Genomic DNA, 56,613 nt, shown 5'->3' with positions numbered 1-56,613 from the left:
GTCCCCGGGGCGCTGCGTACGGACGACCCGTCCGGACGCAGCGCCCCGCGGTGTTTTCCGAGGTCGGAGCCGTCCCGTCGGGGACGGAGAAATCCACGCCTTCGGGTGATGACTTGGGCATCCTGCTGACGACGCGCACGCCTGCGCCGTAGGGTGCGCTGAATCGCGCAGGGGCGGGGGCGCCGGCGTGGATGCGGCTCGTCGCCAGAACGCGCCGGGGGGATGCTGGGAGCGGTGGCGCGCCCCGCCGCGGTGTCACCAGGACGGGTGGAATCCCCGGAATTCCGGAACACCCGCCCGCACCGGGGCGTCGAAACTGGCAGGAAAGCGCCACGCGAGTCGCACACCGGGTTCGGCATCCGCCGCTTCCCGTACCGGAATTGATCGAGTCGAGTCGGCTGCGAAGGGGGTGCCGCGGCGATGGCTGCAGTGGACACCGCACGCGCACGAGCCCAAGCCGTCCTACGGGTACGCGGACGGGCCGTCGCCGTCGCCGCGCTGCCCGCCGCCTGCGCGGTGGTGCTGGTGGCCGGACGGTTCACCGGGCGGATAGGCGCGCCCGGCTCCGCGGACGCCGGGCTGTGGGACGGCATCCGCTGGGCGGTCGGCGCCGTCGCCGCCCTGACCCTGCTGCTGGCCGCCCTGGTGGCCCGCTCGCAACGCCGGGCCGTCCCCCCGGTCACCCCCGCCGTGCCGGTGGCCCGCGCCGCGGCACCCGAGCTGTACCGGCTGATCGACGAGCTCGCCGAACGGCTGCAGGTGCCCGCCCCCGCCGCGATCGCGCTCACCCCGGACTGCGACAGCTGGCTGGAGGAGCCACACCACCCCGGTCGGCGCCCCGCGCCGTCCGCCCCGGTGCTGGTGATCGGCTCCCCGTTCCTGTGGTGGATGCGGGCCGGCGAACTGCGCGCCCTGCTCGCCCCCGTGGTGGCCGGCGCCGGCGCCTCCGCCGACCCCGACATCGCGGCCGCCCGGCGCTGGCTGCGCGCCCTGGACGCCGCGCTCGGCGACCGGCACCGCGGCCCGCTCGCCCTCGTCGACAAGGTCAACCGGCTGCTGCTCGGCGCCTGCCGGGAGCACTCCGCCGAACTCGAGCACGCCGTCGCCGCCTGGGCCTCCGAACAGGCCAAGGCCGTCGACTACGGGCTGCGGATCGCCGCCCAGGAGCAGGTCGGCCTGGCCTACGCGGGCTGGGACCGGCTGCTCACCCGGGTCGCGCTGCCCGCCTGGCGGCTCGGCCGGCACCCGTCCCACCTGAACGCCGGCGTGGTCGCCGCGCTCACCGAACTCTCCCGCCGCGACCGGCTCGCCGACGGCTACGAGAACCGGCTCGGCGACCGCCCCGCCTGCGACCTGCTGGAGGAACCCGGCGAGGTCGACGCCCAGGTCTCCCGGCTCGCCGCCGAACTGCTCCACGAGGAGCCCGCGGCCGGCTGGCAGCCGCTCGACTGGGCCGACTACCCGACCGAGGTGGTCGACCGCGGCTGGCGCGCCCAGGCCGCCGCGCTGTGCGCCGCGCTCGGCGGCGACCAGCCGTACGGCGGGCCGTCGCTGGACAAGCTGCTGGCACGCCTCGCCGCCGGCGAGAGCGAGTCGCTGGCCGCCGCGCTGGCCGGCCAGGTGGCGCGCGGCGCCAAGGTCGCGCCCCCGCTGCCGCCGGTGCGCAGCGGCCGGGACCTGCTGGTCGAGCACCTCACCGCCACCGTCTGCTGCGCCGCGGTCGACGCCGCAGCCGCCGCCCCCGGGCTGGACTGGCTGGACGGGCCGGTGCTGCAGACCCCCGGCGCGGCGCGCGGTGAGCTCGCCGCGGTGGTGGCCCGCGCGGTGGAGCAGGGGGAGGACGGCCCGCTGCGGGCCTGGCTGGCGCGGGCCGGGGTCCGGTTGGAACGTCCGGTGCGGCTGTCGGGCTGATCGGACCGGGTGCGGGAACCCGGGGACCACGGGTACCAATTGCTACCGTGGGGTGACGCTGCGCCAGCAAACTGTGGTGTGCTGGTCCGCACGCACATCCGCTTGGCAATTGCCACCCTCGACGGATGGGCGAAGGGGTGGGGAGGGCGCGTGGGGACGGAGTCCAACCGCCGGTGGGAGTCCGGCACGCTGGCGCACGGGGTGTCCGACCCGTTCGGGCAGGGGCCGCTGCCCTGGCTGCGCAGCCCCGACCACTACCTCGCCGAGGGCGAGGGCACCGTCCCCTGGTACGTCAGCGTGGGCGCCCCCGGGCAGCAGCCGCTGAGCGGGGCGGCCCGGCCCCGGCCGCCGGTGGGCAGTCCGGACAACTCCGACGACGTGGACCAGCAGATCAAGGGCTTCGCCACGGCGGGCGTGGTGCGGCCCGGCGGGGCGGTGGACTTCCGGGTCACCGTCAACCCGCCGCGGGAGTTCCAGGTCGACGTCTACCGGATCGGCCACGACGGCGGCGACGGCGCCCGGCAGGTCGCCTCCAGCCCGCTGATCGCCGGGCTCGCCCAGCCCGCGCCGATGGTCGCCGACCGGACCGTCTCCTGCCACCACTGGTGGCAGTCCTGGCGCCTGCAGGTCCCCGCCGACTGGCGGCCCGGCGCGTACGTCGCCGTGCTGACCACCGCGGACGGCGGGCACCGCAGCCACGTCCCGTTCACCGTGCGGGACTTCGACCCGGCGGACCTGCTGCTGGTGCTGCCCGACGTGACCTGGCAGGCGTACAACCTGTTCCCCGAGGACGGGCACCGTGGGGCCAGCCTCTACCACGCCTGGGACGGCGCGGGGCGGCTGCTCGGCGAGGGCGAGGCGGCGGTCACCGTCTCCTTCGACCGGCCGCACGCCGGGGCCGGGCTGCCGCTGCACGTCGGGCACGCCTACGACTTCATCCGCTGGGCCGAGCGGTACGGCTACGACCTCGGCTACGCCACCGCCACCGACCTGCACGCCGGGCTGGTCGACCCCGGCGGGCACAAGGCGCTGATCTTCCCCGGGCACGACGAGTACTGGTCGGAGCCGATGCGGCGGGCCGTCGAGCGGGCCCGGGACGGCGGCACCTCGCTGGTCTTCCTGTCCGCCAACACCATGTACTGGCGCGTGGAGTTGACGCCCGGTCCGAACGGCGAGAACGCCCGGCTGCTGCACTGCCGCAAGCGCCAGCGGGTCGCCGCCGACCACCCGGCGGTCGGGGTGCCCGGCGCGGCCAGCGCGCTGTGGCGGGACGCCGGGGAACCCGAGCAGCACCTGCTGGGCGTCCAGTACGCGGGCAGCGTGCCCGCGCCGGTGCCGCTGGTCGCCCGGAACACCGCGCACTGGCTGTGGCAGGGGACCGGGCTGCGGGAGGGCGACGAACTGCCCGGCCTGGTCGCCGGGGAGGCCGACCGGTACTTCCCGAAGGTCGCGCTGCCCGCGTACACCGAGCGCACCCTGCTGGCGCACTCCCCGTACCGCGACGCCGCCGGCCGGGCCACCCACCAGGAGACCTCGCTGTACCGGGCGCCCAGCGGCGCGTACGTCTTCGCGGCCGGCACCTTCGCCTGGTCGCCCGCGCTGGACCGGCCCGGGCACACCGACGAGCGGATCCAGCGGGCCACCGCGAACCTGCTCGACCAGCTGTGCAAGGAGGGGCGCACCGGGGCGTGACCCCTCGGGCGTGAAAGACTCGCCCGCAGAGCCCCCCAGCTGTGAGGACTGATCGTGAGCGGATTCGTCACCAAGCCCGAGCCGGTCCAGGTGCCCGGCCTGGTCCACCTGCACACCGGGAAGGTGCGCGACCTGTACCGGGCCGGCAACGGTGACCTGGTGATGGTGGCCAGCGACCGGACCTCCGCCTTCGACTGGGTGCTGCCGAACGAGATCCCGGACAAGGGCCGGATCCTCACCCAGATGTCGCTGTGGTGGTTCGACCGGATCGCCGACCTGGTGCCCAACCACGTCATCTCCACCGAGCTCCCCGACGGTGCGCCCGCCGACTGGGCCGGACGCACCCTGGTCTGCCGCAGCCTGGAGATGGCGCCGGTGGAGTGCGTCGCCCGCGGCTACCTGGCCGGCTCCGGCCTGGAGGAGTACCGGGTCAGCCGCACGGTGTGCGGCATCGCGCTGCCCGAGGGCCTGGACAACGGCTCCGAGCTGCCCGCCCCGATCTACACCCCGGCCCTGAAGGCCGAGGTCGGCGAGCACGACGAGAACGTCTCCTACGAGGAGACCGCCCGCCGGGTCGGCGCCGAACTCGCCGCCACCCTGCGGCAGACCACCCTCGCCGTGTACGCCCGGGCCCGCGACATCGCCCGCGAGCGCGGCCTGATCCTCGCCGACACCAAGTTCGAGTTCGGCCTGCTCGACGGCCAGTTGGTGATCGGCGACGAGGTGCTCACCCCCGACTCGTCCCGCTACTGGCCCGCCGACGAGTGGCAGCCCGGCCGCAACCAGCCGTCCTTCGACAAGCAGATCATCCGCGACTGGCTGGCCTCGCCCGCCTCCGGCTGGGACCGCAAGAGCGAGAACCCGCCGCCGCCGCTGCCCGACGAGATCGTCCAGCACACCCGGCAGCGCTACATCGAGGCGTACGAGACGCTGACCGGCCTCGACTGGAAGTGACGCCCCGTCACGGCCGGCTGTGACGCACCGTCACAGCCAGCCGTGCTCGCGGGCGATCCGCACCGCGGCATGGCGGTTCTCCGCGCCGAGCTTGCCCGCCGCCGAGGACAGGTAGTTGCGCACCGTGCCCTGCGACAGCGACGCCCGGTCGGCGATCTCCGCGATCGAGGCGCCGTCCGCGGCCAACTCCAGCACGTCGGTCTCCCGCGGGGTCAGCGGGGAGTCGCCCGCGCTGATCGCCTCCGCCGCCAGCTCCGGGTCCACGTACCGGCCGCCGGCCCGGACGGTACGGATGATGCCGGCCAGGTCGGAGGCCGAGACGGTCTTCGGCAGGAAACCGCGCACCCCGACCTCCAGGGCCCGCTTCAGGTAACCCGGGCGCCCGTGGCCGGTCACGATCATCACCCGGCACTCCGGCAGCCGGTGGCGCAGCTCGGCGGCCACCTCCAGCCCGTCCAGGCCCGGCATCTGCAGGTCCAGGACCGCCACGTCCGGCCGGTGCGCGGCGGCCATCGCCAGCGCCTCCGGACCGGAGGCCGCCTCGGCGACCACGGTCAGGTCGTCCTCCAGCGCCAGCAGCGCGGCCAGCGCGCCGCGGATCAGGTGCTCGTCATCGGCGAGCAGCACCCGCACCAGGTCGGTCATGCCACGGACTCCCTTGCCGCGAACGGCGGTTCGACGCTCATATCGGAACTTCCGCGGTCAGTCGGAACACCCCCGGGGCGTCCTCGACCGCCAGCGTGCCGCCGTGCGCGGCCAGGCGCTCGCGCAGCCCGCGCAGCCCACTGCCCGGGCCGTCGGCCCGGCGCGGCAGCGGCGGCACCCCGTCGTTCTCCACCTCCAGGACCGCGGCGGCGCCCGAGATCCGCAGCCGGATCGCGCAGTTCGCGGCCTCCGAGTGCCGCAGCACGTTGGTCGCCGCCTCCCGCACCACCCAGCCCAGCACCGACTGCGCCGCCACCGGCAGGCCCTCCGCGCCGTCCAGCTCGGTCCGGCAGTCCACCTTCGCGGCACGCAACACCGAAGCGGCGCCCGCCAGTTCGGTGTGCAGCTCGACACTGCGGTAGCCCCGCACCACCTCGCGGACCTCGCGCTGCGACTCCTGCGCGATCCGCTGCACCTCGGTCATCTGGTCCACCGCCTCCGGGCGCTGACGGTGCGCCAGCTGCACCGCGAGTTCGCTCTTCAACGCGATGGTCGCCAGGTTCCGGCCCAGCACGTCGTGCAGATCGCGGGAGAACCGCAGCCGCTCCTCGGCCACCGCCAGCCGGGCCTGGGTCTGCCGGGCCTCGTCCAGCTCCCACACCACCTTCGCCGTCCACGCCGAACCGCGCGCCGTGCCGGCCGCCACCGCCGCGCCCAGCAGACTGCCGACCGACAGGCCCAGCACGAACCCCGGATGCGCGCCCGCCCACAGCAACGGCACCGCGGTCGCGGCCAGCGCCAGCAGCGCGGCCAGGGCGGTCTGCCGCAGCGGCAGCGCGACGGCCGCCGTGGCGATCCAGAAGGTCACCGTCACGATCGCCACCGTGGTCCCGAACGACGACTCCGCCGTCAGCTCGGGCCCCAGCAACAGCACCGCCGCCGCCACCGCGACCGAGACCGCCCCCGACCCCGCCACCCAGCCGTACGGGCGCGGGCGCCGGCCCAGGTAGGCCGGCAGGCCGATCCGGACCAGCAGCCCGTTCAGCGCCGCCGCCAGCAGCGAGCCGAACACCGCCGTCCGCAACTCCCAGCCGACCGCCTCCCGGTGGCCGATCTGCCCGGCCACCATGCCGAGCGTCACCACCGGCTGCATCGCCGCCACCGCGTACAACGACCAGCGCACGTACAGCTCGGTGCGCTGCGCCTTGCCGGTCGCCCGCCACCGGCGGACCGGCCTGGGCCTGCTCACGCGCATGGCTCGGTGCACCTCGCTCTCGGGGGTCTGCCTGCATCCTGCCAGGTCCGGATCGGGGGCCGGTCGGGCCTCCGGCGGGGCGGCTACGGGCGGGGCTCCCACCGGAACCAGCGGCGGGTGGCCCAGGTGGCGGCGGCGGTCCAGGCGAGGGCGAGCAGGAGCGGGAGGACGGCCGGGGCCCAGGTGCCGGCGAAGCCGGTGGCGGGGGCGGTGCCCTCGGTGCCGAACCAGCCGAGGCGGACGAGTTGCAGGGCGGGCGTGGTGGGGAGGAGGCGGCAGACGGTGGCGATCCGGTCGGGCAGGGACTCCAGCGGGATCAGCAGGCCGGAGCCGAGCTGGGCGACGAGCAGCAGCGGCAGGGTGGTGATGCCGGCGCTCTCCACCGTCCTGGTGACCACGCTGGAGAGCGCCGCGAGCGCGGTCAGCAGGGCCGCGGACAGGACCAGGCCGATCAGCACCAGCAGCGGGTTGGCCGGGGCGCGCAGGCCCAGCAGCACCGCGCCGCCGACGCCGAGCAGCAGGCACTGCACCAGCGCGAGGGCGATCGACGGGGCGGCGGTGCCGAGCAGGATCTCGGCGTCACGGGCCTCGCCGGTGCGCAGGCGCTTCAGGACGAGCTCGCCGCGGCGGGCGGTGTAAGCGGTCGTCACGTTGCAGTAGACGACGACCAGCAGGATCAGCCCCATCGAGCTGGTCACCAGATTGGCCTTCAGGTCCAGGCCGGGGTCGCGTTCGACCGCGCCGGCCAGTACCGAGCGGACCATCCCGATCAGCGCGACCGGCAGCACCAGCGCCATGAACAGTGCGGTGCGGTTGCGGCGCAGCAGGGCGGTCTCGGCGCGGCCGAGGGCGAGCAGGCGCCCGGCCGGGGTGGTGAGCGTGGCGGTGGTCATGCGGCACGTCCGATCTGCGGGGCGGCGGTCTCGGCGGCCGCGATGGCGAGGAAGGCCTCCTCCAGGGAGGCGCTGCGGGCGTCCAGCCGGGCCAGCGGCACCCGGTGCCGGGCGGCCCAGCCGAGCAGTTCGGTGAGGGTGCCCTGCAGGTCCTGGGTGCGCAGGGTGATCCGGCGGCCGTCGGCGGTGGTCTCGGCGCCGGGCAGCGCGGGCAGGCTGAGTCCGGCGTGCGGGCCGGAGCGCTCGGGGAGTTCGAAGCTGATCCGGGCGGGGTGTGCGGCCAGTACCTCGGTGACCGTGCCGCCTGCCACCACCCGGCCGTGGTGCATGATCGCCAGCCGGTCGGCGAGCTCCTCGGCCTCCTCCAGGTAGTGCGTGGTGAGCACCACCGTGGTGCCGCGGGCGCGCAGGTCGCGGATCAGCCGCCACACCGAGGCCCGGGCCTCCGGGTCCAGGCCGGTGCTCGGCTCGTCCAGGAACAGCACCTCGGGGCGGCCCAGCAGGGCCATCGCCAGGTCGAGCCGGCGTCGCTCGCCGCCGGAGAGCTGCTTGACCCGCACGGTGCGCCGGGGCAGCAGGCCGACCAGGTCGAGCGCCTCGTCCACCGCACGGGCGCCGGTGGTCAGGCCGGACCAGCAGCGGCCGGTCTCCGCGACGGTCAACTCGCCCGGGAAGCCGCCCTCCTGGAGCATGATCCCGATCCGCGGGCGCAGTGCGGCCCGCTCCCGGTACGGGTCGAGGCCGAGCACCCGGACCTCGCCGGCGGTCGGCCGGGCGAGCCCCTCGACCACCTCCAGGGTGGAGGTCTTGCCCGCGCCGTTGGTGCCCAGCAGCGCGAACAGCTCGCCCGGACGGACGGTCAGGTCCAGGCCGCGCACGGCCTCGAAGCCGGACGGCCCGGCGGGGCCGTAGCGGCGGTGCAGTCCGCGGGCCTCGACGGCCGGCGCGGGGCGGGTGGTGTCGGTCATGGTCCCAGCCTCCCGGCGGGGGCGGGCGGCCAGTAGTGCGCGCCGTCACCGGGTGCCGGTGGAACTCCACGGGTCGGCGGTGACATATGTCACGGGGTGCCGGTGCCGAGATCGGGAAACGCCGAAGGCCCCCCTCGATCGAGGGGGGCCTTCGCACTGGAGCGGACGACGAGATTCGAACTCGCGACCCTCACCTTGGCAAGGTGATGCTCTACCAACTGAGCCACGTCCGCATGATATTGAGTTGTACAGCTTGTCACGCTAGCTGCGAGCGGACGACGAGATTCGAACTCGCGACCCTCACCTTGGCAAGGTGATGCTCTACCAACTGAGCCACGTCCGCACGGTGCCTGGGCACCGGCCGCCCCGCTCGGATCTTCCCCGGTTGCGGCGACGAGAAATACTCTACAACATCAATCGGCCTGCTCGCCCCACCCTTCCCCGGCGGCGTGGCCGGGGAAGGGCAGCGGAGGCCAACTGGCCTCCGTGGGCGCTCAGTTGTTCTCGGAGAACGCCTCGTACACGTGCTTCGGGATCCGGCCGCGGGCCGGCAGCTCCATGCCGTTGGACTGGGCCCAGGCGCGGACCGCAGCCGGGTCCGGAGTGAGGGCGGTGCGGCGGAAGGACTTTCCGCTGCGGCTCTGCCGCCGGCCGGCGGCGACGAACGGTGCGAGGGCCTCCCGAAGCTTTTCCGCGTTGTCCGCAGACAGGTCGATCTCGTACGACTTCCCGTCCACGCCGAAGTGGACGGTTTCCGCGGCTGCGCCGCCGTCCAGGTCGTCGGAGAGCGTGACGACTACACGCTGAGCCATGGGTGTCAATCCTCTCGGGCAATTCGGCCGACGGGGGTCTCGGGTGCCCCGGTGGCCCGATGAGCCGGGGTGGCGGCATCCGTATGCGGGCAGGGGAGCCCACGCCGAGATGCGGCGCGTCCGGCTGCCGGTCGCCCTATTCTGCACCCAAAGGGGGTCGAAATCGAAGAGTCCGGGATTCCTTTTTTCCGGATATTCACGGGGTTCCCTCCGATGCCGATACCGGCCCGTTACATCCGGGATTAAACCGACGAAATCGGATGCCCGTCAAGGGGGCCGGAAGGGTGCCGGGGGGCGGCTGGGAAGGCCCGGAACCCTTGGGGCGTAAGGGGCGTGGGTCTACGCGCGTCGCCCCGGTGGGCCAGCAATCCGACCCGAAACCCCAGGTAGGCTGAAGGTCCCCCCGCCTTCACGCAATCACCACCGGGAGTGCCAGTGGCACGCGTCGTAGTCGACGTCATGCTCAAGCCGGAGATCCTCGACCCCCAGGGACAGGCGGTGCAGCGTGCACTGCCGCGTCTCGGCTTCACCGGGATCGCCGACGTCCGCCAGGGCAAGCGTTTCGAGCTGGAGCTGGAGGGCCCGGTCGACGACGCCGCGCTCGCCCGTATCCGCGAGGCCGCCGAGACCTTCCTCGCCAACACCGTGATCGAGGACTTCACCGTCCGCATCGAGGAGGACGGAAAGTGACCACCCGAGTCGGCGTCGTCACTTTCCCCGGTTCCCTCGACGACCGCGACGCCCAGCGCGCGGTCCGCCTGGCCGGCGCCGAGCCGGTCGCCCTCTGGCACCGTGACAAGGATCTCCACCAGGTCGACGCGGTCGTCCTGCCGGGCGGATTCAGTTACGGCGACTATCTGCGCTGCGGTGCCATCTCCCGCTTCTCGCCGGTGATGGACACCATCATCGAGCAGGCCAAGCTGGGAATGCCGGTCCTCGGTATCTGCAACGGCTTCCAGGTGCTGTGCGAATCGCACCTGCTGCCCGGCGCGCTCACCCGGAACGACTCGCTGCACTTCATCTGCCGCGACCAGAAGCTCCGCATCGAGAACGCGGAGACCGCCTGGACCCGGGATTACTCGGCCGGTCAGGAAATCACCGTTCCGCTGAAGAACGGCGAGGGCCGCTTCGTCGCCGACGAGCGGGTCCTGGACGCGCTGGAGGCGGAGGGCCGGATCGTGGCCCGCTACCTCGACGTGAACCCGAACGGTTCGTACCGCGACATCGCCGGCATCACCAACGCCGCGGGCAATGTCGTCGGCCTGATGCCGCACCCGGAGCACGCGGTGGAGGAGCTCACCGGTCCCACCACCGAGGGCCTGGGCTTCTTCACTTCCGTCCTGAAGCAGCTGGTGAACGCCTGATGAGCCTCGACACCGTCAAGAACGCCGAGCAGACCCCGGACGCCGCGCAGCCCTGGGCCGAACTCGGCCTCAAGGAAGACGAGTACGCCCGGATCCGGGAGATCCTCGGCCGCCGCCCGACCGGCGCCGAGCTCGCCATGTACTCGGTGATGTGGTCCGAGCACTGCTCCTACAAGAGCTCCAAGGTCCACCTGAAGCAGTTCGGCGAGAAGGCCCCGAAGAACGACGCGATGCTCGTCGGCATCGGCGAGAACGCGGGCGTGGTCGACGTCGGCCAGGGCTACGCGGTCACCTTCAAGGTCGAGTCGCACAACCACCCGTCGTACATCGAGCCCTACCAGGGCGCGGCCACCGGCATCGGCGGCATCGTCCGCGACATCCTGGCGATGGGCGCCCGCCCGGTCGCCGTGATGGACCCGCTGCGGTTCGGCGCGGCCGACCACCCGGACACCCGCCGGGTGCTGCCCGGGATCGTGGCCGGCATCGGCGGCTACGGCAACTGCCTGGGCCTGCCGAACATCGGCGGCGAGGTCGTCTTCGACTCCTGCTACCAGGGCAACCCGCTGGTCAACGCGCTCTGCGTGGGCGTGATGAAGCACGAGGACATCCACCTCGCAAAGGCGTCCGGCCCGGGCAACAAGGTCATCCTGTACGGCGCCCGCACCGGCGGCGACGGCATCGGCGGCGTCTCCGTGCTGGCCTCGGAGACCTTCGACGACACCAAGCCCACCAAGCGCCCCGCGGTCCAGGTCGGCGACCCGTTCCAGGAGAAGCTGCTCATCGAGTGCACCCTGGAGATCTTCCGCGAGGACCTGGTCGCGGGCATCCAGGACCTCGGCGGCGCAGGCCTGTCCTGCGCCACCTCGGAGCTGGCCTCGGCCGGCACCGGCGGCATGCGGATCGAGCTGGACACCGTGCCGCTGCGCGACCACACGCTCTCGCCGGAGGAGATCCTCATGAGCGAGTCGCAGGAGCGCATGTGCGCGATCGTCGAGCCCGGCAAGGTCGACCGCTTCCTGGAGATCTGCGAGAAGTGGGACGTCATCGCCACCGTCATCGGCGAGGTGACCGACGGCGAGCGGCTGGAGATCTTCTGGCACGGTGACCTGGTGGTCGACGTGCCGCCGCGCACCGTCGCCCACGAGGGCCCGACGTACCACCGCCCGTACGCCCGCCCGGACTGGCAGGACGCCCTGCAGCTGGACGCCCCGACCGCCGAGCGGCTGGCCCGCCCGGGCACCGGCGCGGAGCTGAAGGACGCGCTGCTGAAGGTCGCCGGCTCGCCGAACCAGGCGTCCAAGGCGTGGATCACCGACCAGTACGACCGGTTCGTGCTGGGCAACACGGTGCTCTCCCACCCCGAGGACTCCGGCATGATCCGGATCGACGAGGAGACCAACCTCGGCGTCTCGGTCGCCACCGACGGCAACGGCCGCTACACCAAGCTGGACCCGTACACCGGCGCCCAGCTGGCCCTCGCCGAGGCGTACCGCAACGTCGCGGCCGGCGGCGCCAAGCCGCTCGCGGTCTCCGACTGCCTCAACTTCGGCTCCCCCGAGGACCCGGACGTGATGTGGCAGTTCGCCGAGGCCACCCGCGGCCTGGCCGACGCCTGCCAGGTGCTCGGCACCCCGGTCACCGGCGGCAACGTCTCGCTGTACAACCAGACCGGCGAGGTCGCCATCCACCCGACCCCCGTGGTCGCGGTGCTCGGCGTCATCGACGACGTCACCCGCCGCACCCCGATCGCCTTCGGCGAGCAGGGCCAGCTGCTCTACCTGCTCGGCGACACCGCCGACGAGCTGGGCGGCTCCGCCTGGTCGCAGGTCGTGCACAACCACCTCGGCGGCCTGCCGCCCAAGGTGGACCTGCAGCGCGAGAAGCTGCTCGGCGACATCCTGATCGCGGCCTCCCGCGACGGCATGGTCGACGCCGCGCACGACCTCTCCGACGGCGGCCTGGCGCAGGCCCTGGTGGAGAGCTGCCTCAAGGGCGGCAACGGCGCCCGGGTGGTCGTGCCCGAGGGCCTGGACCCGTTCGTGTTCCTGTTCTCCGAGTCCGCCGGGCGCGCCGTGGTCGCCGTCCCGCGCAGCGAGGAGCTCCGGTTCAACGACATGTGCGGCGCCCGCGGCCTGCCCGCCACCCGGATCGGCGTGGTGGACGGCGACGCGCTGGAGGTGCAGGGCCAGTTCACCGTGACCCTGGCCGAGCTGCACGAGGCGCACACCGGCGTGATCGAGGCGCTGCTCGCCTGACGGTTCGTCGACGCAGGTCGACGTCCGCCTGACGGTTCGTCAACGACGGGCGGCCGGTTCGGAATTTCGGACCGGCCGCCCGTCGGCGTTTTGTACGCTGCGCTCATGCCCACTGCGAAGACCCGAACGTACGACCCGGTGAAGGTGCGCGCCGCGCTCACCGGCCAGCTCGACGCGCTGCGCGGATGCGTCCGCAAGCTCGACGACGAGCAGCTGGCGCTGCCCACCCGGCTCGGGGAGTGGCGGGTGCGCGAACTCGTCGCCCACCTCGGCATGGTGGTCAGCTGGGTCCCGCTGCACCTGGACGACCCGCTGCCCGACCAGGCCCCGATCACCCCGCTGTACTGGGCCTCCCGCACCCGCACCGCCGCCGCCGCGATCAACGACACCGCGGTGGAACTGGTCGCCGAGCAGTTCGCGGGCGACGCCGCGCAGGTGGCCGGCGAGTTCGAGCGGCAGGTGTCGGTGCTGCTCGAGGTGCTGGACGGCGAACGCGCGCAGCAGCCCGACGCGGTGCTCCCGATGCGGTTCGGGCCGATGCTGCTGGCGGACTTCCTGGTCACCCGGCTGGTGGAGACCGTGGTGCACGCCGACGACCTGGCGCACGCCCTGGGCCTGGACGCGTTCCCGCACGACCCGTTCGCGCTGGCCTCGGCCGCCCGCCTGCTCGCCGACGCCTTCGCGGTCCAGGTGCCCGGCGGCGCGGTCGAGTTGCGGATCCCGCCGTACGCGGTGGTGCAGGCCGTGGAGGGCCCGCGGCACACCCGGGGGACCCCTCCGAACGTGGTGGAGGCCGACGGGCTGACCTGGATCCGGCTGGCCACCGGCCGGCTGGCCTGGGCGGACGCGCTGGACGTCTCGCTCACCGCGAGCGGCGAGCGCAGCGACCTGAGCGGCTTCCTGCCGGTGCTGGGCTGAGGGTGCCGGGGGACTGACAGGTTCCGCGCCGGGGAGCCCGGCTGACGGCGTTCCGAGCGGTGGACGGTGGCGGCGGGCTGCCGCCGTCCGCCGTTAGCCTCGGCGCCATGGTGAACTCCGCGGTGACTCACGAGGCTCGGCCCGTCCGGTCGGCGCTCGCCGGGCAGACCGAGGCGCTCCGGCTGGCGGTGCGCGCCCTCGGCGAGCCGGAGCTGGCGCTGCCGACCCGGCTCGGCACCTGGCGGGTCCGGGAGTTGACGGCGCATCTGGACCGGCAGATCGGCTGGGCGCCGGAGCACCTGGACGACCCGCTGCCCGCCGGGGTGGGCGAACTGACGCTCACCGCCTGGGTGGGCGTGGTCGGCACCGTCGCCGACGCGCTCGACCGCGGCACCCGGGAGCACACCGCCGCGCACTACGCGGGCTCGGCCGAGCAGGCGGCCGCCCGGTTCGACGAGGTCTGCGGGGTGCTGGCCGCGTTCCTGGCGTCGCCGGCCTCCGCCGACGCCGACCGCCCGTTCCCGCTGGCCTTCGGCGTGATGCGGCTGGCGGACTTCCTGGTCACCCGCCTGGTGGAGACCGTGGTGCACGCCGACGACCTGGCGCACGCCCTGGGCCTGGACGCGTTCCCGCACGACGCCCGGGCGGTGGCGATCGTCGCCGAGCTGCTGCTCGACGCGGTCGCACCGGCCGCGGCGGGCCCGGCCCGCGAGGCGGCGCAGGCCGACCCGCTGCGCTGGATCCGGCTGGCGACCGGCCGGGAGAGCGTCACCGGTACCGGGCTGGCGGAGCACCTGCCGGTGCTCAGCTGACGAGCGGTCAGAGGTGGGCGGCCGACGGTCAGGGGACGGACGGGCCGCCGAGGTAGTGGCCGTCCGCACCGTACGGCCAGGCGTTGGCCACGCAGCCGTCCAGGCCGTAGATCTGCTGCATCATCGCCGGGGCGGGCTTTCCGGGGCCGGGGCAGCCCTCGTGGCCGTGGCCGATCCGGTGGCCGACCTCGTGGTTGACGATCAGCGCCCGGTAGTCGTCCAGGCTGCCGCTGAACTGGGGTGAACCGGTCTGCCAGCGCTTGGAGTTGACCATCACCTGCTTGCCGACGTCGCAGTTCACCTCGCCCTTGGTGTCCAGTCCGGCGGAGCCGCAGATCCGGTCCACGGTGTCGGGTGAGGCGATCCGCACGGTGAAGTCGTAGGTGCCGGAAGAGACCAGCTGGAATCCGTCGTGGCCGTCGGCGGTCCAGCCGCGCGGGTCGGCCAGCACCGCCTGCACCACGGCCGCGGCGGCCTTCGGATCGATCCCGATGCCGTTCTCCACCTCCACCTTGTAGCGCCGGACGGTGCCCTGTCCGACCGCGCTGCCGGCCGCCTCGGCGGTGTTGAAGGTGCCGTCCCCCCGGCCCTGGCCCGCGCCCGAGGACGGTGTCTGACTGCTCGGCGCCTGGCTGCTCGGCGGGGTGTTCGACGGCTGGGCGCTCGGCTCCGGCGCGGTGTCCTGCGGCGGCGGGGACTCGGTCAGCGGCGGGACGGCCCGCGCCTGCACCGTCGCCGGGCCGCCGCCCCCGTGCGCCACGCCGTTCAGGACCCCGTACCCGGCGGCGCCCAGCACCGCCAGCGCGGCGGTGCTGCCCAGCGCGACGGCCAGCCGGCGCCGGCGCGAGGCGCGGCGACGGGCGGTGCGGGCGGACCTGCGGGTTGCGGACACGTGGATTCCCCTGGGTGCGGCGACGGTACCGGCGGCCCGTACGGACCGTCGGGTCACGGTCGCACGAGTGTTCCGCCATGTTCTACATACGCGGTATGCGGCAGTTCGGTTCCCGGCGGGCTCGGCAGCGCCCGGACGGACGGAAGTCCCGGGCCCACGGCGGGCCCGGGACTTCTCCGGTGCGCTCGGCGGCGGGCCCGCCGGACCCCCGGGAGGGGGTGGCGGTACCGACCGTTACTGCTTCAGTTCGGCGTACGCCTCGGCGCTGCTGTCCTTCAGGAACTGCCAGCAGCGCTCCTCCTCCTCGGTCTCGTTGATCGCGCCGGCCGCCCGGGCCAGCGCCGCCAGGCAGCGCAGGAAGCCGCGGTTGCCCCGGTGCTCCCACGGCACCGGCCCGTGCCCGCGCCATCCGGCGCGGCGCAGCGAGTCCAGCCCGCGGTGGTAGCCGGTCCGCGCGTAGGCGTAGGACTCGACGGTGCGGCCCGCCGCGAAGGCGTCGTCCGCGAGCATCGCCCAGGCCAGGCAGAACGCCGGGTACTCCGCCGCCACCTGGGTCGGCGAGGCGGACTCCTCCGCCAGCATCCGGTACGGCTGCTCGTCCTCGGCCAGCAGCGTCGGCTCCGGCCCGTCGAGAAGGTTCTTGTGAATCTCCATGCTGGCAGTCTGCCACCCGACCCACCCCCGACCGGAAGCCCCCGGACGGCACGGTGCCCCCGTACCCGGGCGGGTACGGGGGCACCGAGGCGTGCGGACCCTGCGGTCACCAGGCCTTACTTGATGCGCTTGCCCGCCGAGCGGAGCTGCTGGGCGGCCTCCAGCACGCGGGCGGCCATGCCGGCCTCGGCCAGCTTGCCCCAGGTGCGCGGGTCGTAGGTGTTCTTCTTGCCGACCTCGCCGTCGACCTTCAGCACGCCGTCGTAGTTGCGGAACATGTGGTCCACGACCGGGCGGGTGAAGGCGTACTGGGTGTCGGTGTCCAGGTTCATCTTGACGACGCCGTTCTCCAGCGCGGTCAGGATCTCCTGCTCGGTGGAGCCGGAGCCGCCGTGGAAGACGAAGTCGAACGGGTCCTGCTTGCCGTACTGCTTGCCGATCTCGGCCTGCAGGTCGCTGAGCAGCTCCGGACGGAGCACCACGTTGCCCGGCTTGTACACGCCGTGCACGTTGCCGAACGAGGCGGCCAGCAGGTAGCGGCCCTTCTCGCCCAGGCCGAGCGCCTCGGCGGTGCGCACCGCGTCGTTCACCGTGGTGTACAGCTCGTCGTTGATCTCGTGCGAGACGCCGTCCTCCTCGCCACCGGTCGGGGTGATCTCGACCTCGAGGATGATCTTCGCGGCGGCGGCCTGGGCCAGCAGCTCCTGCGCGATGGAGAGGTTGTCGGCGAGGGTCTCGGCCGAGCCGTCCCACATGTGCGACTGGAACAGCGGGTTCTCGCCGCGGGCGACGCGCTCCGCGGAGATCGCGATCAGCGGGCGGACGTAGCCGTCCAGCTTGTCCTTCGGGCAGTGGTCGGTGTGCAGCGCGACGGTGATGTCGTACTTCGCCGCGACGATGTGCGCGAACTCGGCCAGCGCGACCGCGCCGGTCACCATGTCCTTGTTGTGCTGGCCGCCCAGGAACTCCGCACCACCGGTGGAGATCTGGATGATGCCGTCGCTCTCGGCCTCGGCGAAACCGCGAAGGGCGGCGTGCAGGGTCTGCGACGAGGTGACGTTGATGGCCGGGTAGGCGAACTTGCCAGCCTTGGCCCGGTCGAGCATCTCGTTGTAGGCCTCGGGAGTTGCGATGGGCATGCGAATCCGCTCCTGTCGGTGTGGGGCGATCGGACGACGCTGTCCGATGGCTCGATACGCCTGTGGTTCACGACATCGATGCGGCACGAGCATGAGGGTGGTAGCTCGACCGCGGGCCGGACACCTCGGTCATCCTCCCAGACTCCCCCCTCGGACACACCCAGCGGCCCGCCACTTGGGACGGCCGCTCGGGGTACCCCCCGGTACGCCGCCGGTTAAGGCTCCGCAAACGTCCGGGCGCTATCCTGCGCCCGTGGAACACATCCAGCTCGCCGTCAACGTCCTTGACGCCAAATCGCTCGTCGCCTCGGTGGGTGCCATCGGGATCCTCGCGATCATCTTCGCCGAGACCGGCCTGCTGGTCGGGTTCTTCTTCCCCGGCGACTCGATGCTCATCCTGGCCGGCGTCGCCGCCTCCAGCGCCGCCCCCGCGGTGCTCGGCGACGGTGCCCAGATGAACATCGCCCTGCTGCTGATCGCGGCCCCGCTCTGCGCGATCGCCGGCGCCCAGCTCGGCCACCTGCTCGGCCGCAAGGTCGGACCCAAGATGTTCGACAAGCCGAACTCCAAGCTCTTCCGCCCCGAGTTCGTGGAGAAGGCCGAGGAGTACTTCGAGAAGTTCGGCCCGGCCAAGGCCGTGGTGCTGGCCCGCTTCATCCCGGTGGTGCGGACCTTCCTCAACCCGGTGGCCGGCACCCTGCAGATGCCCGCCAAGACCTTCCTGCTCTGGAACGTCGTCGGCGCCGTGCTGTGGACCGAGTCGATGCTGCTGATCGGCTACTTCACCGGCGACCAGCTCGCCCCGGTGATCGACAAGTACCTGCTGCCCGCGATGGCGCTGATCATCCTGATCTCGGTCTCGCCGATCATCATCGAGGTGCTGCGGGAGCGGAAGAAGAAGAAGGCCGCCGCCCAGGGCGACGAGTCCCGGGAGAGCGAGCCGGTCGGCGGCGGACGCCACCGCAAGCACTGACGCTGCAAGCACTGACGCCCCCGTCACGGACGGACGAAAGGCCCGGATCGATCGATCCGGGCCTTTCGCGTTGTTTCACGTGAAACCGTGCCCGCCGCGGGCCCGGTCCGGGCTCACAGGCCCAGGTCGTCCAGGGTGTACGCGGTCACGTACGGCAGGCCCGCCTCGGCGATCGCCGGGGCCGCGCCGCGCTCCACGATCACCGCGACGCCGACCACCTCGGCGCCCGCCTCGCGCAGCGCCTCCACCGCGGTCAGCACCGAACCGCCGGTGGTCGAGGTGTCCTCCACCGCCAGCACCCGGCGGCCCTTCACGTCCGGGCCCTCGATCCGGCGCTGCAGGCCGTGCGCCTTGCCCGCCTTGCGAACCACGAACGCGTCCAGCTTCCGGCCGCGGGCCGCCGCGGCGTGCAGCATCGCCGCCGCCACCGGGTCGGCGCCCAGGGTCAGACCGCCCACCGCGTCGAACTCCAGGTCGGCGGCCGCGTCCAGCATCACCTTGCCGACCAGCGGCGCCGCCTCCGCGTCCAGGGTGATCCGGCGCAGGTCGACGTAGTAGTCCGCCTCCAGCCCCGAGGAGAGGGTGACCTTGCCGTGCACCACGGCCTTGTCCTTGATCTGCGCCAGCAGGGCGTCGCGGTCGTTGCTCATGGACAGCCAGTTTAGGGCCTGGGCCCGGCGCCTCAGCGTCGGCGCAGCGCCCGGACCAGCACCACCGCGCCGCCGATCAGCGCCACCCCGCCGCCGATCATCCACGGCAGCGCCGAGCGGTCCGCCGCCAGCCCGGACAGCGGCGTCGGCTCCGCGCCGCCCCAGCGGGAGGCCGCCCGGGCCCGCGCGCTGTGCGCGGGCGGCGCGGGCGCGTACCGGCCGTGCGGCGGGGCGTGGTCGACCTCCTCGGCCGAGCGGCCGACGATGCTGCGCCGCACCGGCACGTTCTCCGGGTCGAACGGGGAGTCCGGCTGCGGCACCACCGGCACCGGCTCGGGCAGCTCGTCGTCGCTGAACGCGATCAGGTCCGACAGGTCGTCGTCCAGGTCGGCGGGGGGCGTGCGGTCGTCCAGGAAGACCACGGTGGCCGAGTCCGCCGGATCGCCCTCCGGGTCGTCCTCCGGCTCGGACAGCTCGTCGACCAGGGCGGCCACCGCGCGGTCGATCAGCCGGCGGCCGGTGGACTCCAGCACCGCGGGCTCGAACCCGGCCAGGCGGCCCGCCGCGTCGAGCACGGTGTGGATCCGCACCGCGGTCTCGCCCGGGCGCTCGTCCAGGGTGACCCGCAGCTCGGCGGTGACCGGGGCGGCGCCGCGGATCTCCTCGCCGGTCAGCAGCAGCCGCAGCGCGCCGTCCTGCCAGGTCTCCACGGCGAGGTGGCCGGCGAAGGTGATGGTGGACCCGGCGATCCGGATCCTGAGCCGGCTGTCCGCGGTGGGGGCGGACGTGGGCGCGACCGCGCTCAGGCCCGGCACACACCGGGCCACCAGCTCCCGGTCCACCAGCGCCTCCCGGACGACCTCGGCGGGCACCGGGACGACAACCTCATGCTCCATGCCAGCGAGCCTACCGACCGGGCCGCGCCCTGCCGAGCCTTCCACGCGAAGGCGGATCGACGACTGCGCGAACGGGCGTACGGGGGGCGGGGGTTCGCGGCGGAAGCCGAACTGGCTTAGGTCGGCCGTAAGGCTGCGCGTCACGGGCCCAGCAGGGTGTGCGGCGGCGGCAGCGGGGTGGGGCGGCGGCCGGCCAGGCCGGCGGCGGTGGTGCGCAGGCCGGCCTCGGTGAGGGAGCGCGGGGCGGGGGCGTCCGAGGCCAGGGTGAGCGCCGGGAGAGTGCGTGCGGCGAGCAGGTAGGCGGTGGCGGCGGCGGGGCGGCCACAGCCGTCCGCAGGGGCGTCCTGGCCCTGGTACGGGACGGTGCGCAGGCCGACCGCGTCGAGGCCGGACGCGGCGGTCCACAGCGCCTGCCCGGGCGCCCCGCCGCGCACCGCGAGCCGGCCCTCGGGGGCGAGCCGGCGGGCGGCCAGGCCGTAGAACTCGCGGGTGCGGTACCTACCGCCGGAGGCCTCGCCGTCCAGGTCGGCGACGATCGCGTCGAACTCGGCGGCGGAATCGCGCAGCCAGGCCATCGGCTCGGCGGTGACCAGCCGGACCCGCGGGTCGTCGTACGGGTGTCCGGCGAGCGCGCCGAAGGCGGCGTCCCGGCGCGGCAGGGCGGCGAGCGCGGGGTCGCGCTCGACCACCAGCACGCTGCGCACCGCGGGGTGGCGCAGCACCTCGCGCAGGGCGAGGCCGTCGCCGCCGAGCACCAGGACCCGGGCGGCGGGGCCGGCGGCCAGCGCGGGGCGGACCAGCGCCTCGTGGTCGCGGTACTCGTCGGGGCCGCAGACCGCGAGGCGGCCGTCCAGGAAGAGCTCCAGCGGCGGCGGGGTGCGCTGTTCGGGGACCCGGGCGGCGGCCGGGTCGGGGCCGCCGGTGAGGACGATCTCCTGGTAGCGGCTCTGGGTGGCGAAGCGGATCGGCCCGCCGTACAGGGCGTGCCGGGCGGCGCGTTCGATGGCGCCGGTCCAGGCGGCGGCCAGGGCGAGGACGGCGAGCACCAGCCCGCAGCCGGTCCACAGGGCCAGCCGGGCGCGCGGGGTGGGTTCGGCGCGGAACAGCCAGAGCGCCACCACCGCGCCGGCCAGCGCGTTGACCGCGCCGGTGAGCAGCGCCCCGGTGGCCTGGCCGAGGGTGGGCAGCAGGACGAACGGGAAGGCGAGCCCGCCGATCAGCGCGCCCACGTAGTCGGCGGCGAACAGGTCGGCGACCGCCCGGCCGGCGTGGTCCTGGCGGATCCGCTGGATCAGGGTCATCAGCAGCGGGATCTCGGCGCCGATCAGCAGGCCGATCAGCACGGTGGCGGCGATCAGCGCGGCCAGCGTGGCGCGCGACTGGTGCAGCCAGGCCCAGCCGCAGTACAGGGCCAGCGCGGAGAGGCCGCCGGTGAGCGACAGGGCGTACTCGACCGCGGCGAAGGAGGTGGCGGGGCGGCGGGTGAGCCCCTTGGCGAGCAGCGAGCCGACGCCCATCGCGAAGACCATCACGGAGAGCACCACGGAGGTCTGGGTGACCGAGTCGCCGAGCAGGTAGCCGCCGAGGGCGACCAGCTCCAGTTCGTACACCAGGCCGCAGGCCGCGCAGACGAACGCGGCCAGCAGCACCAGGATCCGGGCCGACCGGGCCGGGAGGGCGAGCGGTATGGCGCCGCCGGCCCGGACCGCGCCGCGCGGGGCGAGGGGCCGGTGCTCGGCCGCGGGTGGGGGATCGGTGGCGTCCAGACCCGGCTGCGCGGGTGGTCCGGCCGGATGGTTGATCATGAATGAACGCTAGGCGAGAGTCCGGGTGGATAGCTGCACCCATTCGGTGGACTGGGCCGGGCGCGTGGTTGACCCGGGTCACCAGCCGCCCAGCGCCTCCGGGTTGTCCGCGGCGCCCGGCAGCGAGAGCGAGGAGCGGGTGCACACCAGCCGGCCCTCCTGCGGGTAGGCGTGCCAGGTCCGCCACAGCACCCGGCGCTCCTCGCAGTGCGCCACCAGGGCGGTGAAGGCGCTCGGGTCGCCCGGGAAGATCCCGGCCAGGCCGCGCGGGTGCCCCTCGACCAGCGAGAGCAGCTCCTGGGCGCGGGCGGCGAAGACGTGCGGCGGCAGTTCCTCGATCCGGGCGGCGAACTCGTACTCCCAGCCGGCCACCTGTTCGGCGACCCGGGCCGGCAGCGGGGTGCGGCGGCCCGGCAGGCAGGCCACCGTCTCCAGGCAGTCGCCGGGGCCCGCCGCCAGGATGACCTGGTGCGAGGCGCCGAGCAGGCGCAGCTGGAGGGTGCCGCGGGCCGCGCCGGGGAGGCCGGACCCGTCGTCCAGTCTGAGGTCACGGACGGCCAGCGCGGGCAGCGGTTCGCCGCCGAGCTGCCAGGCCAGGTCGCCGGCGCGGGTGTCCGTGTAGGAGGTCTGCAGGGTGGTGAGCATGCTCGGCTCCGCATTTCAGCTCCGTGCGCGCCCCCTGATCCCGGGTCCGCCCCGGCTACGCGAGGCTGTTCGAGACTGTCCGGTCTGGGGCGCGGCCGACCGTGGAAGGAAGGATTCCGGCTGGAGATTCAGCAGCAGAGAAGCACGAATTCTCCGGGTCCGTCAGGGATTTACCCATGTTTGGCACTCATTCACCGTTCTGGGCGCTGTGTCCGACTGGGTGTGATCGGTCCCGGGATGCACTCTGTCCACGGGGCGCTGGTTCCACCGGATCAAGCGCCGTGCGCGCGGGTCGCGCGCCGTGTGCGCCCCCTTGACGGAGGTGCAGCTTTCAACCTTTCAACCGCCCTTTCCACCTGGGGAATCCCCGCTCGGGAACCGAACGGCGACGCGACGCGTCTATATCGGTCGGCATCACGGGGGTGCCGCCTTGCAGGGGGAGTCACGGGGCCTTGTCGATCGAGCTGCCGTCCGAACTGGTCTGGATCATGGACCTGATGGGTCTCAACTGGCCCGACGTGGACGAGGACGAACTCCGCGAGTGGGCTCAGCACGTCCGGGAGTTCGGCCGCGGGATGCAGGAGTCCCACGACGACACCGACGTCCTGCTGCAGAACCTCGGCGGCGCCTTCGAGGGCGCCTCCTACGAGGCCATGCTGTCGCGCTGGGGCCAGGCCTCCGGCTCGCACATGACGGTGCTGATCCAGGGCTGCGAGGTGCTGGGCACCGCGCTGGAGGTGGCCGCCGACGGCGTGATCGTCGCCAAGGGCGCGGTGATCGCCCAACTCGTCGCGATGGCCGCCGAGATGGCCGCCGCCGTGGCCACCATGGGCATCGCCGCGGCGGCCGAGGCGGCGATCGTCGAGGCGGGCAAGCGGATCGTCAACGCGATCATCCAGGAGATCGAGGACATGATCATCGGTCAGTTGGTCTCGATGGCGGTCGAGCCGTTCCAGGCCGCCATCGAGCAGGCGGTGTCCGGGCTGGTGTTCCAGGGCGTCGAGGCGGCGCTCGGTGCGGGAGGCAGCCGATGAGCGGCGGATTCCGGGTCGACCCCGAGGCGCTCGGGCGGGCCGCCCGGCAGGCGCACTCGCACGCCGACCAGGTCGAGAAGCACTCGCGCGACCTCGACGCCCGCACCCGGGGCAAGCTGCTGGGGAAGGGCAAGCTCGGGCAGATCGTGCAGAACGCCGTCCGCCCGGTCGTCGACTCGATGATCGGCGACATGGCCAAGGCGATGGCCGGTGGGCACCGCTCGATCGGACGCGGCCTGGAACTCACGGCGAAGAACCTCGACGACGCCGAGCGGGCGATCCACAAGAGCCTGCGCGCGGACGGCCGCTCGCTCGGCTCCGAGGGCATCAAGCTCGGCCCGGGCCAGTCGGTGCCCGGCCGCAAGGCGCTGCGCGCGCAGTACCACCGGCAGGTGGACGAGCGGGTGGCCCAGTTGGAGTTGCAGGGCCACGGCGTCGGACGGCACCTGAAGGTGACGGACCAACAGCTGAAAGACCGTCTGGGCAAGCCGATCCAGGAGCGGGTGAACGTCCCGCAGCCGCCGATCATCAACTCGCACGGCTACCCGGTCGCCCAACCCCCGCAGCAGGTCACCCGGTGGGCCCGCGACGAGTACGGCTTCTCCCGGTCGAACGAGAAGATCGACCCGCTGCACGGACCCGACGCCAAGCAGAACCTGACGCCGCCGCAGCTGTACCACGACAAGGAGAAGAAGGACCAGCACGGCAATCCGGTCAACCACAGCTGCGACCGCTTTTCCACCGCTTTCAAGGACAACGAGTCCTTCATGTACGCGGAGCGATATGCGCGAGCACGGATTCCGACCGGTCCGCCGTACGAGGTGAAGTTCTCGCCGAGTGACGCCTGGGGGCCGGGCGGCCATGATGCCAAGTTCCGCGGGTACTATATTGACCCGGACAATCCGGTGACAGCCGGCGGGAAGGTCAATTACCGGGACGTCAACTTCAAGGACGCCGAGATCGTGGCCGTCTACAAACCCGATGGCAAGGGCGGATTCAACCTCCACACGATGTTTCCGCAGCCCGCTCTCAAGCACAACGTCAGCCGCCACCACCTGCCGCATTGACGGTGAACATCGAAGGAGGGCCGCACGGTGCCGGTTCCACCGCTGCGCTGGAGCTTCCGGGAGGTCCCGGGCTGGTCGGACGACGAGCGGCTCCGCCGGTTCTACGGGTCCTGCTTCCGGATCGACACGGTGGACGAGATCGGCGAATTCAAGCCGTTCGCCACCGACGGCAGCGAATTCGCCGGCCGTCTCCGCGAAAGCCTGGAATACCTGCTGGAGCAGCGGCCCGCTTCCACCAGGGACTGGCTGGGGCTCACCGGATTCCAGTTCTTCACCGAGAACGAGCTCTACGGATTCCTGCAGGACGTGTACGACTACTTCTACGGGGTCCGGTCCGACCCGCCGGTCGCCCCCGACCCGGACCGTCCGCCGCCCTCGGACGACGACCGGTTCTGGACGGAATGGCGTTGACCGGGCCCGCCGTCCGGCGCTGGACCCCGACTGCTGAGGAATGGAGCACCTGGTATGCCACTGCGCGATGAACTCCCGCCCCGCACCGGCCCGTGGGCCAGCCGCTTCGACACCGAGGAGGCGTTCGTGCAGGCGGAGGACGCCCTGCGGGCCGCCGCGCTGGAGCACCGCGACCTGGCGCCGATCCTGTCCTTCGAATCGGTCTACGGCCCTGCCGGTGAGCGAGCCGGCAAGGCCACCGCGATCGCCATCGACTCGCGTCAGCCCTACCTGCCGAACGGCGAGCTCAACTACGTCTACGCCGACTTCCAGCTCTCCGGACTGCTGTACGGCGTCTACCGTCCCGCCGACGGCACGGGCCCGGCCGGGCCGCAGGACGCCGACGACCTGTGGAACACCACGCTTTACCCCTACCCCGGCGGCCCGGTCGACCCGACCACCGTGCCGCTCGCCGACCTGGGACTCGACGTGCCCGGTGTCGACCGGCGGTTCGTGCACTTCTGCGCCGGCCTGCTCGGCGTCGAGGCGGTCGACGACCTCGGCATGCTCAAGCAGACCTTCGACACCGCGTGGCCGGACTACCGCGAGACCGTCCGGGCCGGACTGCTCCACCTGGTGCAGAACCGTCCGCTCACCCCGCAGCACTGGTACGGCCTGACCTACGTGGGTTTCCCGGACCAGCAGGAGCTGACGGTCTATCTGGCCCAGGTCTACGCGTACCTCTTCGACGGCTTCGACGCGATGCCGCTGGCCCCGCAGTGAGCTTCCTCCGATCGAGCATCCCGCACTTCGCCGCGGACGAGTCGATCGGGACCCTCTTCCGGATCTCGCTGGGCGTCGAGTTCATCGACGACGTCGACCGGGTCCGCCCGAACGCGCTGCAGCGGTCGTCGGCGTTCTCCCGGCATCTGCGGGAAGCACTCGAGTACCTGCTGCGGGAACGGCCCTGCGACGTGGCGGAGTGGGCCTCACTGACCGGTGTCGCCTTCACCGACGGCGCGCATCTGTACGGCTACCTGCGGGACCTGTTCGACTACTTCTACGGGGACCGGTCGGACCCGCCCGTACCGCCCGACCCGGAGGCCCCGATGCCGGCCTGGGTCGCCGAGCACTGGCCCTGACCCGCCGTCAGAGGCTGCTCAGGCGGGTGACGGCCTCGGCGAGGACCGTCTCGGTCTTGCAGAAGGCGAAGCGCACCAGGCTTCGGCCGGCCTCGGGGTCGTCGTAGAAGACGGAGTTGGGGATGGCGACCACGCCGCAGCGTTCGGGGAGGGCGCGGCAGAACTCGAGGCCGTCCTTCTCGCCGAGGGGCGTGATGTCGGTGGTGATGAAGTACGTGCCCTGCGGCTCGAAGACCCGGAACCCGGCCGAGGCGAGGCCCGCGGTGAGCAGGTCGCGCTTGCGGCGCAGGTCCGCGCGGAAGTCGGCGTAGTACGTGTCGGGCAGGCGCAGGGCCTCGGCGACGGCGTACTGGAACGGGCCGGCGCTGACGTAGGTGAGGTACTGCTTGGCGGTGCGGACGGCGGCGACCAGCGCGGGGGAGGCGGTGACCCAGCCGACCTTCCATCCGGTGAAGGAGAAGGTCTTGCCCGCCGAGGAGATGGCGACCGTGCGCTCGCGCATGCCCGGGAGGGCGGCCAGCGGGTGGTGGGCGCCGGCGAAGACCAGGTGCTCGTAGACCTCGTCGGTGATCACCAACAGGTCGTGCTCGACGGCGAGTTCGGCGATCGTGGCGAGTTCCTCGGCGGTCAGCACGGTGCCGGTCGGGTTGTGCGGGGTGTTGACCAGCAGCAGCCGGGTGCGCGGGGTGATCAGGGCGCGCAGCTCGTCCAGGTCGGGGCGGAAGTCGGGTTGACGCAGCGTCAGCGGGACGCGGACCGCGCCGGCCATCGCGATGCAGGCGGCGTACGAGTCGTAGAACGGCTCGAAGGCGATCACCTCGTCGCCGGGCTCCAGCAGCGCCAGCAGCGCGGCGGCGATCGCCTCGGTGGCGCCCGCGGTGACCAACACCTCGGTGTCAGGGTCGTACTCCAGGCCGTAGAAGCGCTGCTGGTGCTCGGCGATCGCGGCCCGCAGCTCGGGGATGCCCGGCCCCGGCGGGTACTGGTTGCCGTGGCCCTCCCGCAGCGCCCGGACGGCGGCCTCCCGGACCTCCTCGGGCCCGTCGGTGTCCGGGAACCCCTGCCCTAGGTTGATCGAGCCGGTGGCGGTGGCCAGCGCCGACATCTCGGCGAAGATCGTCGTCCCGAGGCCCTCGAGTCGGCGGTTCAGCAGCGGCCTGGCGGTCATCGTCGGCTCCCCTGTGGCTGGTGGTCGGGGATCATCATCCGCTGCGGGCGGGGCGGGGGACAAGGACCGCAGGGGAACGCCGAAGGCCCGGCGGGTGGGCCGGGCCTTCGGGGTGGGGCTGCTCAGTGCTGGTAGTAGCCGAACTGGTCGACCACCACGTGCACGGTGCTGTCGGAGGCGTTGTAGAAGGTGATCATGCCGTCCTTGACCGGGACCACGACCTGGTTGGCGATGGTCTGTCCGGCCCGCCAGTTCAGGTTGGACGCCGTCGGGAGCGGGTCGCCGTGCGGGTACACCGTCAGGTGGCCGTCGGTGCCGGGCTCGGTGACGGTGACGTTCAGGACCACGGCGCCGTCGATGAACGGGCCCTCCAGGTAGAGCTCCAGGTTGCTGCGGGGTGCGACCGGTGCGGCCGGGCGCATGCCGTTGCCGTCCCAGGAGTTGGTCCGGGTGTCCATCACCCGGGTCGGGCCGATCGGGCGGTAGGTGATGTCGCCGCCGGTGGTGTAGTAGCCGGCGAGGTCGGCGATGACGTGCACGGTGGCGTCGGAGGCGTTGTAGAAGGAGACCTTGCCGTCCTTGACCGGGACGGTGACCAGGTTGGGGATGGTCTGCCCGGTGGTCCAGTTGAGGTTGGAGGCGTTGGGCGCGCTCTGGCCGTGCGGGTACACCGTCAGGTGGCCGTCGGTGCCGGGCTCGGTGACCGTCACATTCAGGGTGATCGCGGTGGCACCGGCCGGGATGCCTGCGACGCCGGTGACCTGGAGGTCGACGGTGCCGCGCGGGGCGACGGCCTTGGCGGTCGCTACGCCGATCGGGGCGCGGGTGTCCAGCAGCCGGGTCGGGCCGGCCGGGTTGAAGGTGCTGCCCTTGGCGCTGTAGTAGCCGGCCAGGTCGGCGATGACCTGGACGGTGGCGTCGGAGGCGTTGTAGAAGGAGACCTTGCCGTCCTTGACCGGGACGGTGACCAGGTTGGGGATGGTCTGTCCGGCGGTCCAGTTGAGGTTGGACGCGGTCGGCATCTCGTCGCCGTGCGGATACACCGTCAGGTGGCCGGGGGTGCCCGGCTCGGTGACGGTGACGTTCAGGGTCACGGCGGTGACGCCGGCCGGGATGCCCGCGACGCCGGCCACCTGGAGGTCGACGGTGCCGCGCGGGGCGACCGGCTCGGCGGTGGGGACGCCGATGGGCGCGCGGGTGTCCAGCAGGCGGGTCGGGCCGGCCGGGGTGAAGAGGCTGCCGAAGTCCTGGAACTCCCGGGCGCCGCGGTCGCGGGTGCCGGTGCCGGTCCCGGTGTTCGGCACCACCGGGTCGTCCGTCGCGGCATAGCCACGGGCGTCGCCGGGCAGCATGCCGGGCACGCTCTCGTCCGCGGAGTCGACGATCGGGGAGCGCGACTGGCCGGGGTGGTACTGCCAGAGCGCCGCCCAGTCGGTGACGTAGTCGTGGGTGCCCTGCCCGGTCGCCGCGGTGAAGGCCGCCTGGGTGGCGTACGCCGTGCCGGTCCAGGTGTAGGCCGGGGCACCGCCCTTCGGCGAGAGGGTGTTGTAGTCGGCCTTGGTGCCGGACACCGAGCCCGCGTCGACCGTCAGGCCGACGGGCGCGGACCCGGCCGGGCACGGCTGGCCCTCGTCCAGGTTGGCCGTCCCGGTGGCGTTGTTCTCCACCGTCGCGCCGGTCGACCCGTTCTGGAGCTGCACCGCGGCGCCGCAGGGCGCCTGGACGGTGTTGTTGACGACGGTCGTCGACGGGGCGCCCGAGATCCGGATGCCGGTCGGGTCGAGCCCGCTCTGGGCCAGGATGTCCAGCGAGGCCAGCACCGTCCCGGTGGAGCCGCCGTCGACCACGACGGCGGCACCCTTGGGGTAGCTGAGCTGCGCCTGGCCGAAGGCGACGTCCTTCGAGTGGTTGGTGATCCGCACCCCGCCGGTGTACGGGGCGACCGCCCGGAAGCGGACGTCCTCGGCCCCGTCGACCACCACGGCCTGGCCGCCGCCGACCGGGTTGAGGTTCAGGTCCTCGAAGCGCAGGTGGGCGCCCTTGACGGTCAGGCCGTCGGCCTCGGTGGCACCGCCGTTGCGGATGACGACACGGTCGTCGAGCGAGAGGGCATTGGAGGCCGGTCCGCGGAAGGTGATCGGCGCTGCGGCCGTGCCCGAGTGGGTGACGACCAGCGCGGGTTCGACGTAGTCGCCGGCCGCGATCTGCACGGTCTGGCCCGGCTGGACGGCGTTCGCCGCCGCCTGAATGCTGCAGAGCGGCACCGCCGCGCTGCCGGGGCCGTCGTTGCTGCAGCCGCCGCTGTTGTTGACGTAGAGGGTGGTGGCGTCGGCGAGGGCGCTGGCAGGGCCGAGGGCCGGGAGTACGGCCGTGCCGAGCAGCGCGGAGCCGATGAACGCCGCGATCCGGGTTCTGATGGGGTGCTCCCACGGGCTTGCGATGGGTCAGGCCGCCGGGAAGTCGCACACAGGGCCGACGGCGGACGGATTCTCGCACGCAGGTGCGACGCCCATCGGCGCGGGGGCGGGAACGCCGACGGGCCCGGCTCCGCGGGTGTCGCGGTGCCGGGCCCGTCGGGGTGGTGCTGATCAGTGCCCGTAGTAACCGAACTGGTCGACCACCAGGTGAATCGTGCTGTCGGAGGCGTTGTAGAAGGAGATCCTGCCGTCCTTGACCGGGACCACGACCTGGTTGGCGATGGTCTGCCCGGCGGTCCAGTTGAGGTTGGAGGCGTTGGGGGCGGCCTGGCCGTGCGGGTAGACGGTCAGGTGGCCGTCGGTGCCCGGCTCGGTGACCGTCACGTTCAGGACGATGGCGCCGTCGGTGAACGGGCCTTCGAGCGGGAGCTCCAGGGTTCCGCGCGGCGCGATCGGCCCGGCGTCGCGGGGCGTGCTGCCCCGCTGCTCGACGCGGGTGTCCATGATCCGCCACGGGCCGTCGGGGCGGAAGCTGATGTCGCCGGTGGTGGTGTAGTAGCCCGCCAGGTCGGCGATCACCTGCACGGTGGCGTCGGAGGCGTTGTAGAACGACACCTTGCCGTCCTTGACTGGGACGGTCACCAGGTTGGGGATGGTCTGCCCGGCGGTCCAGTTGAGGTTGGAGGCGTTGGGGGCGGCCTGGCCGTGCGGATACACCGTCAGGTGGCCGGGGGTGCCGGGCTCGGTGACCGTCACGTTCAGGGTGATCGCGGTGACACCGGCCGGGACGCCTGCGACGCCGGCGACCTGGAGGTCGACGGTGCCGCGGGGGGCGACGGCCTTGGCGGTGGGGACGCCGATGGGCGCGCGGGTGTCCAGCAGGCGGGTCGGGCCGGCCGGATTGAAGGTGCTGCCCTTGCTGCTGTAGTACCCGGCGAGGTCGGCGACGACGTGCACGGTGGCGTCGGAGGCGTTGTAGAAGGAGACCTTGCCGTCCTTGACCGGGACGGTCACCAGGTTCGGAATCGTGGTGCCGGCTGTCCAGTTGAGGTTGGACGCGGTCGGCATCTCGTCGCCGTGCGGATACACCGTCAGGTGGCCGTCGGTGCCGGGCTCGGTGACCGTGACGTTCAGCGTGACCGCGGTGATCCCGGCCGGGATGCCCGCGACGCCGGCCACCTGGAGGTCGACGGTGCCGCGGGCGGCGACGGGCTTCGCGGCCGGGACGCCGATCGCGGCGCGGGTGTCCAGCAGCCGGGTCGGCCCGGCCGGGCTGAACAGGCTGCCGAAGTCCTCGAACTCGGCGGCGCCGCGGTCACGCGTGCCGGTGCCGGTGCCGGTGTTCGTGACCACCGGGTCGTCCACCGCCGGTCGGCCGTAGGCGTCGACGGGCAGGATGCCGGGGACGTTCTCGTCGGCGGAGTCGACGAGCGGGGAGCGCGACTGGCCGGGGTGGTACTGCCACAACTGCTCGTAGTTGGTGACGTAGTCGTGCGCGCCCTGGCCGGTCGCCGCGGTGAAGGCCGCCTGGGTGGCGTACGCCGTGCCGGCCCAGTCGTAGACCGGGAAGCTGCTGTTCGGCGCGAGCGTGTTGTAGTCGGCCTTGGTGCCGGACACCGAGTCCGCGGCGACCGACAGCCCCAGGGCCGGCGACCCGGCCGGACACGCCTGGTCGTTCCCACCGATCGTCGTCACCAGGTTGTTCTCCACCGTGGCGCCGGTCGACCCGTTCTGGATCTGCATGGCGGTGCCGCAGGTGGCGTGGATGGTGTTGTTGACGATGGTCGTCGACGGTGCGTCGGAGATCCGGAACCCGGTCGGGTCGACCATGCTCTGCGCGAAGATCGACAGCGAGGCCAGGACCGTGCCGGTGGAGCCGCCGTCGACCACGACGCTCGCACCCTTGGGGTAGCTGCTCTGGGACTGGCCGAAGGACACGTTCTTCGACTGGTTGGTGATCCTGATGCCGCCCATGAACGCCGTCACGGTGCGGAAGGAGACGTCCTCGGCGCCGTTCGCCACCACGGCCTGGCCGCTGCCGGTCGGGTTGACGGACAGGTTCTTGAAGCGCAGGTGCTGGCCCTTGACGGTGAGCCCGTCCGCGCTGGGAACCGAGGTGTTGGTGATGACCACGGTGCTGTTGGTCTGGTAGTCGCCCAGGTCGGGGCCGCTGAACGTGATCGGCGCCTGGGCGGTGCCGGCGGCAGTGACGGTCAGTCCGCCCTCGTCGTACTCGCCGGCGAGGACCTGCACGGTCTGGCCGGGCTGGACGACGGCGGCCGCCGCCTTGATGTGGCAGAACGGGGCTGCCTGGGTGCCGGTGCCGGAGTCGGTGCAGTGCGCTCCGGCGGCGTTGTTGACGTAGAGGGTGGCGGCGTCGGCGAGGGCGCTGGCAGGGCCGAGGGCCGGGAGTACGGCCGTGCCGAGCAGCGCGGAGCCGAGGAGCGCCGCGATCCGGGTCTTGATGGTGTTCCCCCTGGACATGAGAGTCACGCCGTCGTGAATTCGTACACAGGTCCGACGGCGGACGGATTCTCGCACGCCCGATTCCCCGGTGTACACACGGATTTCGGCGTAGCGGGGAACGCCGACGGGCCCGGCGCCGCGAGGTCGCGGTGCCGGGCCCGTAGGGGGTCGCGGGGGAGGCTCAGGCCTCGTTGGTGGGGCCCTCGTCGCCGTCGGTGTCCTTGTCCTCGATCTCGTCCTGCAGGCCGAGGCGCTCGACCATCCACTGCTCGAACCCGACCGAGGCCTGGGTCCAGTTGGCGGTGGTGCCGACGAAGTACTCCAGGCTGACGCCGTTGCCGACGATCATCTGGGACTCGCCGATCAGCCGGACCACGCCGTCCTCGTGGGTGTGGGTGTAGACCTTCGGCCAGAGGGTCTCGCGGTTCCACTCGTCGATCAGGTCGAGGATCTCGCCCTTCTTCTCGAGCGGGTAGGCGCGGTCGTAGAACGCGCGGACCGCGAACAGCTCCTTCTGGTCGCCGCGGAACATGTAGTACACGCGGAAGCCCTGCCAGGGGGCGGTGAGGTCGCCCTCCTCGTCGACGACGTGCTTGAGCTGCATCTGGTCGAGCAGCTGGGCGACCAGGTTCTGGTCCGGGATGATCACCGGGGGCGGTCCGGCCGGAGCGCCACCGGGCTGGCCACCGCCCTGCGGCGGCTGCGGCATGCCGAAGGACGGGATGGACGACGGGTCGATGCTCACGGGGGTGTCCCTTTCGAGGTGCACAAGGGCGGCCGACACGGCGCGCCGCCCTTCTCATAGGTCCATCCTGCCTCATTCGGGCCGCTCGGCACAGAGACCACCGGCCCGTGGCCGCGGGCCCGCCGGAGGGTGTTCCGGCGGGCCCGCAGGGTCACCGGATCACTTGAGCAGCGAGGGCTTCGGACCGACCGTGAGCCGGTCGTGGGCCTCGTCCCGGTCGACCAGGACGGTGTCGCCGTCGTGCACCCGGCCGGACAGGATCTCCTTGGCCAGCTGGTCGCCGATCGCGGACTGCACCAGCCGGCGCAGCGGCCGGGCGCCGTACGCCGGGTCGTAGCCGGTGAGGGCGAGCCAGTCCCGGGCGGCGGGGGTGACCTCCAGGGTGAGCCGGCGCTCGTGCAGGCGGCGGGCGAGCGCGTCGACCTGCAGGTCGACGATCCGGCTGAGCTCCTCGGTGCCCAGCGGGTCGAAGACCACGATGTCGTCCAGCCGGTTGAGGAACTCCGGCTTGAAGGCGGAGCGGACCGTCTCCAGCACCAGCTCCTTCTTGCGCTCCTCCGGCGTGGTCTGGTCGACCAGGTACTGCGAGCCCAGGTTGGAGGTGAGGATCAGGATCGCGTTGCGGAAGTCCACGGTGCGGCCCTGGCCGTCGGTGAGCCGGCCGTCGTCCAGCACCTGGAGCAGCACGTCGAACACCTCGGGGTGGGCCTTCTCCACCTCGTCCAGCAGCACCACGCTGTACGGCCGGCGGCGGACCGCCTCGGTGAGCTGGCCGCCCTCCTCGTAGCCGACGTACCCGGGCGGGGCGCCGACCAGGCGGGAGACCGAGTGCTTCTCGCCGTACTCGCTCATGTCGATCCGGACCATCGCCCGCTCGTCGTCGAACAGGAAGTCCGCGAGCGCCTTGGCGAGTTCGGTCTTGCCGACGCCGGTGGGGCCGAGGAAGAGGAACGAGCCGGTCGGGCGGTCCGGGTCGGCGATGCCGGAGCGGGTGCGGCGCACCGCGTCCGACACGGCCTGCACGGCCTGCCGCTGGCCGATCAGGCGGCGGCCCAACTCGTCCTCCATGCGCAGGAGTTTGGCGCTCTCGCCCTCCAGCAGGCGGCCGGCCGGGATGCCCGTCCAGGAGGCGACCACGTCGGCCACGTCGTCCGGGCCGACCTGCTCCTTGACCATGGTGGCGGTCGGCTGGTCCGCGGCGCGGTCCTGCGCCTCGGCCAACTCCCGCTCGGCGGACGGGATCTCGGCGTACATCAGCTTGGAGGCGCGCTCGAAGTCGCCGTCCCGCTGGGCCCGGTCGAGGGCGCCGCGCAGGTCGTCCAGGCGCTCCTTGAGCTCGCCGACCCGGTTCAGCGACTTCTTCTCCTGCTCCCAGCGGGCGTTGAGGGTGCTCAACTGCTCCTGCTTGTCGGCGAGATCGCGGCGCAGCTTGCCGAGCCGCTCGACCGAGGCCGGGTCGGACTCCTTGTCCAGCGCCAGCTCCTCCATCCGCAGCCGGTCGACCACGCGCTGCAGCTCGTCGATCTCGACGGGCGAGGAGTCGATCTCCATCCGCAGCCGGGAGGCCGCCTCGTCGACCAGGTCGATCGCCTTGTCGGGCAGGAAGCGGGAGGTGATGTACCGGTTGGAGAGCGTCGCGGCGGCGACCAGCGCGGCGTCGGTGATCTCCACCTTGTGGTGCGCCTCGTACCGGCCCTTGAGGCCGCGCAGGATGGCGATGGTGTCCTCGACGCTGGGCTCGCCGACCAGCACCTGCTGGAAGCGGCGCTCCAGCGCCGGGTCCTTCTCGATCCGCTCGCGGTACTCGTCCAGCGTGGTGGCGCCGACCATGCGCAGCTCGCCGCGGGCCAGCATCGGCTTGAGCATGTTGCCCGCGTCCATCGCGGAGTCGCCGCCGGCGCCCGCGCCGACCATGGTGTGCAGCTCGTCGATGAAGGTGATCACCTGGCCGTCGGAGGCCTTGATGTCGTTCAGGACGGCCTTCAGCCGCTCCTCGAACTCGCCGCGGAACTTCGCGCCCGCGACCATCGCCGCCAGGTCCAGCGCGACCAGGCGCTTGCCGCGCAGCGACTCGGGCACGTCGCCCGCGACGATGCGCTGGGCTAGGCCCTCCACCACGGCGGTCTTGCCGACGCCGGGCTCGCCGATCAGCACCGGGTTGTTCTTGGTGCGCCGGGAGAGCACCTGCACCACCCGGCGGATCTCCTGGTCGCGGCCGATCACCGGGTCGAGCTTGCCGTCCCGGGCGGCCTGGGTCAGGTCGGAGCCGTACTTCTCCAGCGCCTTGTAGGTGCCCTCCGGGTCCGGCGAGGTGACCCGGGCGCTGCCCCGGACGTCCTTGAACGCGGCCAGCAGCGCCTTCGGGGTGGCGCCCTGGTCCTTGAGCAGCTCGGCGGTCCGGCCGCCCTCGGCGGCCAGGCCGACCAGCAGGTGCTCGGTGGAGACGTACTGGTCGTCCAGGTCCGCGGCGCGCTTGCCGGCCTCCTCCAGCACCGCCAGGGTGTCCCGGGCGAGCTGCGGGGCGGCGACCGTCGACCCCTGGGCGGCGGGCAGCGCGGCGGCCTGCTGGCGGGCGGCGGCGGTGACCTTCGCGGCGTCCGCCCCGACCGCCTCCAGCAGCGGCCGGGCCAGGCCCTCCGGCTGGTCGAGCAGGGCCAGCAGGATGTGCACCGGCTTGACGTCCGGGTTCCCCGCGGCGCTGGCCTGCCGGATGGCGGAGGACAACGCCTCCTGCGTCTTGCTGGTGAACTTACTGGCGTCCACTGCGGGCATACCCCTCTCGGCTCAGGTCCTTCCAAGTCTGCTGAATACAGCATGCACTAAGTTGAGTCTATTCCGCTCAAGTTTTCATGGACTCGGTGCGAACATCGTGCGAAGGGCTCCGCGGGGCGGTGCCGGGACGCTGCAGGGCCCGGGTCAGGCCCAGCAGCTGGCGGGCCGGTCCGGCCGGGCGCTGGCCGGCCGGCCAGACCGCGCGCAGCGGTCGGTGCAGGTCGAGGTCGGCTGCCAGCGGCACCGCCACCAGGCGGCGGGTGGCCAGCTCCTCGATCACCGCCAGCTCGCTCAGGCAGACCGGACCGGCGCCCGTCATCGCCGCCGCCTTGAGCGCGGTCGAGGACGCCAGCTCCAGGCGCGGCGGCGCCGCCCCGCCGTACGGGGCGAGCGCCTCCTCCAGCACCTCGCGGGTGCCCGAGCCGACCTCGCGCAGCACCAGCGGGGTGGCCGCCAGTTCGGCGCCGGTGACCGGGGCGCGGCGGCGGGCCCAGCGGTGGTCGGGGGAGACCACCACCACCAGGCTGTCCGCGGCGACCACCGCGCCGGCCAGACCCGGCGGGGTGCTGGTGCCCTCGACGAAGCCGAGGTCGGCCTCGCCGGCCAGCACCTGGGAGGCGACGTCCGCCGAGTTGGCGGTGCGCAGGGTGACCGCGGTACCGGGGCTGGCGGCGTTCAGCGCGAGCAGCCAGCCGGGCATCAGGTACTCGGCCACGGTCAGGCTGGCCACCACCCGCAGCCGGGCGTCCCGGCGCTCGCGCAGCGCGTCGATGCCGGCGTCCAGCGCCTGGGCGGCCTCCACCACCTGCCGCGCCCACTCGACCACCAGCCGGCCCGCCTCGGTGGGGCGGGAGCCGCGCGGGGAGCGCTCCAGCAGTGCCACGCCGATCTGCCGTTCCATGCTCTTGATCCGGGCGCTGGCGGCGGGCTGACTGACCCCCAGTTCGGCCGCCGCGCGGCCGACGCTGCCCAGCCGGGCCACCGTGAGCAGCAGCTCCAGGGCGCCGAGGTCCGGGACGTGCGGGGAGAGAGCCATAGGCCCAGGCTATGTCCTCATAGCGGAGCGCTCGCTACCGCCGCCCCCTCGCGCGGGTGACGGTGGAGCCATGGCAACACTCCTCGCGGCCGACAGCCGTCTACGCACCCTCGACCTCGCCCGGCTCGGCCCCAACTGGTACGCCGCGGTGATGGGCACCGCGATCACCGGGAACGCCGCCGCCGCGCTGCCGATCGAGGTGCCGGGCCGGGTCGCGCTGGCCGAGGCGGTGTGGACGCTGTCGCTGCTGCTGCTCGTGTTGCTGCTGGCCTCCCGCGCCGTCCACCTGGTGCGGCACCGCGAGCAGGCCCGGCACACGCTGCTGGAGGACCCGTCCGCCGCGGTGTTCTACGGCTGCCCGCCGATGGCCCTGCTCGCGGTCGGCTACGGGGCGCTCGCGGTCGGCGGCCCGGTGATCGGCGCCGGCCCGGCGCTGGCCCTGGACGCGCTGCTGTGGAGCACCGGGACGCTGTACGCGCTGGCCGTCGCGGTGGTGCTGCCGTACCTGATGATCACCCGGCACCGGCTCTCCGCACTGGAGGCCAACCCGACCTGGCTGCTGCCGGTGGTGGCCCCGATGGTGGCCGCCGCGCTCGGTCCGGCGCTGGTGCCGCACCTGCCGGAGGGGGCGGCCCGGGTGGCGCTGCTGTACGGCTGTCTGGCGATGTTCGGCGCCAGCGCGCTGGCCACCCTGCTGATGCTGCCGGTGGTGCTCGGCGGGCTGCTGCACAGCAAGCTGCCCGCGCTGGTGCTCACCCCGTCGCTGTTCCTGGTGCTCGGCCCGCTCGGCCAGTCCACCACCGCGGTCAACCAGTTCGCCGACGCCGTCCCGCTGGCGCTGCCCGGCGCCGGGGCGCAGGGCGCGGAGTTCGCCCGGCAGGCGGCGGTGGCGTACGGGGTGGCGGTGCTCGGTTTCGCGCTGCTGTGGCTGGTGGTGGCGCTGGCCGCCAACCTGCGGGCGCTGCGGGCCGAGATGCCGTTCGCGATGACCTGGTGGGCGTTCACCTTCCCGGTCGGCACCCTGGTGACCGGCACCGCGGGCCTCGCCCGGCACACCGGTTTCGGCGGATTCACGGCCCTCGCCGGGGCGCTTTACCTGCTGCTCTTCTCGGCCTGGGCGGTGGCGGCCGCGCGGACCTTCGCGGGCTTGCGCGCCGGGCGCCTGCTGTAGGGCACCATAGGGACCCATGCCGTGCGGGAATATGTCGGCGCACGCAAATGCCGCGCGCGGTCGGCGGATGAGGCAAACCCCCTGCGGTGTAACGGGGTTGAGCCCTCCGGATCGGCGGGTTCTGCGAAGGAATTCGGAATTTTCCGCGGCGGCCGTGACGCTCCGGCCTGCTCGGACGCTCGCGCACGCGGCGAGTGGGGCCCTGTGCCGAATGACCGTTCGGGGGAGGGGGGAATAGCTTGATTCCGGGTTTTCGGACACTTGTCCGGGTGATTTGTTGCAGGTTCCCGCAAGTGCAGGAACCTGCAGCCGGAGACCACTTGTTCGGCGTTCGTCACGCTGTGAGGGTGTAGTCACGCCAAGTCGTCCCGGGCCGCCGCAGCCCGAGTCGACGGCTTGCTCTTCGCGTGGGTACGACAGGTGCGTTCGCACCTGCGCAGCCGGGGGGAAGAGCGCCGGTCGGGACGCCATGTGTGGTGATGGCCCCCGTGTCCGGAGTCGGTGAGGCGTTGCTGCTCCGCCTCGCCGAAAGCGTCTGACGATTGGCGTGACACGAGCGGGTCCTCCGGGTCCCGGGCGCTCAGGTGCCCGGCCCGGAGGACGCGCCCGTCCACGGGGCTCCCGCCGTCGAGCCGGCCGGGCCTCCTGGGATCATGATCCGCAAACGGAGGAACACGGCAGGAGTGCTCGACGTGGCTGCGGACCACCCGAAGGGCGAACCGGGCGCCGGGCTGCCCGAGGACGCCGCCACCCGCCTGTACCTCGCCGTGCTCGCCGCCGGCGGCCGCATCCCGCTCACCGACCCGCCGGTGCTCGACCCGGCCACCGGACCGGGCCACCAACAGGCCCTGCTCGACCAGCTGGTGGCGATCGGCCTGGTGCTGCCCAACCACATCGACGGCTACTACGTCGCGATCAGCCCGCGCACCGTCGCCGAGCGGGTCAGCGCCGACATGCGCGCCGAGGCGACCCGGCTGCTGCTGCACGCCGAGCGCCTGCCCGGCGAACTCGACCCGCTCACCCGCGCCTACGACGCCGTCCCGCGCCCCGCCGAGCAGGCCCGGCAGGCCACGTACGTCGACGGCCAGGAGGCGATCCGGCTGCGGATCGCCCAGCTGGTCTCCGAGTGCCGGCTCGAACTGCTCACCGCCCAGCCCGGCCTGCGCCCCGCCGCCGTCCTCGAACTCGCCCTCACCCAGGACCAGTTGCTGCTCCGCCGGGGCGGCACCATGCGCACCCTCTACCAGCCGGTGGCGCTCACCGAGGAGAGCGCCGTCAACCACGCCGCCGCGATGACCGACCGCGGCGCGCAGATCCGGGTCCTCGACGAGCCGTTCCTGCGGGTGATCGTCGTCGACCGCCGGATCGCCGTCATCCCCGCCGCCGACGACCACAGCCGCGCCGCCTTCGTCGAGGACCCCGCCGCGGTCGCCTTCCTGGTCTCCGTCTTCGAACGCGACTGGGCCCGCGCCGACCACGTCCGCTGGCGCGACCTGGACGGCCGCACCCTCACCCGCACCGTCTCCGACCGGGTCGGCCGCCTCCTCGCCGCCGGCCTCACCCAGCGCGGCATCGCCACCCGCCTCGGTCTCTCCGAACGGACCGTCGCCGGCCACATCTCCCGGCTGCGCGACCGCTACGGCGCCCAGACCCTGTTCCAGCTCGGCTGGCTGATGCGCGGAGGCCGACGTGACTGACCCCCTGCCGAGCGAGGCCGAACGGCAGCTGTACCGCGACATCCTGGACCAGGGCGGCCGGGTGATGTTCCGGGAGGCGATGGAGCAGGACCCCGACGGCGTGCTCCGGCTGATCGAGCTCGGGCTGCTGGTCCACCAAGGACTCGACCAGTCGCTGAGCGCCGTCGACCCCCGCTCGGCCGGCGAGCGCATCAAGGTGGAGCTGCGCTCCCGGGCCACCGGGCTGCTGGTCCAGGCCGAACGGACGGCCGGTCAACTCGAGGAGCTCACCCACGCGTACGAGGCCACCGCGAACCGGGCCGACCGGACCAGCGCCGTCCAGCACGTGACCGCCGTCGAGCAGATCCGGCACCGGATCCTGCAGATCGAGTCGGAGATGCGCGAGGAGACGCTGGCCGCCCAGCCCGGCGGCGCCCGCCTGCCCGCCTTCATGGCACAGGCCCTGGAACGCGACCGCCGCTTCCTGGCGGCCGGCATCAGCCTGCGCACCCTCTACCAGCCCGGCGCCCTCGACGACCCGCCGACCGTCGAGTACGCCGCCGCGAGGACCGCCTGCGGCGAGCGGATCCGGGTGCTGGACGAGCCCTACCAGCGCCTGCTGATCTTCGACCGCAAGATCGCGATCATGCCGGCCAGCGCCGACGAGAAGAGCGCCGCCATCGTGGAGGACCCGGCCGTGGTCGGCCTCCTCGTCGAGCGCTTCGAACGCGACTGGCGCCGCGCCCGACCCGTCAACTGGCACGCCCTGGCCGGCCGCACCGTCGGCGTCCCCGCCGAGCTCGCCCGCCTGCTCACCGCCGGCCACACCCAGCGCGCCATCGCCACCCGCCTCGGCCTCTCCGAACGCACCGTGGCCGCGCACATCTCCCGGCTGCGCGAGCTCTACGATGCCGAGACGCAGTTCCAGCTCGGCTGGCTGATGAGGGACGGTGCGCGATGAGCGGGGGCGGCAGAGAGGAAGAGCGACCAGTGGGCGAGCCGAACGGCACCGCGCTGCCGACCGAGGCGGAACGGCGGCTGTACCAGCAGATCCTGGACCAGGGCGGCCGGGTGATGTTCCGTGAGGCGGTGGAGCAGGACTCGGCGGGCGTCCTGCGGCTGCTGGAACTCGGACTGCTGGTGCACCACAGCGCGGACCAGTCGCTGACCGCGGTCAACCCGCGCTCGGTGAGCGAGCGGATCAGCGCCGAACTGCGCGCCGAGGGCACCCGGATGCTGCTGCGCGCCGAGGAGATGCCCGGGCTGCTGGAGGACCTCACCCACGCCTACGACGCCACCCCGCGCCGGGCGGACCGCTCCAGCGTGGTGCGGCACGTCGACCGGATGGAGCTGATCCGGCACCGGATCCTGCAGTTGGAGAGCGAGACCCAGGAGGAGGGGCTGGCGATGCAGCCCGGCGGGGCGCGTCCGCCGGACCTGCTGGCCGAGTCGCTGGAGCGCACCCGCCGCTTCCTGGAGCGCGGCGCCACGCTGCGCAGCATCTACGAGCCGGCCGCCCGGATGGACGAGACGACGGTGCGGTGGGCGGCGAAGGTGACCGCCTGGGGCGGCCGGTTCCGCACGCTCGGCGAGCCGTTCAGCCGGCTGCTGGTCTTCGACCGCCGGGTCGCGGTGGTCCCGGCGTCCGCGGACAACACCAGTGCCGCGTTCATCGAGGACCCGGCGGTGGTCTCGTTCCTGGTGGCCGCGTTCGAACGGGACTGGGAGCGGGCCGAGCGGGTGCAGTGGCGGGCGGTCGAGTCCGGCGGCGACCCGGCGGTCCCGGTCCACGACCAGGTCGGACGCCTGCTCGCCCAGGGCCTGACCCAGCGCGCCATCGCCTCCCGGCTGGGCCTGTCCGAACGCACCGTGGCCGGGCACATCTCCCGGCTGCGCGAGCTCTACGACGCGGAGACCCTCTTCCAGCTGGGCTGGCAGATGCGGGGAGCCGAGGGGCCGCGCGAGGCCTGACGGATCGTCAGCCGGTGGCGATCTCCGGGGACCAGAAGCCGTACGGGCTGGTGGGCTCCTGCCGCGGGCGCGGGAACTGGTCGCCGGGCGCGGTCCAGAAGCCGCCGCGCAGCGAGAGCGCCATGCCGGCCCAGTCCAGCGCGGTCTCCACGGTGTGGTGCAGCGCCTCCTGCGACCAGGTGTCGTCGAAGACCAGCGGCAGCACGGGGGAGACCTGCTCGATGGTGGCGATCAGCGGGTTGTGGGTGATCGCCTCGTCGACCAGCAGCACGATCGGCTTGCGCAGCGCCGAGGCCCAGCCGAGCTCCAGGCTGACGCCCGCCGACAGCGGGGCGCCGACGTACGCGAAGACCAGGTCCGCGCTCTGCATCGCCCGGAAGTCCGAGGGCACCCGCGGCTCCGGCACCCGGCCGGCCACCGTCCAGGCGTCGCTGTGGTGCGCGCTGTAGACCGCGGCGCCGCTGCGCAGCAGCGTGCTCCGCAGGGTGGTCAGCCTGGTCCGGCTGGCCAGCGTCACGACGCTGTCGGCGGGCCCGGTCAGCCGCATCAGCGGCGCGGCCAGGAACACCCGCGCGCGGCGTCCTTCGGCGCTCTGGACCGCGTGATTGCGCAGATGAGGCTCAGTCATGTCGACTCCGGGAGAATCGGTCGGCGGGGGCGGGCCCTGCCAGCGTGGTGTTTTGCGAATGCTGCTGACATTCGGTGCGGTCGGAACTAATTTGCCGAGTTCATGCCACTCGCGTGCGCCCCCGTCGGTCGAACCCTGCTCACGCGAGTGCTGGGCTCACTGATCGTCGCTGCACGTCGGCGGTGCCGTCCACTGTCACCCGATGTCATCTCTCTGCCATGCAGGGAGATGACAGCCCCTGTCGCCTTCCGCGATCCCGCGCAATGCGGGCATTATTAATGCTCGGTCAGATTGTCATACTCGCAGTTGGTTGATGTGATCTACATCGGAGGGAGTGCTCTCGTGCGTCATGCGCGTCGCCTCATTGCCACGGTCGTTCTTCTGGGTGCTGCGCTCTTCGCCGGTGTGGGCACCGCCAACGCCGACAGCGGCTGGGACCCGAAGGCCGCCCAGCAGACGGTCATCCCCGCGGACAGCTACTGGCAGTAGTCGGGATCAGTCGAGGGGTCCGTCCGACAGGTCGTCAGAGTCGGGCCTCTCGACGTCCTCGGCTTCCTGCGCCAGTTTCCAGCCGAGTTGGAACAGGGTGTCGACCCCGTAGTCCTCGCGGAGTTCCGCGATGTGCCGGGCCAGGGTGCGTTCGCTCAGCCCGAGGTTGCGGGCGATCACCCGGTGGCCGATGCCCTGCACCATCGACCGGATGATCTGCCGGCGCAGGCTGGTCAGGACCTGCGGCGGGACCTCCCGGTTCGCGTGGAACGGGATCGCCCGCTCCCAGAGCGCGTCGAAGGTCTGCACGAGGTAGGCGATCACCGCCTGGTCCTTGATGAAGGCGGCCTGGGTCATGTCCTTGCTGCCCGGGATGATCGCGACCTTCCGGTCGATGATGATCAGAATGCTGAACGGCTCGTCCAGGGTGCGGATCTGACTGCCCGCCGCGGTCATCGTCTCGACGTACTCCAGCGTCGGACTCGAGTACCGGGCGCTCGGCTGGTAGATGCTCCGGGCGGTGCCGCCCCGGTGGAGCACCCCGAGGTCGCGGTCGACGACCGCCCGCACCGTCTCGGCCCGCCGCCCGCCGCCGGGCTGCGCGGTCAGCAGTTCCTGCGTGCAGTTGTCGACCAGCATCGCCAGCCGCTGGTTGATCGTGGTGTGGCCCTGGACGTACTCGATCTTCCCGCCGGACTCGCCGGTGCCGGTCAGCTCGCTGAACGCCTCGCCGAGGTCCTGCAGTTCGGCGGAGAGCGTGGCGGAGCGGGTGAGCAGGTGGGCGGCCTCGCGCTGCCAGGCGGTGCTGAGCGAGACCGAGAGCGTCCGCGGGTCGATCGCCACCACGACTGACGGGTCGTCGGATTCGCGGATCAACAAGCCGAATTCGAGCAGCTCGACAATCTGCTCCCGAACAGCCTCGTGCGCGGTGGTGTCCACCCGCCCACCGGAACGCACGATGAACAGGTACACCTCATGTGCTTCTGCGGAGAGCGACCTGCGCCCGGGATCGAGCGATGTGGAGTCCCGGAATGCGCGCATGGACTTCTCCCCTCCGTCTGACTCCGTGGGCGGTGGTGCACGGCTAGCCAGGTTGATCAGTAGGGATCATAGGCAGAACCGCCCGACCGCGGATTCCCATTTGCGCCGGGCATTCGATCGGCCGCCACGCTGAAACTCTCCCAGCACGGCGACGCCGCCGAAACCCCCCGGACGGCCGGAGGTTGTCGACGGCGTCGAACGCGATCAGCGCTTGGGGCGCCAGACCACCAGCGCGCTGGACTGCTGCACCTGCTGGTAGGGGACGAGGTCGCGGCGGTAGGAGGCGTGCACGGCGGCCTCGCGCTGCTGGAGGGTGGCGGCGGCGCCGTCCAGGGCGTCGACCAGCTCGGCGATCCGGGACTGCAGGGCGGCGACCTGGTTCTCCAGCTCGATGATCCGCTTGATGCCGGCCAGGTTGATGCCCTCGTCCTGGGACAGCCGCTGGACCTCGCGCAGCTGCTGGATGTCGCGCGCCGAGTACCGGCGGCCGCGGCCGGCGGTGCGATCGGGGCAGACCAGGCCGAGCCGGTCGTACTGGCGCAGGGTCTGCGGGTGCAGGCCGGAGAGCTCGGCGGCCACCGAGATGACGTAGACGGGGGTGTCCTCGGTCAGCACGTAGGCCGGCGGCCCGGTCGGCCGGGTGCGGCCGGCGCCGGGCAAGCCCTCGCCGAGGCCGGGGGGGCCGATCCGGCCGTCGCCGTGGGGACTGTCGGGGTGGGGACTCATCGGGATCTCACGCTCCCTCCGCCGCCTTGAACAGGGCGGCACGCGGGTCGTCCGAGGTGGTGGCCTCGCGGTACTGCTCCAGTGCGGTCAGCGCGTCGCCGGTGACGTGCTTGGGCACCGCGACCTCCACGGTGACCAGCAGGTCGCCGCGGGTGCCGTCCTTGCGGGTGGCGCCCTTGCCGCGGGCCCGCATGGTCAGGCCGTTGGCGCTGCCCGGGGGCAGCTTGAGCTTCACGGCCGGACCGTTCAGGGTCGGCACCTCGATGGTGCCGCCGAGCGCCGCCTCGGGGAAGCTGACCGGCACGGTGACCGTCAGGTTGTCGCCCTTGCGCCCGAACACCGGGTGCGAGTCGACGTGCACGCTGACGTACAGGTCGCCGTTCTGGCCACCGCGCTCGCCCTGCGCGCCCTTGCCCTTGAGCCGGATCCGCTGGCCGTCCTGGACGCCGGCCGGGATGCGGACCTGCATGGTGCGGGCCGAGGAGGCCCGGCCGCTGCCGTGGCACACGGTGCACGGGTCGTCGACGATCATGCCGCGGCCCTTGCAGTCCCGGCACGGCTCGGAGAGCGCGAAGGCGCCCTGGCCGCGGCTGACGGTGCCCGCGCCGACGCAGGTCGGGCAGACCCGCGGGGTGGTGCCGGTCTTCGCGCCCGTCCCGGCGCAGGCCCGGCAGGCCGCCTGGGAGGTCATCCGCAGCGGCACGGTGGCGCCGTCCACGGCCTCCTCGAAGTTGAGGGTGACCTCGGTCTCCACGTCGGCGCCCCGGCGCGGCTGCGCGGTCTGCCGCCCGCCGCGGTTGAACAGGCCGCCGAACACGTCGCCGAGTCCGCCGCCGCCCCCGCCGCCGCCGTTGAACAGGTCGCCGAAGTCGAAGCCGCCGCCGGCCGCCCCGCCGGGCCGGAACCCGCCGTTGCCGAACAGCGAGCGCGCCTCGTCGTACTCCTTGCGGCGCTTCTCGTCGGAGAGCACGTCGTACGCCTCGGAGATGTCCTTGAACCGCTCCTCGGCCTTGGCGTCGCCCTTGTTGGCGTCCGGGTGGAACTCGCGCGCCAGCTTGCGGTACGTCTTCTTGATCTCGGCGGCGGTGGCGTCCTTGGGCACGCCGAGGACCTTGTAGTAGTCCTTCTCCACGTAGTCCTTAGCGCTCATGGCCTTTTACCGCCACCTCCCGTTGCGATTCCCGCCGCTGTGCTGCGGCGCCGTAGTACGGCGCTGCGGAGCCGCCGCCGTGTGGACGACGTACGACTCCGCAGCGCACGGATGGTACTCAGCTGTCGGACGCGCCGTCAGCCTTGCCGGAGTCCGGCTCGCCGGTGGTCTGGGTGCCCGGCTGGGGCTCCGCGACCGCGACCATCGCCGGGCGGATGATCCGCTCGCCGATCCGGTACCCGGGCTGGAGGATCTGCACGCAGGTGTCCTCGGTGACGTCCGAGGAGTAGCTGTGCATCAGCGCCTCGTGCAGCGTCGGGTCGAAGGGCTCGCCCTCCTTGCCGAACTGCTGCAGGCCCAGCTTGGCGACGACCGTCTCCAGGGACTCGGCGACGGACTTGAAGCCGCCCGTCACCTCGCCGTGCTCGCGGGCCCGGCCGATGTCGTCCAGCACCGGGATCAGCGACTCCAGGATGTTGGAGACGGCGATCTCCCGGACCGTGGCACGGTCCCGCTCGACCCGCTTGCGGTAGTTCTGGTACTCGGCCTGCAAGCGCTGCAGGTCGGCGGTGCGCTCACCGGCCTCGCGCTTGGCGGTGGCCAGCTCGTCCGAGCCGGCGCCCGCGACGGCCTCCTCGGCAGCCTTGAGCACGGCCTCCTCGGCGGCGGAGTCGTCGCCGGGCTGCTCGCCCTGCGGCTTCTCCGTCATGCGGCACCGCCCTTGGGCTTCTCGTCATCGACGATCTCGGCGTCCACCACGTCGTCGTCCTTGGCGCCCGGCTCGCCGGCACCGGCCGCGCCGGCCGCCGCGCCCGCGCCGTCGGCCTGCGCGTAGAGCGCCGCACCGAGCTTCTGGGCGGTGGTGGAGACCTTCTCGGTGGCCGTGCGGATGGCCGCGACGTCCTCGCCCTTCAGGGTCTCCTTGAGCTCGCCGATCGCGGTCTCGACCTCGGTCTTGACGTCCGCCGGGAGCTTGTCGGAGTTGTCCGCGATGAACTTCTCGGTGGAGTAGACCAGCTGCTCGCCCTGGTTGCGGGTCTCCACGGCCTCGCGGCGCTTGTGGTCCTCCTCCGCGTACCGCTCGGCCTCCTCGCGCATCCGGTTGACCTCGTCCTTCGGCAGCGAGGAGCCGCCGGTGACGGTCATCTTCTGCTCCTTGCCGGTGCCGAGGTCCTTCGCGGCCACGTGCATGATGCCGTTGGCGTCGATGTCGAAGGTGACCTCGATCTGCGGCAGGCCGCGGGGCGCCGGCGGCAGGCCGGTCAGCTCGAACATGCCGAGCTTCTTGTTGTACGCCGCGATCTCGCGCTCGCCCTGGTAGACCTGGATCTGCACGGACGGCTGGTTGTCCTCGGCCGTGGTGAAGATCTCCGAGCGCTTGGTCGGGATCGTGGTGTTGCGCTCGATCAGCTTGGTCATGATGCCGCCCTTGGTCTCGATGCCCAGGGACAGCGGGGTGACGTCGAGCAGCAGGACGTCCTTGACCTCGCCCTTCAGGACACCGGCCTGCAGGGACGCGCCGATGGCGACGACCTCGTCCGGGTTGACGCCCTTGTTGGCGTCCTTGCCGCCGGTCAGCTCCTTGACGAGCTCGGCGACGGCCGGCATACGGGTCGAGCCGCCGACCAGGACCACGTGGTCGATCTCGGACAGCTGGATGCCGGCGTCCTTGATGACGTTGTGGAACGGGTGCTTGCAGCGGTCCAGCAGGTCCGCGGTCAGCTGCTGGAACTGGGAGCGGGTGAGCTTCTCGTCCAGGTGCAGCGGGCCCTCGGCGGACGCCGTGATGTAGGGCAGGTTGATCGAGGTCTCGGAGGACGAGGACAGCTCGATCTTGGCCTTCTCGGCGGCCTCGCGGAGGCGCTGGACGGCCATCTTGTCCTTGGACAGGTCGACGCCGTGGCCGGCCTGGAAGACCTTGACCAGGTGGTCGACGACCCGCTGGTCCCAGTCGTCGCCGCCGAGGTGGTTGTCGCCGTTGGTGGCCTTGACCTCGACCACGCCGTCGCCGATCTCCAGCAGCGAGACGTCGAACGTACCGCCACCGAGGTCGAAGACCAGGATGGTCTGGTCGTCCTTGTCCAGGCCGTAGGCCAGGGCGGCGGCGGTCGGCTCGTTGACGATGCGCAGGACGTTCAGGCCCGCGATCTCGCCGGCCTCCTTGGTCGCCTGGCGCTCGGAGTCGTTGAAGTACGCCGGGACGGTGATGACGGCGTCGGTGACCGTCTCGCCCAGGTACGACTCGGCGTCCCGCTTGAGCTTCTGCAGGACGAAGGCGGAGATCTGCTGCGGCGTGAAGTCCTTGCCGTCGATGCCGATCTTCCAGTCGGTGCCCATGTGGCGCTTGACCGACCGGATGGTGCGGTCGACGTTGGTGACCGCCTGACGCTTGGCGACCTCGCCGACCAGGACTTCGCCGTTCTTGGCGAAGGCGACGACGGACGGCGTGGTCCGAGCGCCCTCGGCGTTGGTGATGACCGTGGGCTCACCGCCCTCAAGAACACTGACGACGGAGTTCGTCGTACCGAGGTCGATGCCGACCGCGCGTGCCATCGTGAATACCTCCGGGGAGAAGTTGAGCTGTACGGGCTCAAGGATGCATGACGGATCGGGAAGCGTCAACAGCTTTGAGTCGGTGTCGCTCAACTTTACTGAGCGCTTATGCGGAGGGCTGGGCCGCTAGGGTGAGTCTGGCCTTAGTGACTGCCGCCATACCTTGAACATCTTCTGGACGGGTGTTAACGCGCGGTAATGTCCGGCCCGTCGACCCTGCAAGTTACCGACCAGTACACTCTGCGGGAGACTAGGACCAAAGCCGCTGGAGACGGAGAGCCGATGCAGCTAGCAGCGATCGTCATCTCGCTGGTCACCTTCGTGATCGGCACCGCGCTCGCCGCCCGTGCGGCGTTGTACATCTACAAGGTGGTGCGCACCGGCTCCGCCGACGCCACCCGGTTCGGACAGCCCGCCCAGCGGGTCGCCACGGTGGCCAAGGAGTTCCTCGGCCACACCCGGATGAACCGCTGGGGCATCGTCGGCATCGCCCACTGGTTCGTCGCGGTGGGCTTCTTCTCGCTGGTGCTCACCCTGGTGAACGCCTTCGGGCAGCTCTTCGACGCCGAGTTCGCGCTGCCGGTGATCGGTCACTGGCTGCCGTGGAACATCTTCGTCGAGCTGATCGGCACGCTGACCACGCTGGGCATCCTCACCCTGATCGTGATCCGGCTGCTCAGCCTGCCCTCGCGGGCCGGCCGCAAGTCCCGGTTCGCCGGCTCGATCGCCTGGCAGGCGTTCTACGTCGAGTACACGATCCTCGGCATCGGCCTGTGCATCATGATGCTGCGCGGCCTGGAGGGCGCCCTGGAGGGCGTCGACTCCTACGAGGCCACCTACCTGGTCTCGTACCCGATCGCCGCCGCGTTCCACGGCGTCGCGCACGGCACGCTGGTCAACCTGGTCTACCTGTTCGCGATGCTGAAGATCTGCATCTCCTTCGCGTGGGCCATCACCATCGGCCTCAACCCGTCGATGGGCGTCGCCTGGCACCGCTTCCTGGGCTTCTTCAACATCTACTTCAAGCGCGAGGAGGACGGCGGCGTCGCGCTCGGCGCGCTCCGTCCGATGACCAGCAACGGCGCCCCGATCGACTTCGAGGACCCGGCCGACGACGCGGTCTTCGGCGTCTCCCAGGTCGAGCACTTCTCGTGGAAGGGCATCCTCGACTTCTCCACCTGCACCGAGTGCGGCCGCTGCCAGTCGCAGTGCCCGGCCTGGAACACCGGCAAGCCGCTGTCGCCCAAGCTGCTGATCATGAGCCTGCGCGAGCACGCCTACGCCAAGGCCCCGTACCTGCTGGCCGGTGGCGGCAAGGACATGGAGGGCGAGGAGAGGGCGAGCGCCGAGCAGCTGGCCGGCGTCCCCGCCGAGGCCCTCGCCGAGGCCGAGCGCCCGCTGATCGGCACCGCCGAGGAGAACGGCGTCATCGACCCGGACGTGCTGTGGTCCTGCACCACCTGCGGCGCCTGCGTCGAGCAGTGCCCGGTCGACATCGAGCACATCGACCACATCGTCGACATGCGCCGCTACCAGGTGATGATCGAGAGCAGCTTCCCGACCGAGGCCGGGACGATGCTCAAGAACCTGGAGAACAAGGGCAACCCGTGGGGCCTGGCCACCAAGGCGCGCCTCGACTGGGTCAAGGAGCTGAAGAAGGAGACCGGCATCGAGGTGCCGGTGATCGGCGAGGACATCGACCCCGCCGAGGTCGAGTACCTCTACTGGGTCGGCTGCGCCGGCGCCCTGGAGGACCGGGCGAAGAAGACCACCAAGGCCTTCGCCGAGCTGCTGCACACCGCGGGCGTCAAGTTCGCGATCCTCGGCAAGGAGGAGACCTGCACCGGTGACTCCCCGCGCCGCCTCGGCAACGAGTTCCTGTTCCAGATGCTCGGCGCGCAGAACGTCGAGACCCTGAACGCCGCGCTGGAGGACGCCCCCACCAAGCGGATCGTCGCCACCTGCCCGCACTGCTTCAACACCATCGCCAACGAGTACCCGCAGCTCGGCGGGCACTTCGAGGTCATCCACCACACCCAGCTGCTGCAGCACCTGATCGACGAGGGCAAGCTGCTGCCGGTGAACCCGGTGGAGGGCCTGATCACCTACCACGACCCGTGCTACCTCGGCCGCCACAACAAGGTCTACACCCCGCCGCGCGAGATCATCGGCAAGGTGCCCGGCCTGCGCAACGAGGAGATGCACCGCCACAAGGAGCGCGGCTTCTGCTGCGGCGCGGGCGGCGCGCGGATGTGGATGGAGGAGCGGATCGGCAAGCGGATCAACACCGAGCGCGTGGACGAGGCGCTGTCCCTCAACCCGGACATCGTCTCCACCGCCTGCCCGTTCTGCCTGGTGATGCTCTCCGACTCGGTCAACGGCAAGAAGAACGAGGGCGCGGCCAAGGAGCACCTGAAGGTGGTCGACGTCGCCCAGCTGCTGCTGGAGTCGGTCCGCGCCACCCCGGCCGAGACCGCCGAGCCGGTCGACGCCTGACGCCCGCTCACTCCCCGGACCCCGGACGCCCGTTGCGGCTCCGGGGTCCGGGCGTTCCCGGAGCTGGGGCGATGTCCTAGCATCTGCGCATGACTGCTGACGGGGGAATACCGGGGCCCGGCGGCCCACCGCTGAACGGGCCCGGGTACGGCGCCGCGCCGCCGGGGAACTTCGGCGGCGCACCCGCCTACCTGCCGACCGTCACCTCCGGCTCCGGGGCGCCCGACTGGGCGGCGCTCGCGGACGCCAACGAGCGGGAGTACCTGCGCAAGCGGCGGCTGAAGATCGGCGGCGGCGTCCTCGCGGTGGTGCTGGTCGGCGGGATCGTCGCCACCGCCGTGGCGCTCTCCGGGCCCAAGGGCACCCCCGACGCCAAGCCCGTCCCCAGCGCCACCGCCCAGCCCGACGGGCCGGCGCCCAGCGCGCCGGGCACCCCCTCAGGCCCGCCCTCCGCCTCCCCGTCGGCGTCCGCGTCGGGCTCGGCCGCCGCCTCCGCCTCCGCGTCCGCCACCGACAGCGCCAAGCCGGGCAAGAGCCCCAGCGGCAAGCCCTCCGCGGCGCCCACGCTCGCCGGATTCGCGCTCGGCGGCGGCAGCGCGCTCGGCACCAGCGACGGCCACAAGGGCCCCACCCTGGTGCTGTACGGCAACTCCATCGGCTACGCGGAGAACCAGGCCGCGGTGGTCGACACCTCGCGCAGCTTCACCGTCTCCGCGCTGGTCCGCAACAACGCGCCGAGCGGCGGCCGGGCCGCGGTCACCCAGGGCGGCGACACCTACTACTCGTTCTACCTGGGTCGCGAGGACTGGGCTTCCCACAATCAGTGGGTCTTCAAGGTGCAGACCGCGGCCGGCGCCCAGGACACCACGACCGTGCAGGCGTACGGCAACGGCGCCACCACCGGCTCCTGGACGCTGCTCACCGGCGTCTACGACGCGGGCACCAGGAAGATCCAGCTGTACGTCGACGGCGCCCCGCAGCAGACCACGGCGGTCAGCGGCATCTGGCAGACCACCGGCGGCCTCCAGCTCGGCCGGGTCCGCTACAAGTCGGCCTGGAGCGACTTCTGGGACGGCGCCATCGCCGACGTGCAGGTCTGGGACCGCGCACTGCCGCCCGCCGCGGTCGCCAAGCTCAACACCAGCGGCGGCACCGACGCCGGCACTTCGGCCGCCAAGTCCTGGCTGCTGCCGTAGCGGCGGCGCTGACCGGCGGCGGTTCGCACACCAGCCCGGGTGGGCCGGTGGCTGTCGTGCGCTGTTCGAGCAAATAGAGTATGCGGCGGGCCCCGGATCAGGGCCCGCTTTCGGCCACCACGGCCGGCCGCACCATGTCACCGAGCGAGCACACCGGACCCTGTCGAGCCGGGCACGCCGGACACCGGACCAGGGGAGAACAGAGACATGACCGAGGCGATCATGCTGGTCGGAGGCAAGGGCACCCGGCTGCGCCCGCTGACCACCCACACGCCGAAGCCCATGCTGCCCGTGGCCGGTGTCCCGTTCATCGCCCACCAGCTGGCCCGCGCCGCGGCCGCCGGCGTCACCCGCGTGGTGCTCGCCACCTCGTACCTCGCCGAGGTCTTCGTCGACCACTTCCAGGACGGCAGCCCGTACGGCATCGAGCTGGTCTACCTCACCGAGGAGGAGCCGCTGGGCACCGGCGGGGCGATCCGCAACGCCGCCTCCGGCCTGACCTGCGGCCCCGACGAGCCGGTGCTGGTCTTCAACGGCGACATCCTCTCCGGCCTCGACATCGCCGCGCTGCGCGACGGGCACACCGCCTCCGGCGCCGACGTCACCCTGCACCTCACCCGGGTGGCCGACCCGCGTGCCTTCGGCCTGGTCCCCACCGACGAGAACGGCCGGGTGCTGGCCTTCCTGGAGAAGCCGGAGACCCCCGAGCAGATCGTCACCGACCAGATCAACGCAGGCTGCTACGTCTTCACCCGCTCGGTGATCGACCGCATCCCGACCGGCCGCGAGGTCTCGGTCGAGCGCGAGACCTTCCCCGAACTGCTCGCCACCGGCGCCCTGCTGCGCGGCGTGGTGGACACCTCGTACTGGCTGGACCTCGGCACCCCCGGCGCCTTCGTCCGCGGCTCCGCCGACCTGGTGCTCGGCAAGGTCGACTCCCCGGCCGTCCCCGGCCCGACCGGTGAGGCCCTGCTGCTGCCCGGCGCCCGGGTCGACCAGGGCGCCGTGCTCGGCTCCGGCACCGTCGTGTCCGAGGGCGCCGAGGTCGCGGCCGGCGCGATCGTCGAGGGCACCGTGGTGCTCCCCGGCGCCCGGATCGAGGCCGGCGCGTACGTCAAGGACTCCATCGTCGGCGCCTACGCCGAGATCGGTGAGCGCTGCTCGCTGGACGGCGTGGTGATCGGCGACGGCGCGGTCCTGGAGGCCGAGAACGAGCTCTCCGCCGGCCTGCGGATCGCCTGCGGCACCCGCCTGCCGGTCGGCGCGGTCCGGCTCTCCGCGGGCCCCGGCGGCTGCGAGGCGGGCCTGAGCAACGCCGCCGCCGTGCACGCCCCGGGCGCCGGCGTCACCAGCTGACGCACCCCCGCGGAGGACCGTCACAGGACGGCTGCAATCCGGTCGCGCGGCCATGATCACCCGACGGGTGGTCAGCCGTTGCGGGTACCGTCGTGGCGTGGCTGGCAATCGACACGACGACGGACGGGGCACCGACCCGCGACAGGGCTGGTCGGCACCCCACCCGGGCACCCCGCAGGGCGATCCGTACCAGGGCGCCCGGCAGCCCGAGGGGCCCGAGTACTTCACCGCCCCGCACGAGCAGTACCCCGGGGACGCACCCGGCGGCGACCGGTACGGCGACCAGCCGGGTCACACCCGGGCGTTCGCGCTCGGCGAGCAGCCCTACCCCGGCCCGGACGGCTACGGCTACCCGCAGGGCTACACCGAGGACGGCTACGGCTACCCGGGGCCGGGCTACGGCGGCGAGCCGGAGTACCCGTCCGGTGACAACGTCGCGGTCTACCGGGCCGGCGGCCAGGCCGCCCCGCACCTGGGCGGCCCCCGGCTGCGCTGGCGGCAGCTGCTGACCGGGATGTACCGGGAGCCCTCCGCCACCTTCGACCGGATGCGCGAGCACCAGGTCTGGCTGGCCGCGCTGACCGTCTCGCTGCTGTACGGCGTGCTGGCGGTGTTCGCCCTCGACAGCACCAGCGACCAGGTGGTGCACTCCGCGTTCGCGGTCGCCCTGTGGTCGATGGCCGGCGCCGCGATCGGCTTCACCCTGGCCGGCGGCGTGCTCGGCGCGGTCACCTACGCGCTGGCCCGGCAGTTCGGCGGCGACGGCCCCTGGCAGTCCACCGTCGGCCTCGCGGTCCTGATCACCTGGACCACCGACGCCCCCCGCCTGCTGCTGGCGATCTTCCTGCCCGCCGCCAACCCCGTGGTCCAGGTGGTCGGCTGGGCGAGCTGGCTGGTCTGCGCGGTGCTGCTGACCACGATGGTGCGGCGGATCCACGACCTGCCCTGGGGCAAGGCGGCCGGCGCGGCGGCGCTGCAACTGCTCGCGCTGCTGGTGCTGATCAAGCTGCCCACCCTGGGCTGAGCGGCCCGCGCCGCCGCCCGGTGCGTGCACGGTCCGTCCGAATGGCGAGATCTTTGTAGGGTGGGGTGTTCGACCCACCCTCGTCTGGAGCGTCCGCATGACTCTGCCCACCACCCACGTCAGCTTCCCGGCCGGGGCGGTGACCGGCGAGTCGCCGATCCTCGCCGTGCACGCCCTGCCGGACGGCCGCACCGCCGTGGTCACCGAGTCCACGCCGTTCCACCCGCTCGACCACACCTGGCCCGACCAGCCCGCTGACCTGGGCACCCTCACCGTCGACGGCGCCGCGTACCCGGTGGTCGACTGCCTGACCGGCGCGGTCGGCCCGGACGGCGGCGACCTGCTGGTCGGCGCGGACATCCCGGTCCGCCGCGGCGACGAGGAGTGGTCCTGGCTGGTGCTGCACGTGCTGGCCGACGCCCCCGGCCCGGACGCCGTCGGCCGCACCGCGCGGCTCGACGTCGACGCCGAGCGGCGCGGACTGCTCTCCGCCGCCCACACCGGCTGCCACCTGCTGGCGCTCGCCCTGAACGCCGCGCTCGCCCCGCGCTGGCGCAAGGACCCGGGCCGCGCCGACGCCTTCGGCCACCCGGACTTCGACAGCCTCGCCATGGACTCCTCGGTGATGGACACCGACGCCAGCACCGACACCTACCGGCTCGGCAAGTCGCTGCGCAAGAAGGGCTTCACCGTCGACGCCGCAGAGGACTTCCCCGCCCTCGCCGACGCCCTGCCCGCGCTCACCGAGGCGGTCAACGTCCAGCTCGCCGCCTGGGTCGCCGCCGACGCCGAGGTCCGCATCGAGGTGCCGGGTCCCGAACTGACCGCCCGCCGCCGCTGGCACGCCGCCCTCCCGGCCGGCCCCGCCGAGATCTTCTGCGGCGGCACCCACCTCCACCACCTCGGTGAACTCGCCGAGCTGCGCACCGAGTTGACCCTCTCCGAGGACGGCACCGTGCTGGTCGCCACCACCCGCCCGAAGCGCGGCTGACGCACGCCGACATGCCACGAGGGCCGACCCGGCGGCGGGTCGGCCCTCGTCCTGCTGCGCTCTTGGTCCGGCTGCGCTCTGGTGGTGCGGTTGCCTCAGATGTCGCTGCGGTGGAAGTTCAGGTACGAGCGGGAGGCCGTCGGGCCGCGCTGGCCCTGGTACCGCGAGCCGTAGCGCTTCGAGCCGTACGGGTGCTCTGCGGGGGAGGACAGCCGGAACAGGCACAGCTGGCCGATCTTCATCCCCGGGTACAGCTTGATCGGCAGCGTCGCCACGTTCGACAGCTCCAGCGTCACGTGGCCGCTGAACCCCGGGTCGATGAACCCCGCGGTGGAGTGCGTCAGCAGCCCCAGCCGGCCCAGGCTCGACTTGCCCTCCAGCCGGGAGGCCACGTCGTCCGGCAGCGTGATCCCCTCGTAGGTGGCGGCCAGCACGAACTCGCCCGGGTGCAGGATGAACGCCTCGTCGCCCTCCGGCTCCACCAGCCGGGTCAGGTCCGGCTGCTCCTCGGAGGGGTCGATGTGCGGGTAGCGGTGGTTCTCGAAGACCCGGAAGAAGCGGTCCAGCCGAACATCGATGCTCGACGGCTGAACCATCGCGGGCTCGAACGGGTCGATGACGACCCGACCCTTGTCGATCTCGGCACGAATGTCCTTGTCAGAGAGCAGCACGCCCCCGAGGGTACGTGCCAGGGGGCGGCCGCCCCAAAAGCGCCCACCCCCCGGACCGCCCGTGCTCCGGCCTCAGACCGGCGACTCGACCGCCTCCAGCCGCAGCGCGTGCGACAGTTGGCCAGCCGAGAGCTCCGCCACGTCCGCCGGCACCGAACTCCGCAACCGCCCGCACCTCGGGCACCGCAGCAGCCGCCCCGGCCCCAACCGGGCCGCCTGCAAGTGCTGCATCGGGAAAGCCGCCGTGCTGAACACGTGCCCCTCGGCACAACGAACCACGGTGCGCTGCTCCATCGGTCCCCTTCCTACTGATCCGCCGACAGCGTCACATTAGGGGATCTACCGGACACCACCCCGCGAGGCTCGCCGCCACCGGAAACCCTGCACCCACCGCCTCCCGCCATGGGGTACAGTGATCCTCGACCGGGCCGTCTCTGACGCCCCGTCACATGCGGGCGTAGTTTAATGGTAGAACATGAGCTTCCCAAGCTTAGAGCGCGAGTTCGATTCTCGTCGCCCGCTCTCGGTAAAGCCCCAGGTCAGAGACCTGGGGCTTACTTTTTAGGGGCCTAAATCGCGGTTTTGAGGCATGAGCTGACTTTTCCTGCGGCTTGAGGGCGCGATTCGTTGACGGAGGCTTCGCTGGGGGCGGCTCGGAAGGTGCCACCGCCGGTAAGAGATGGCGTTCCTTCATGCGTCCGATTTGCTGTCACATGTGCCTAATTTAGCGGCAGTTCGCATAGTCGTACCTTCTGAGCGGGCGTCATCTCTCGATCTGTAAGCCTCTTATCTCGAGCCCTTTCGTGTGTCTTGCCCCGCGGCTAGGCGAGCCTTGTGCCTGTGATCGTGCGCGACTACTGCGCGAGTAGTGGCAGTCAGTAGCGGTCAGCCGCGGTCGTTCCTTCGAGAAATCTAAGCTCAGGGCGCGCGATACCTGAGTCGAATGCCTGGGTGCTCCGACTTCGGTTCTGCCGACAGTTTCTCGTGTTGTGGATTTCGCGGCCTGGCCTGACGGTTCGCGGCAGGGTGGCCTCGGCGTGGCGGGCTGCACCGGGGCTCCGGCGTCGCGCCTCGGGGGGGGGGGGGGGGGGGTTTGGGGGGTAT

49 protein-coding genes, 3 tRNA genes and 1 pseudogene are annotated in these 56,613 nt (G+C 72.4%); 25 read left to right on the top strand and 28 right to left on the bottom strand.

All coding sequences use genetic code 11. The features are described 5' to 3' along the window. The first annotated feature begins 420 nt into the window (after positions 1 to 420). From AB0K51_RS23540 to AB0K51_RS23530, 3 genes are all read left to right on the top strand, one after another. A complete protein-coding gene (locus tag AB0K51_RS23540; RefSeq protein WP_363458696.1) occupies positions 421 to 1,911 on the top strand; it encodes a hypothetical protein in 1,491 nt (496 codons plus the stop codon). A 150-nt stretch (positions 1,912 to 2,061) separates the two neighbouring features. Beyond that, positions 2,062 to 3,603, top strand: a complete 1,542-nt coding sequence (locus AB0K51_RS23535; RefSeq protein WP_363458694.1) for a N,N-dimethylformamidase beta subunit family domain-containing protein — start codon at positions 2,062 to 2,064, stop codon at positions 3,601 to 3,603. 54 nt (positions 3,604 to 3,657) lie between these two features. Then, positions 3,658 to 4,557, top strand: a complete 900-nt coding sequence (locus AB0K51_RS23530) for a phosphoribosylaminoimidazolesuccinocarboxamide synthase (protein ID WP_363458692.1) — start codon at positions 3,658 to 3,660, stop codon at positions 4,555 to 4,557. Positions 4,558 to 4,587: 30 nt separating this feature from the next. Here AB0K51_RS23530 and AB0K51_RS23525 read toward each other — a convergent pair whose 3' ends face one another. The 7 genes from AB0K51_RS23525 to AB0K51_RS23495 all read right to left on the bottom strand — a co-directional run bounded on the left by AB0K51_RS23525 (position 4,588) and on the right by AB0K51_RS23495 (position 9,130). After that, positions 4,588 to 5,202 (bottom strand): response regulator transcription factor, encoded by a 615-nt coding sequence (locus tag AB0K51_RS23525; protein ID WP_363458690.1) that lies wholly within the window; start codon positions 5,200 to 5,202, stop codon positions 4,588 to 4,590. A 37-nt stretch (positions 5,203 to 5,239) separates the two neighbouring features. After that, a complete protein-coding gene (locus AB0K51_RS23520; protein WP_363458688.1) occupies positions 5,240 to 6,457 on the bottom strand; it encodes a histidine kinase in 1,218 nt (405 codons plus the stop codon). 83 nt (positions 6,458 to 6,540) lie between these two features. After that, a complete protein-coding gene (locus tag AB0K51_RS23515; protein WP_363458686.1) occupies positions 6,541 to 7,350 on the bottom strand; it encodes an ABC transporter permease in 810 nt (269 codons plus the stop codon). Further along, on the bottom strand, positions 7,347 to 8,318 hold the full coding sequence (locus AB0K51_RS23510) for an ABC transporter ATP-binding protein (RefSeq protein ID WP_363458685.1): 972 nt from the start codon (positions 8,316 to 8,318) through the stop codon (positions 7,347 to 7,349). The genes AB0K51_RS23515 and AB0K51_RS23510 overlap by 4 nt, the downstream gene beginning before the upstream one ends. A gap of 157 nt (positions 8,319 to 8,475) precedes the next feature. Then, a tRNA-Gly gene (locus tag AB0K51_RS23505) sits at positions 8,476 to 8,551 on the bottom strand. Between the two features lie 37 nt (positions 8,552 to 8,588). After that, positions 8,589 to 8,661, bottom strand: a tRNA-Gly gene (locus tag AB0K51_RS23500). Between the two features lie 151 nt (positions 8,662 to 8,812). Then, positions 8,813 to 9,130 carry an Lsr2 family protein gene (locus AB0K51_RS23495; protein WP_073807183.1) on the bottom strand — a complete coding sequence of 106 codons (318 nt, stop codon included), beginning with the start codon at positions 9,128 to 9,130 and terminating at the stop codon, positions 8,813 to 8,815. 435 nt (positions 9,131 to 9,565) lie between these two features. Between AB0K51_RS23495 and purS the strand changes: the two genes are divergently transcribed. From purS to AB0K51_RS23470, 5 genes are all read left to right on the top strand, one after another. Next, on the top strand, positions 9,566 to 9,820 hold the full coding sequence (gene purS, locus AB0K51_RS23490) for a phosphoribosylformylglycinamidine synthase subunit PurS (RefSeq protein WP_363458683.1): 255 nt from the start codon (positions 9,566 to 9,568) through the stop codon (positions 9,818 to 9,820). Then, positions 9,817 to 10,494: a phosphoribosylformylglycinamidine synthase subunit PurQ gene (gene purQ / locus AB0K51_RS23485; RefSeq protein ID WP_363458681.1), complete on the top strand. Its 678-nt coding sequence runs from the start codon at positions 9,817 to 9,819 to the stop codon at positions 10,492 to 10,494. The genes purS and purQ overlap by 4 nt, the downstream gene beginning before the upstream one ends. Further along, the gene (gene purL / locus AB0K51_RS23480; RefSeq protein WP_363458679.1) at positions 10,494 to 12,749 is read left to right on the top strand and encodes a phosphoribosylformylglycinamidine synthase subunit PurL; all 2,256 of its coding nucleotides are present in this window, start codon (positions 10,494 to 10,496) and stop codon (positions 12,747 to 12,749) included. Before purQ ends, purL begins: the two co-directional genes overlap by 1 nt. A 105-nt stretch (positions 12,750 to 12,854) precedes the next feature. Then, a complete protein-coding gene (locus AB0K51_RS23475; RefSeq protein WP_363458677.1) occupies positions 12,855 to 13,667 on the top strand; it encodes a sterol carrier family protein in 813 nt (270 codons plus the stop codon). 107 nt (positions 13,668 to 13,774) lie between these two features. Continuing rightward, positions 13,775 to 14,479, top strand: coding sequence for a maleylpyruvate isomerase N-terminal domain-containing protein (locus AB0K51_RS23470; RefSeq protein WP_363458676.1), 705 nt, complete (start codon positions 13,775 to 13,777; stop codon positions 14,477 to 14,479). Between the two features lie 28 nt (positions 14,480 to 14,507). Here the strand turns inward: AB0K51_RS23470 and AB0K51_RS23465 are convergent, their stop codons facing one another. From AB0K51_RS23465 to fbaA, 3 genes are all read right to left on the bottom strand, one after another. Next, a complete protein-coding gene (locus AB0K51_RS23465) occupies positions 14,508 to 15,371 on the bottom strand; it encodes a DUF3152 domain-containing protein (RefSeq protein WP_363458674.1) in 864 nt (287 codons plus the stop codon). 234 nt (positions 15,372 to 15,605) lie between these two features. Beyond that, complete coding sequence (locus AB0K51_RS23460; protein WP_363458672.1) at positions 15,606 to 16,025, bottom strand: DUF3151 domain-containing protein; 420 nt, start codon at positions 16,023 to 16,025, stop codon at positions 15,606 to 15,608. Between the two features lie 116 nt (positions 16,026 to 16,141). Continuing rightward, the gene (fbaA, locus tag AB0K51_RS23455; RefSeq protein WP_363458670.1) at positions 16,142 to 17,164 is read right to left on the bottom strand and encodes a class II fructose-bisphosphate aldolase; all 1,023 of its coding nucleotides are present in this window, start codon (positions 17,162 to 17,164) and stop codon (positions 16,142 to 16,144) included. A 253-nt stretch (positions 17,165 to 17,417) separates the two neighbouring features. Here fbaA and AB0K51_RS23450 point away from each other — a divergent pair, with 253 nt between their 5' ends. Continuing rightward, entirely contained in the window at positions 17,418 to 18,137 is a 720-nt protein-coding gene (locus tag AB0K51_RS23450) for a VTT domain-containing protein (protein ID WP_363458668.1), read from the top strand. Positions 18,138 to 18,250: 113 nt separating this feature from the next. Here AB0K51_RS23450 and pyrE read toward each other — a convergent pair whose 3' ends face one another. From pyrE to AB0K51_RS23430, 4 genes are all read right to left on the bottom strand, one after another. Continuing rightward, positions 18,251 to 18,787: an orotate phosphoribosyltransferase gene (gene pyrE, locus AB0K51_RS23445; protein WP_030457553.1), complete on the bottom strand. Its 537-nt coding sequence runs from the start codon at positions 18,785 to 18,787 to the stop codon at positions 18,251 to 18,253. Positions 18,788 to 18,819: 32 nt separating this feature from the next. Further along, positions 18,820 to 19,683 (bottom strand): SRPBCC domain-containing protein, encoded by an 864-nt coding sequence (locus AB0K51_RS23440; protein ID WP_363458666.1) that lies wholly within the window; start codon positions 19,681 to 19,683, stop codon positions 18,820 to 18,822. Between the two features lie 140 nt (positions 19,684 to 19,823). After that, the gene (locus tag AB0K51_RS23435; protein ID WP_363458664.1) at positions 19,824 to 21,488 is read right to left on the bottom strand and encodes a spermidine synthase; all 1,665 of its coding nucleotides are present in this window, start codon (positions 21,486 to 21,488) and stop codon (positions 19,824 to 19,826) included. Positions 21,489 to 21,566: 78 nt separating this feature from the next. Beyond that, positions 21,567 to 22,133: a DUF2617 family protein gene (locus AB0K51_RS23430; protein WP_363458662.1), complete on the bottom strand. Its 567-nt coding sequence runs from the start codon at positions 22,131 to 22,133 to the stop codon at positions 21,567 to 21,569. Between the two features lie 452 nt (positions 22,134 to 22,585). Between AB0K51_RS23430 and AB0K51_RS23425 the strand changes: the two genes are divergently transcribed. Genes AB0K51_RS23425 through AB0K51_RS23405 form a run of 5 tightly spaced genes read left to right on the top strand, consistent with a single transcriptional unit; the run spans position 22,586 to position 25,766 of the window. Next, the gene (locus AB0K51_RS23425) at positions 22,586 to 23,167 is read left to right on the top strand and encodes a hypothetical protein (protein WP_363458661.1); all 582 of its coding nucleotides are present in this window, start codon (positions 22,586 to 22,588) and stop codon (positions 23,165 to 23,167) included. Further along, the gene (locus AB0K51_RS23420; protein ID WP_363458659.1) at positions 23,164 to 24,234 is read left to right on the top strand and encodes a hypothetical protein; all 1,071 of its coding nucleotides are present in this window, start codon (positions 23,164 to 23,166) and stop codon (positions 24,232 to 24,234) included. The genes AB0K51_RS23425 and AB0K51_RS23420 overlap by 4 nt, the downstream gene beginning before the upstream one ends. A gap of 27 nt (positions 24,235 to 24,261) precedes the next feature. Then, positions 24,262 to 24,645, top strand: a complete 384-nt coding sequence (locus tag AB0K51_RS23415; RefSeq protein WP_363458657.1) for a hypothetical protein — start codon at positions 24,262 to 24,264, stop codon at positions 24,643 to 24,645. A 54-nt stretch (positions 24,646 to 24,699) separates the two neighbouring features. Next, entirely contained in the window at positions 24,700 to 25,407 is a 708-nt protein-coding gene (locus AB0K51_RS23410) for a hypothetical protein (protein WP_363458655.1), read from the top strand. Continuing rightward, positions 25,404 to 25,766: a hypothetical protein gene (locus AB0K51_RS23405; protein WP_363458653.1), complete on the top strand. Its 363-nt coding sequence runs from the start codon at positions 25,404 to 25,406 to the stop codon at positions 25,764 to 25,766. The genes AB0K51_RS23410 and AB0K51_RS23405 overlap by 4 nt, the downstream gene beginning before the upstream one ends. Before the next feature lie 7 nt (positions 25,767 to 25,773). On the opposite strand, the gene AB0K51_RS23400 is transcribed toward AB0K51_RS23405, so the two are convergent. The 6 genes from AB0K51_RS23400 to AB0K51_RS23375 form a co-directional block, all read right to left on the bottom strand. Further along, complete coding sequence (locus tag AB0K51_RS23400) at positions 25,774 to 26,934, bottom strand: pyridoxal phosphate-dependent aminotransferase (RefSeq protein ID WP_363458651.1); 1,161 nt, start codon at positions 26,932 to 26,934, stop codon at positions 25,774 to 25,776. A gap of 122 nt (positions 26,935 to 27,056) precedes the next feature. Further along, positions 27,057 to 29,198, bottom strand: a complete 2,142-nt coding sequence (locus AB0K51_RS23395) for a hypothetical protein (RefSeq protein ID WP_363458650.1) — start codon at positions 29,196 to 29,198, stop codon at positions 27,057 to 27,059. A gap of 324 nt (positions 29,199 to 29,522) precedes the next feature. Then, on the bottom strand, positions 29,523 to 31,835 hold the full coding sequence (locus tag AB0K51_RS23390; RefSeq protein WP_363458649.1) for a right-handed parallel beta-helix repeat-containing protein: 2,313 nt from the start codon (positions 31,833 to 31,835) through the stop codon (positions 29,523 to 29,525). A 163-nt stretch (positions 31,836 to 31,998) separates the two neighbouring features. Then, on the bottom strand, positions 31,999 to 32,562 hold the full coding sequence (locus AB0K51_RS23385; RefSeq protein ID WP_363458647.1) for a YbjN domain-containing protein: 564 nt from the start codon (positions 32,560 to 32,562) through the stop codon (positions 31,999 to 32,001). Positions 32,563 to 32,721: 159 nt separating this feature from the next. Then, on the bottom strand, positions 32,722 to 35,325 hold the full coding sequence (clpB, locus tag AB0K51_RS23380) for an ATP-dependent chaperone ClpB (RefSeq protein ID WP_363458645.1): 2,604 nt from the start codon (positions 35,323 to 35,325) through the stop codon (positions 32,722 to 32,724). Between the two features lie 76 nt (positions 35,326 to 35,401). Continuing rightward, a complete protein-coding gene (locus AB0K51_RS23375; RefSeq protein WP_363458643.1) occupies positions 35,402 to 36,370 on the bottom strand; it encodes a LysR family transcriptional regulator in 969 nt (322 codons plus the stop codon). Positions 36,371 to 36,440: 70 nt separating this feature from the next. On the opposite strand from AB0K51_RS23375, the gene AB0K51_RS23370 reads away from it, so the two are divergent. The 4 genes from AB0K51_RS23370 (at position 36,441) to AB0K51_RS23355 (ending at position 41,188) form a co-directional block, all read left to right on the top strand. Beyond that, positions 36,441 to 37,541, top strand: a complete 1,101-nt coding sequence (locus tag AB0K51_RS23370; RefSeq protein WP_363458641.1) for a TDT family transporter — start codon at positions 36,441 to 36,443, stop codon at positions 37,539 to 37,541. Positions 37,542 to 38,233: 692 nt separating this feature from the next. Continuing rightward, the gene (locus tag AB0K51_RS23365) at positions 38,234 to 39,238 is read left to right on the top strand and encodes a LuxR C-terminal-related transcriptional regulator (protein ID WP_363458640.1); all 1,005 of its coding nucleotides are present in this window, start codon (positions 38,234 to 38,236) and stop codon (positions 39,236 to 39,238) included. Beyond that, positions 39,231 to 40,178 (top strand): LuxR C-terminal-related transcriptional regulator, encoded by a 948-nt coding sequence (locus tag AB0K51_RS23360; RefSeq protein ID WP_363458638.1) that lies wholly within the window; start codon positions 39,231 to 39,233, stop codon positions 40,176 to 40,178. The genes AB0K51_RS23365 and AB0K51_RS23360 overlap by 8 nt, the downstream gene beginning before the upstream one ends. Positions 40,179 to 40,207: 29 nt before the next feature. Then, entirely contained in the window at positions 40,208 to 41,188 is a 981-nt protein-coding gene (locus AB0K51_RS23355; RefSeq protein WP_363458637.1) for a LuxR C-terminal-related transcriptional regulator, read from the top strand. A 7-nt stretch (positions 41,189 to 41,195) separates the two neighbouring features. Here AB0K51_RS23355 and AB0K51_RS23350 read toward each other — a convergent pair whose 3' ends face one another. Then, on the bottom strand, positions 41,196 to 41,816 hold the full coding sequence (locus AB0K51_RS23350; protein WP_363458635.1) for a hypothetical protein: 621 nt from the start codon (positions 41,814 to 41,816) through the stop codon (positions 41,196 to 41,198). Positions 41,817 to 42,122: 306 nt separating this feature from the next. Here AB0K51_RS23350 and AB0K51_RS23345 point away from each other — a divergent pair, with 306 nt between their 5' ends. Beyond that, positions 42,123 to 42,305, top strand: a complete 183-nt coding sequence (locus tag AB0K51_RS23345; RefSeq protein ID WP_363458633.1) for a hypothetical protein — start codon at positions 42,123 to 42,125, stop codon at positions 42,303 to 42,305. Between the two features lie 6 nt (positions 42,306 to 42,311). Here the strand turns inward: AB0K51_RS23345 and AB0K51_RS23340 are convergent, their stop codons facing one another. The 5 genes from AB0K51_RS23340 to dnaK all read right to left on the bottom strand — a co-directional run bounded on the left by AB0K51_RS23340 (position 42,312) and on the right by dnaK (position 47,775). Next, complete coding sequence (locus AB0K51_RS23340; protein ID WP_363458631.1) at positions 42,312 to 43,277, bottom strand: hypothetical protein; 966 nt, start codon at positions 43,275 to 43,277, stop codon at positions 42,312 to 42,314. A 273-nt stretch (positions 43,278 to 43,550) separates the two neighbouring features. Further along, positions 43,551 to 44,072, bottom strand: a complete 522-nt coding sequence (locus tag AB0K51_RS23335) for a helix-turn-helix domain-containing protein (RefSeq protein WP_363458629.1) — start codon at positions 44,070 to 44,072, stop codon at positions 43,551 to 43,553. 7 nt (positions 44,073 to 44,079) lie between these two features. Continuing rightward, positions 44,080 to 45,222 (bottom strand): molecular chaperone DnaJ, encoded by a 1,143-nt coding sequence (gene dnaJ, locus AB0K51_RS23330; RefSeq protein WP_363458627.1) that lies wholly within the window; start codon positions 45,220 to 45,222, stop codon positions 44,080 to 44,082. A 118-nt stretch (positions 45,223 to 45,340) separates the two neighbouring features. Then, a complete protein-coding gene (grpE, locus tag AB0K51_RS23325; RefSeq protein ID WP_363458626.1) occupies positions 45,341 to 45,931 on the bottom strand; it encodes a nucleotide exchange factor GrpE in 591 nt (196 codons plus the stop codon). Continuing rightward, a complete protein-coding gene (gene dnaK / locus AB0K51_RS23320; RefSeq protein WP_363458624.1) occupies positions 45,928 to 47,775 on the bottom strand; it encodes a molecular chaperone DnaK in 1,848 nt (615 codons plus the stop codon). The genes grpE and dnaK overlap by 4 nt, the downstream gene beginning before the upstream one ends. A gap of 282 nt (positions 47,776 to 48,057) precedes the next feature. Here dnaK and AB0K51_RS23315 point away from each other — a divergent pair, with 282 nt between their 5' ends. The 5 genes and pseudogenes from AB0K51_RS23315 to AB0K51_RS23295 all read left to right on the top strand — a co-directional run bounded on the left by AB0K51_RS23315 (position 48,058) and on the right by AB0K51_RS23295 (position 54,838). Continuing rightward, complete coding sequence (locus AB0K51_RS23315) at positions 48,058 to 50,271, top strand: (Fe-S)-binding protein (RefSeq protein WP_363458622.1); 2,214 nt, start codon at positions 48,058 to 48,060, stop codon at positions 50,269 to 50,271. An 89-nt stretch (positions 50,272 to 50,360) separates the two neighbouring features. Beyond that, entirely contained in the window at positions 50,361 to 51,467 is a 1,107-nt protein-coding gene (locus AB0K51_RS23310) for a LamG domain-containing protein (RefSeq protein WP_363458620.1), read from the top strand. 207 nt (positions 51,468 to 51,674) lie between these two features. After that, positions 51,675 to 52,748 (top strand): annotated as a pseudogene (locus AB0K51_RS23305) (NDP-sugar synthase); the annotation flags it as partial. A gap of 172 nt (positions 52,749 to 52,920) precedes the next feature. Continuing rightward, positions 52,921 to 53,847: a Yip1 family protein gene (locus tag AB0K51_RS23300; protein WP_363458618.1), complete on the top strand. Its 927-nt coding sequence runs from the start codon at positions 52,921 to 52,923 to the stop codon at positions 53,845 to 53,847. A gap of 97 nt (positions 53,848 to 53,944) precedes the next feature. Next, complete coding sequence (locus AB0K51_RS23295) at positions 53,945 to 54,838, top strand: metal-dependent hydrolase (protein ID WP_363458616.1); 894 nt, start codon at positions 53,945 to 53,947, stop codon at positions 54,836 to 54,838. A gap of 95 nt (positions 54,839 to 54,933) precedes the next feature. Here the strand turns inward: AB0K51_RS23295 and dcd are convergent, their stop codons facing one another. After that, positions 54,934 to 55,509 carry a dCTP deaminase gene (dcd, locus tag AB0K51_RS23290; RefSeq protein ID WP_363458614.1) on the bottom strand — a complete coding sequence of 192 codons (576 nt, stop codon included), beginning with the start codon at positions 55,507 to 55,509 and terminating at the stop codon, positions 54,934 to 54,936. 72 nt (positions 55,510 to 55,581) lie between these two features. After that, a complete protein-coding gene (locus AB0K51_RS23285) occupies positions 55,582 to 55,803 on the bottom strand; it encodes a hypothetical protein (RefSeq protein WP_363458612.1) in 222 nt (73 codons plus the stop codon). A 157-nt stretch (positions 55,804 to 55,960) separates the two neighbouring features. Here AB0K51_RS23285 and AB0K51_RS23280 point away from each other — a divergent pair. Continuing rightward, positions 55,961 to 56,031: transfer RNA gene (locus AB0K51_RS23280), tRNA-Gly, on the top strand. The last annotated feature ends 582 nt before the right edge of the window (positions 56,032 to 56,613 follow it).

Origin of the sequence: Kitasatospora sp. NPDC049285 (genome assembly GCF_040678815.1) — a bacterium.
Lineage (GTDB): Bacteria > Actinomycetota > Actinomycetes > Streptomycetales > Streptomycetaceae > Kitasatospora.
Note: the sequence above shows the minus strand (reverse complement) of the source record. Positions and strands in the feature narration are given on the sequence as shown.

Bases quoted from the DNA above. Each gene is read 5' to 3' on its own strand.
- AB0K51_RS23540 (WP_363458696.1), top strand. From the start codon at position 421: ATGGCTGCAGTGGACACCGCACGCGCACGAGCCCAAGCCGTCCTACGG.
- AB0K51_RS23525 (WP_363458690.1), bottom strand. From the start codon at position 5,202: ATGACCGACCTGGTGCGGGTGCTGCTCGCCGATGACGAGCACCTGATC.
- AB0K51_RS23520 (WP_363458688.1), bottom strand. From the start codon at position 6,457: ATGCGCGTGAGCAGGCCCAGGCCGGTCCGCCGGTGGCGGGCGACCGGC.
- AB0K51_RS23515 (WP_363458686.1), bottom strand. From the start codon at position 7,350: ATGACCACCGCCACGCTCACCACCCCGGCCGGGCGCCTGCTCGCCCTC.
- AB0K51_RS23510 (WP_363458685.1), bottom strand. From the start codon at position 8,318: ATGACCGACACCACCCGCCCCGCGCCGGCCGTCGAGGCCCGCGGACTG.
- AB0K51_RS23495 (WP_073807183.1), bottom strand. From the start codon at position 9,130: ATGGCTCAGCGTGTAGTCGTCACGCTCTCCGACGACCTGGACGGCGGC.
- purL (WP_363458679.1), top strand. From the start codon at position 10,494: ATGAGCCTCGACACCGTCAAGAACGCCGAGCAGACCCCGGACGCCGCG.
- AB0K51_RS23475 (WP_363458677.1), top strand. From the start codon at position 12,855: ATGCCCACTGCGAAGACCCGAACGTACGACCCGGTGAAGGTGCGCGCC.
- AB0K51_RS23470 (WP_363458676.1), top strand. From the start codon at position 13,775: ATGGTGAACTCCGCGGTGACTCACGAGGCTCGGCCCGTCCGGTCGGCG.
- AB0K51_RS23460 (WP_363458672.1), bottom strand. From the start codon at position 16,025: ATGGAGATTCACAAGAACCTTCTCGACGGGCCGGAGCCGACGCTGCTG.
- fbaA (WP_363458670.1), bottom strand. From the start codon at position 17,164: ATGCCCATCGCAACTCCCGAGGCCTACAACGAGATGCTCGACCGGGCC.
- pyrE (WP_030457553.1), bottom strand. From the start codon at position 18,787: ATGAGCAACGACCGCGACGCCCTGCTGGCGCAGATCAAGGACAAGGCC.
- AB0K51_RS23440 (WP_363458666.1), bottom strand. From the start codon at position 19,683: ATGGAGCATGAGGTTGTCGTCCCGGTGCCCGCCGAGGTCGTCCGGGAG.
- AB0K51_RS23435 (WP_363458664.1), bottom strand. From the start codon at position 21,488: ATGATCAACCATCCGGCCGGACCACCCGCGCAGCCGGGTCTGGACGCC.
- AB0K51_RS23430 (WP_363458662.1), bottom strand. From the start codon at position 22,133: ATGCTCACCACCCTGCAGACCTCCTACACGGACACCCGCGCCGGCGAC.
- AB0K51_RS23420 (WP_363458659.1), top strand. From the start codon at position 23,164: ATGAGCGGCGGATTCCGGGTCGACCCCGAGGCGCTCGGGCGGGCCGCC.
- AB0K51_RS23410 (WP_363458655.1), top strand. From the start codon at position 24,700: ATGCCACTGCGCGATGAACTCCCGCCCCGCACCGGCCCGTGGGCCAGC.
- AB0K51_RS23400 (WP_363458651.1), bottom strand. From the start codon at position 26,934: ATGACCGCCAGGCCGCTGCTGAACCGCCGACTCGAGGGCCTCGGGACG.
- AB0K51_RS23390 (WP_363458649.1), bottom strand. From the start codon at position 31,835: ATGTCCAGGGGGAACACCATCAAGACCCGGATCGCGGCGCTCCTCGGC.
- AB0K51_RS23375 (WP_363458643.1), bottom strand. From the start codon at position 36,370: ATGGCTCTCTCCCCGCACGTCCCGGACCTCGGCGCCCTGGAGCTGCTG.
- AB0K51_RS23370 (WP_363458641.1), top strand. From the start codon at position 36,441: ATGGCAACACTCCTCGCGGCCGACAGCCGTCTACGCACCCTCGACCTC.
- AB0K51_RS23350 (WP_363458635.1), bottom strand. From the start codon at position 41,816: ATGACTGAGCCTCATCTGCGCAATCACGCGGTCCAGAGCGCCGAAGGA.
- AB0K51_RS23335 (WP_363458629.1), bottom strand. From the start codon at position 44,072: ATGAGTCCCCACCCCGACAGTCCCCACGGCGACGGCCGGATCGGCCCC.
- dnaJ (WP_363458627.1), bottom strand. From the start codon at position 45,222: ATGAGCGCTAAGGACTACGTGGAGAAGGACTACTACAAGGTCCTCGGC.
- grpE (WP_363458626.1), bottom strand. From the start codon at position 45,931: ATGACGGAGAAGCCGCAGGGCGAGCAGCCCGGCGACGACTCCGCCGCC.
- dnaK (WP_363458624.1), bottom strand. From the start codon at position 47,775: ATGGCACGCGCGGTCGGCATCGACCTCGGTACGACGAACTCCGTCGTC.
- AB0K51_RS23315 (WP_363458622.1), top strand. From the start codon at position 48,058: ATGCAGCTAGCAGCGATCGTCATCTCGCTGGTCACCTTCGTGATCGGC.
- AB0K51_RS23310 (WP_363458620.1), top strand. From the start codon at position 50,361: ATGACTGCTGACGGGGGAATACCGGGGCCCGGCGGCCCACCGCTGAAC.
- AB0K51_RS23295 (WP_363458616.1), top strand. From the start codon at position 53,945: ATGACTCTGCCCACCACCCACGTCAGCTTCCCGGCCGGGGCGGTGACC.
- AB0K51_RS23285 (WP_363458612.1), bottom strand. From the start codon at position 55,803: ATGGAGCAGCGCACCGTGGTTCGTTGTGCCGAGGGGCACGTGTTCAGC.